45 protein-coding genes (2 of these 45 running past the window's edge) are annotated in these 57,671 nt (G+C 44.6%); 23 read left to right on the forward strand and 22 right to left on the reverse strand.

The window, feature by feature from the left end; translation table 11 throughout:
• The 3 genes from manA to BCU34_RS15000 all read left to right on the forward strand — a co-directional run.
• Positions 1-664: the 3' portion of a mannose-6-phosphate isomerase, class I gene (gene manA, locus BCU34_RS14990; RefSeq protein ID WP_102480817.1), read on the forward strand. It extends 554 nt beyond the left edge of the window; the window shows 664 of its 1,218 coding nt (coding positions 555-1,218); its start codon lies off the left edge, out of view; its stop codon occupies positions 662-664.
• 248 nt (positions 665-912) lie between these two features.
• Positions 913-1,353: a PTS sugar transporter subunit IIA gene (locus tag BCU34_RS14995; protein WP_017069783.1), complete on the forward strand. Its 441-nt coding sequence runs from the start codon at positions 913-915 to the stop codon at positions 1,351-1,353.
• Positions 1,354-1,366: 13 nt separating this feature from the next.
• Positions 1,367-2,782, forward strand: coding sequence for a fructose-specific PTS transporter subunit EIIC (locus BCU34_RS15000; RefSeq protein WP_055319106.1), 1,416 nt, complete (start codon positions 1,367-1,369; stop codon positions 2,780-2,782).
• Between the two features lie 114 nt (positions 2,783-2,896).
• Here the strand turns inward: BCU34_RS15000 and BCU34_RS15005 are convergent, their stop codons facing one another.
• The 7 genes from BCU34_RS15005 to BCU34_RS15035 all read right to left on the reverse strand — a co-directional run bounded on the left by BCU34_RS15005 (position 2,897) and on the right by BCU34_RS15035 (position 10,557).
• Positions 2,897-4,033, reverse strand: coding sequence for an ABC transporter ATP-binding protein (locus BCU34_RS15005; RefSeq protein ID WP_102431989.1), 1,137 nt, complete (start codon positions 4,031-4,033; stop codon positions 2,897-2,899).
• Positions 4,034-4,090: 57 nt separating this feature from the next.
• On the reverse strand, positions 4,091-4,825 hold the full coding sequence (locus tag BCU34_RS15010; protein ID WP_102480811.1) for an HAD family hydrolase: 735 nt from the start codon (positions 4,823-4,825) through the stop codon (positions 4,091-4,093).
• On the reverse strand, positions 4,815-6,323 hold the full coding sequence (locus BCU34_RS15015) for a CehA/McbA family metallohydrolase (RefSeq protein ID WP_102480812.1): 1,509 nt from the start codon (positions 6,321-6,323) through the stop codon (positions 4,815-4,817). Before BCU34_RS15015 ends, BCU34_RS15010 begins: the two co-directional genes overlap by 11 nt.
• A gap of 104 nt (positions 6,324-6,427) precedes the next feature.
• Positions 6,428-7,708, reverse strand: coding sequence for an extracellular solute-binding protein (locus BCU34_RS15020; protein ID WP_102480813.1), 1,281 nt, complete (start codon positions 7,706-7,708; stop codon positions 6,428-6,430).
• Positions 7,709-7,714: 6 nt separating this feature from the next.
• Positions 7,715-8,662: a carbohydrate ABC transporter permease gene (locus BCU34_RS15025; RefSeq protein WP_102423611.1), complete on the reverse strand. Its 948-nt coding sequence runs from the start codon at positions 8,660-8,662 to the stop codon at positions 7,715-7,717.
• Positions 8,663-8,685: 23 nt separating this feature from the next.
• The gene (locus tag BCU34_RS15030; protein WP_102480814.1) at positions 8,686-9,570 is read right to left on the reverse strand and encodes a carbohydrate ABC transporter permease; all 885 of its coding nucleotides are present in this window, start codon (positions 9,568-9,570) and stop codon (positions 8,686-8,688) included.
• Positions 9,571-9,672: 102 nt separating this feature from the next.
• Entirely contained in the window at positions 9,673-10,557 is an 885-nt protein-coding gene (locus tag BCU34_RS15035; protein ID WP_102431983.1) for a LysR substrate-binding domain-containing protein, read from the reverse strand.
• Positions 10,558-10,696: 139 nt separating this feature from the next.
• Between BCU34_RS15035 and BCU34_RS15040 the strand changes: the two genes are divergently transcribed.
• Positions 10,697-10,876 (forward strand): hypothetical protein, encoded by a 180-nt coding sequence (locus tag BCU34_RS15040; protein WP_102480815.1) that lies wholly within the window; start codon positions 10,697-10,699, stop codon positions 10,874-10,876.
• Between the two features lie 12 nt (positions 10,877-10,888).
• On the opposite strand, the gene BCU34_RS15045 is transcribed toward BCU34_RS15040, so the two are convergent.
• The 4 genes from BCU34_RS15045 to BCU34_RS15060 form a co-directional block, all read right to left on the reverse strand.
• Positions 10,889-11,299: a cytochrome c3 family protein gene (locus BCU34_RS15045; protein ID WP_102431981.1), complete on the reverse strand. Its 411-nt coding sequence runs from the start codon at positions 11,297-11,299 to the stop codon at positions 10,889-10,891.
• A gap of 15 nt (positions 11,300-11,314) precedes the next feature.
• Positions 11,315-11,914 (reverse strand): cytochrome C, encoded by a 600-nt coding sequence (locus BCU34_RS15050; RefSeq protein WP_102431980.1) that lies wholly within the window; start codon positions 11,912-11,914, stop codon positions 11,315-11,317.
• 79 nt (positions 11,915-11,993) lie between these two features.
• On the reverse strand, positions 11,994-13,043 hold the full coding sequence (locus BCU34_RS15055; protein ID WP_102480816.1) for an ethylbenzene dehydrogenase-related protein: 1,050 nt from the start codon (positions 13,041-13,043) through the stop codon (positions 11,994-11,996).
• A 432-nt stretch (positions 13,044-13,475) separates the two neighbouring features.
• The gene (locus tag BCU34_RS15060) at positions 13,476-15,101 is read right to left on the reverse strand and encodes an ABC transporter substrate-binding protein (protein WP_102478509.1); all 1,626 of its coding nucleotides are present in this window, start codon (positions 15,099-15,101) and stop codon (positions 13,476-13,478) included.
• A gap of 148 nt (positions 15,102-15,249) precedes the next feature.
• On the opposite strand from BCU34_RS15060, the gene mpaA reads away from it, so the two are divergent.
• The gene (mpaA, locus tag BCU34_RS15065; protein ID WP_102478510.1) at positions 15,250-15,960 is read left to right on the forward strand and encodes a murein tripeptide amidase MpaA; all 711 of its coding nucleotides are present in this window, start codon (positions 15,250-15,252) and stop codon (positions 15,958-15,960) included.
• Positions 15,961-16,057: 97 nt separating this feature from the next.
• On the opposite strand, the gene BCU34_RS15070 is transcribed toward mpaA, so the two are convergent.
• Together BCU34_RS15070 and BCU34_RS15075 are read right to left on the reverse strand one after the other, a co-directional pair.
• Entirely contained in the window at positions 16,058-18,025 is a 1,968-nt protein-coding gene (locus tag BCU34_RS15070; protein ID WP_102478511.1) for an ATP-binding protein, read from the reverse strand.
• A gap of 105 nt (positions 18,026-18,130) precedes the next feature.
• Positions 18,131-18,475: a DMT family transporter gene (locus BCU34_RS15075; protein WP_102478512.1), complete on the reverse strand. Its 345-nt coding sequence runs from the start codon at positions 18,473-18,475 to the stop codon at positions 18,131-18,133.
• Between the two features lie 322 nt (positions 18,476-18,797).
• Here BCU34_RS15075 and BCU34_RS15080 point away from each other — a divergent pair, with 322 nt between their 5' ends.
• The 5 genes from BCU34_RS15080 (at position 18,798) to BCU34_RS15100 (ending at position 22,944) form a co-directional block, all read left to right on the forward strand.
• On the forward strand, positions 18,798-19,946 hold the full coding sequence (locus BCU34_RS15080; RefSeq protein WP_102433413.1) for an S-(hydroxymethyl)glutathione dehydrogenase/class III alcohol dehydrogenase: 1,149 nt from the start codon (positions 18,798-18,800) through the stop codon (positions 19,944-19,946).
• Between the two features lie 156 nt (positions 19,947-20,102).
• Positions 20,103-20,942 carry an S-formylglutathione hydrolase gene (gene fghA / locus BCU34_RS15085; protein ID WP_012601125.1) on the forward strand — a complete coding sequence of 280 codons (840 nt, stop codon included), beginning with the start codon at positions 20,103-20,105 and terminating at the stop codon, positions 20,940-20,942.
• Between the two features lie 149 nt (positions 20,943-21,091).
• The gene (locus BCU34_RS15090; protein ID WP_048658977.1) at positions 21,092-21,424 is read left to right on the forward strand and encodes a DMT family transporter; all 333 of its coding nucleotides are present in this window, start codon (positions 21,092-21,094) and stop codon (positions 21,422-21,424) included.
• A 145-nt stretch (positions 21,425-21,569) separates the two neighbouring features.
• Positions 21,570-21,971, forward strand: coding sequence for a hypothetical protein (locus tag BCU34_RS15095; protein WP_102478513.1), 402 nt, complete (start codon positions 21,570-21,572; stop codon positions 21,969-21,971).
• Between the two features lie 235 nt (positions 21,972-22,206).
• On the forward strand, positions 22,207-22,944 hold the full coding sequence (locus tag BCU34_RS15100) for an NUDIX domain-containing protein (protein ID WP_102478514.1): 738 nt from the start codon (positions 22,207-22,209) through the stop codon (positions 22,942-22,944).
• 142 nt (positions 22,945-23,086) lie between these two features.
• On the opposite strand, the gene BCU34_RS15105 is transcribed toward BCU34_RS15100, so the two are convergent.
• Positions 23,087-24,607, reverse strand: a complete 1,521-nt coding sequence (locus BCU34_RS15105) for an aldehyde dehydrogenase family protein (RefSeq protein ID WP_102478515.1) — start codon at positions 24,605-24,607, stop codon at positions 23,087-23,089.
• A gap of 326 nt (positions 24,608-24,933) precedes the next feature.
• Between BCU34_RS15105 and BCU34_RS15110 the strand changes: the two genes are divergently transcribed.
• The 3 genes from BCU34_RS15110 to BCU34_RS15120 all read left to right on the forward strand — a co-directional run bounded on the left by BCU34_RS15110 (position 24,934) and on the right by BCU34_RS15120 (position 30,820).
• Positions 24,934-26,721, forward strand: coding sequence for a sigma-54-dependent Fis family transcriptional regulator (locus tag BCU34_RS15110; RefSeq protein WP_102478516.1), 1,788 nt, complete (start codon positions 24,934-24,936; stop codon positions 26,719-26,721).
• A gap of 112 nt (positions 26,722-26,833) precedes the next feature.
• Positions 26,834-28,327, forward strand: coding sequence for a cryptochrome/deoxyribodipyrimidine photo-lyase family protein (locus BCU34_RS15115; protein WP_102433417.1), 1,494 nt, complete (start codon positions 26,834-26,836; stop codon positions 28,325-28,327).
• A gap of 378 nt (positions 28,328-28,705) precedes the next feature.
• Positions 28,706-30,820 (forward strand): methyl-accepting chemotaxis protein, encoded by a 2,115-nt coding sequence (locus tag BCU34_RS15120; RefSeq protein ID WP_102478517.1) that lies wholly within the window; start codon positions 28,706-28,708, stop codon positions 30,818-30,820.
• A gap of 101 nt (positions 30,821-30,921) precedes the next feature.
• On the opposite strand, the gene BCU34_RS15125 is transcribed toward BCU34_RS15120, so the two are convergent.
• On the reverse strand, positions 30,922-31,773 hold the full coding sequence (locus tag BCU34_RS15125; RefSeq protein ID WP_102478518.1) for a LysR family transcriptional regulator: 852 nt from the start codon (positions 31,771-31,773) through the stop codon (positions 30,922-30,924).
• A 98-nt stretch (positions 31,774-31,871) separates the two neighbouring features.
• Here BCU34_RS15125 and BCU34_RS15130 point away from each other — a divergent pair, with 98 nt between their 5' ends.
• Complete coding sequence (locus BCU34_RS15130; RefSeq protein WP_102478519.1) at positions 31,872-32,519, forward strand: glutathione S-transferase family protein; 648 nt, start codon at positions 31,872-31,874, stop codon at positions 32,517-32,519.
• 71 nt (positions 32,520-32,590) lie between these two features.
• Here the strand turns inward: BCU34_RS15130 and BCU34_RS15135 are convergent, their stop codons facing one another.
• Positions 32,591-32,824, reverse strand: a complete 234-nt coding sequence (locus BCU34_RS15135; RefSeq protein ID WP_061033049.1) for a helix-turn-helix domain-containing protein — start codon at positions 32,822-32,824, stop codon at positions 32,591-32,593.
• 10 nt (positions 32,825-32,834) lie between these two features.
• On the reverse strand, positions 32,835-33,383 hold the full coding sequence (locus BCU34_RS15140) for a DUF2975 domain-containing protein (RefSeq protein WP_102478520.1): 549 nt from the start codon (positions 33,381-33,383) through the stop codon (positions 32,835-32,837).
• Between the two features lie 232 nt (positions 33,384-33,615).
• On the opposite strand from BCU34_RS15140, the gene BCU34_RS15145 reads away from it, so the two are divergent.
• Positions 33,616-35,058: an N-acylglucosamine 2-epimerase gene (locus BCU34_RS15145; protein WP_102478521.1), complete on the forward strand. Its 1,443-nt coding sequence runs from the start codon at positions 33,616-33,618 to the stop codon at positions 35,056-35,058.
• A 68-nt stretch (positions 35,059-35,126) separates the two neighbouring features.
• Here the strand turns inward: BCU34_RS15145 and BCU34_RS15150 are convergent, their stop codons facing one another.
• Positions 35,127-35,534, reverse strand: a complete 408-nt coding sequence (locus BCU34_RS15150) for a hypothetical protein (RefSeq protein WP_061015626.1) — start codon at positions 35,532-35,534, stop codon at positions 35,127-35,129.
• Between the two features lie 385 nt (positions 35,535-35,919).
• Between BCU34_RS15150 and BCU34_RS15155 the strand changes: the two genes are divergently transcribed.
• From BCU34_RS15155 to BCU34_RS15175, 5 genes are all read left to right on the forward strand, one after another.
• Positions 35,920-37,761, forward strand: coding sequence for a carotenoid oxygenase family protein (locus BCU34_RS15155; protein ID WP_102478522.1), 1,842 nt, complete (start codon positions 35,920-35,922; stop codon positions 37,759-37,761).
• Between the two features lie 62 nt (positions 37,762-37,823).
• Entirely contained in the window at positions 37,824-39,437 is a 1,614-nt protein-coding gene (locus tag BCU34_RS15160; protein WP_102433424.1) for an FAD-binding protein, read from the forward strand.
• A gap of 80 nt (positions 39,438-39,517) precedes the next feature.
• A complete protein-coding gene (locus BCU34_RS15165) occupies positions 39,518-40,588 on the forward strand; it encodes a hypothetical protein (protein WP_102433425.1) in 1,071 nt (356 codons plus the stop codon).
• Positions 40,589-40,828: 240 nt separating this feature from the next.
• Complete coding sequence (locus tag BCU34_RS15170; RefSeq protein ID WP_102433426.1) at positions 40,829-41,530, forward strand: flavin reductase family protein; 702 nt, start codon at positions 40,829-40,831, stop codon at positions 41,528-41,530.
• Between the two features lie 136 nt (positions 41,531-41,666).
• A complete protein-coding gene (locus tag BCU34_RS15175) occupies positions 41,667-42,464 on the forward strand; it encodes a CLCA_X family protein (protein ID WP_102478523.1) in 798 nt (265 codons plus the stop codon).
• Here the strand turns inward: BCU34_RS15175 and BCU34_RS15180 are convergent.
• From BCU34_RS15180 to BCU34_RS15190, 3 genes are all read right to left on the reverse strand, one after another.
• The gene (locus BCU34_RS15180; RefSeq protein WP_258185280.1) at positions 42,385-42,891 is read right to left on the reverse strand and encodes a hypothetical protein; all 507 of its coding nucleotides are present in this window, start codon (positions 42,889-42,891) and stop codon (positions 42,385-42,387) included. The genes BCU34_RS15175 and BCU34_RS15180 overlap by 80 nt on opposite strands.
• Positions 42,892-43,592: 701 nt before the next feature.
• On the reverse strand, positions 43,593-47,186 hold the full coding sequence (locus tag BCU34_RS15185; RefSeq protein WP_240699918.1) for an RHS repeat domain-containing protein: 3,594 nt from the start codon (positions 47,184-47,186) through the stop codon (positions 43,593-43,595).
• A gap of 20 nt (positions 47,187-47,206) precedes the next feature.
• Positions 47,207-54,223 (reverse strand): LamG domain-containing protein, encoded by a 7,017-nt coding sequence (locus BCU34_RS15190; protein WP_133148523.1) that lies wholly within the window; start codon positions 54,221-54,223, stop codon positions 47,207-47,209.
• A 263-nt stretch (positions 54,224-54,486) separates the two neighbouring features.
• On the opposite strand from BCU34_RS15190, the gene BCU34_RS15195 reads away from it, so the two are divergent.
• Complete coding sequence (locus tag BCU34_RS15195) at positions 54,487-54,810, forward strand: DUF4144 domain-containing protein (RefSeq protein WP_102478899.1); 324 nt, start codon at positions 54,487-54,489, stop codon at positions 54,808-54,810.
• 108 nt (positions 54,811-54,918) lie between these two features.
• Here BCU34_RS15195 and BCU34_RS15200 read toward each other — a convergent pair whose 3' ends face one another.
• Positions 54,919-56,247, reverse strand: a complete 1,329-nt coding sequence (locus tag BCU34_RS15200) for an anaerobic C4-dicarboxylate transporter (protein WP_004732879.1) — start codon at positions 56,245-56,247, stop codon at positions 54,919-54,921.
• A gap of 412 nt (positions 56,248-56,659) precedes the next feature.
• On the opposite strand from BCU34_RS15200, the gene BCU34_RS15205 reads away from it, so the two are divergent.
• Together BCU34_RS15205 and BCU34_RS15210 are read left to right on the forward strand one after the other, a co-directional pair.
• Positions 56,660-57,319 carry an HAD family hydrolase gene (locus tag BCU34_RS15205; RefSeq protein WP_102478900.1) on the forward strand — a complete coding sequence of 220 codons (660 nt, stop codon included), beginning with the start codon at positions 56,660-56,662 and terminating at the stop codon, positions 57,317-57,319.
• Positions 57,320-57,514: 195 nt separating this feature from the next.
• Positions 57,515-57,671, forward strand: the 5' end (the start) of a protein-coding gene (locus BCU34_RS15210; protein ID WP_102478901.1) for an HD domain-containing protein. Its footprint extends 470 nt past the window's final position; only the first 157 of its 627 coding nucleotides appear in the window; the start codon lies at positions 57,515-57,517; its stop codon lies beyond the right edge, outside the window.

The following is a 57,671-nucleotide window of genomic DNA, read 5'->3' on the forward strand; positions in this document are numbered from 1 at the left end:
CGATCTCGCGGACGACCAAACTCCCAATGGATTAGCCAGCTTCTTTGCAAGCTTGCTGTCTCTGGAAGGCGAGCAAAAAGGCATGGCGTTAACCATGCTGCTGATGAAGGCTAAGCTTTCAGATAAACGTGTATTCCAATTGATTTCAGAGCTTGAAGCTCAATACCCAGGTGATGTCGGCTTGTTCGCTCCGCTGCTATTGAACGTGATTACCCTAAAACCGGGGCAAGCCATGTATCTGGATGCTGAAACCCCTCACGCTTACATCAAGGGCACAGGCTTAGAGATCATGGCGAACTCAGACAATGTGCTGCGTGCAGGGTTAACGCCTAAGTACATGGACGTGAATGAACTGGTTTCTTGTACTCGATTTAATGAAAAACCTGCGGATAGATTACTGCTCAGCCCGATTGAGCAAGGTGATGTGATGGAGTACGACATTCCGGTCGAGGATTTCAAGTTCTCTATCGTGCAGAATTCTCATCAGAGAAAAATCACCACCGAAGGTGCCGAGATCCTACTGCCGCTCGACGAATCTATGGTGCTCACTCACCAATGCGGTGAAACCTGCGTGATAGAGAAAGGCCAGTCGGTATTCATTCCTGCTTATGCTGAGAGTTACAAACTGGATTGCGCTGGACGCGTAGCGCGCGCTTACAGCTAGATCCATCACCACTAATCACACACTATCCATGCCCTGCTTTTGCGGGGCATTTTTGTTCCTACAAAAAGTTATTTCAACACCGAAAAACGCCATCAAATATGACCCATCTCACACTGGATGAATGATGCAAATCACACTTAATTTTGCTGGATACAAATGTACAGTGAAGGGCTTTTATTTGCTATTTCGCGAATCGGGTTAATCCATTAATTTTAATTCAAGAACTTCAAGAGTGAATGAGTTAATAAATGATCACACAGCTAACTAACGTCAACTTAATTAATAACAACCTTAAAGCGAATAATAAAAAAGAACTGTTTGAAGAATTGGCAAGCATGTTATTTGAGAACAACCGAATCAGCAGTAAAGAAGCCTTCTTGGCAGACATTGAAATTCGTGAATCTCAAAGCATCACCTCAATGGACGGCATCGCTTACCCACACTCAAAAAGCAAGGCTGTAACTGAGCCTGCCATTGCTGTCGGTGTTAAGCGTCAAGGTATTGAGTATGGCGATGAAGACGGCATCAATCCAACCGTATTTTTTATGATTGCCTCTCCGGATAACGGTGCTGACCATCATATTTATGTACTACAAGAACTATTTGGAAAATTCAGCGATGAATTTATTCAAGATATCCATAACGCAAAAGACGAACAACAGATCCTTAATATTTTAATTAATTCATAAGGCGTAGAAAATTATGAGCACCCTAACAACTCAAGCTACGAATACCAATAATAAAAACAGTAGTAGCGACTTTAAAAAAATCCTTAGTACCATGAAAGGCCACCTGCTTTTCGGAACCTCACACATGCTGCCTTTCATCGTAGCTGGTGGTGTTCTGCTGGCTTTAGCGGTCATGGCATCAGGCAAAGGTGCGGTTCCAGCCGACGGTTTGCTGGCAGACATCTCTAATATCGGTATCAAGGGCCTTGTTCTTTTCCCAATCATTCTTGGCGGCTTTATTGGTTACTCAATTGCAGACAAACCCGCACTAGCTCCTGCGATGATCTCTTCTGGCATCATGGCTGACATGGGCGGCGGCTTCCTTGGTTGTATCGTGGCAGGCTTTATCGCCGGTGGCGTGGTGTTCCAACTTAAGAAGATCCCGCTTTCTGCGAACATGACGGCGCTGGGTGCTTACTTCATCTACCCACTTCTAGGCACGTTAATCTCTGCAGGTATCGTTCTTTGGGGCATCGGTGAGCCAATCAAACTGTTCATGTCTTCTATGAACGAGTTCTTAGCTTCAATGGCTGGCGCATCTAAGATGGTTCTGGGCACAATCCTTGGCGGTATGACTGCGTTTGATATGGGCGGCCCTATCAACAAAGTAGCGACCCTATTTGCTCAAACTCAAGTAGACACACAACCGTGGCTAATGGGCGGCGTAGGCATCGCGATTTGTACACCACCTCTAGGCATGGCATTGGCAACGTTCCTATTCAAAAACAAGTTCTCTAAACAAGAGCAAGAAGCAGGTAAAGCTGCAGCAATCATGGGTTCTATCGGTATCTCTGAAGGCGCTATCCCGTTCGCAGCGAATGATCCAATGCGCGTACTTCCTTCAATCGTTGCCGGTGGTATCGTGGGTTGTGTGTTTGGCTTCATGACAGACGTTCTACTTCACGCACCTTGGGGCGGCCTAATCACTGCGCCAGTATCTAGTAACATTCCAATGTACGTAGTAGGTATTGCACTTGGCTCGCTAACCACAGCGGTTATCGTTGGCTTCTGGAAACCAGTCGCAGTAGAAACAGAAGATGACATGGTTGAAGCAGCGCCAGTTCAAGCTCAAACAGCACCTGTAGCAGGCGAAGGCGAGTACGACATCGTAGCAGTAACATGTTGCCCTTCAGGTGTTGCACACACCTTCATGGCAGCGAAAGCACTGGAAAAAGCAGGCTTAGCAGCAGGCCTTAAGATCAAGGTAGAAACTCAAGGTCAAAACGGTATTCAGAACCGCATCACCGACCTAGATGTAGCGAACGCGAAGCTAGTTATCTTAGCTCACGATATCCAAGTGAAAGACGCTCACCGCTTTGCAAACGCGAATGTGATTGAGTGTTCAACCAAAGAAGCGATGAAGAAAGCCGCGGACATGGTGGCTATTTAAACCTGAAACAAGTTAGAAGATAAAAATTACTACCCCCTAGTAACTAAAATCCCCATTCGTCTAGTCAATGAATGGGGATTTCTTTTTACAGAATAACTCGTAGGAGCAACAGAATCAGCTCTTAGGAACGAGCGTCTCTTCGGTTTCCAAATCAAATAAGTGACACTGTAGCGTATTGAAGTGGAGCACTGTCTCTTCACCGCTGTTTGCAATTCGATCTGCATCGAAAGGTACACGAGCCACCAGCTTGTCAGCACCGAGTTTGAAGTAGAGATACAGCTCATTACCCATGGATTCAACAACATCTAGCCTGTGCGTTTGAGTATTCACCTCCGACAATGGGGCATCGTGGTTGGCCAATTGGATATGCTCAGGGCGAACACCAAACCACAACCACTCACCGAGTTTCTCACGGGCGATAGCCTGCTTATCTTGTGGTAGCGTCCAACGTGTACCACTTTCCGATATCACGTTCATCACACCGTCAATCTCGTCCACTCTCACCTTGATAAGATTCATCGCTGGCGAACCAATAAAGCCTGCAACAAACTTATTGGCTGGGTACTGATAAAGATTCATTGGCGTATCGACTTGCATGATCTCACCTTGATTCAATACACAGATCCGGTCACCAAGAGTCATGGCTTCCACCTGATCGTGTGTCACGTAGATCATGGTGGCGTTCTGCCCTTCTTGCTTCAGGTTGTTGTGCAGCTGCGCAATGCTGACACGAGTCGACACACGTAGCTTTGCGTCTAAGTTAGACAACGGCTCGTCAAACAAAAAGACATCCGGCTTACGCACCATCGCACGACCTAAAGCCACACGCTGCCTTTGACCGCCCGACATTTCACCCGGCTTATTATTTAGCAGATGTTCAATATCGAGAGTCTTGGCTGCATCTTCAATTCGCTCATTGATTTCATGCTTTGGCAGCTTCTGTTGTTTAAGGCCAAAAGCCATGTTTTCGTACACCGACATGTGCGGGTAAAGCGCGTAGTTCTGAAACACCATCGAGATGCCACGATCTTTAGGTGGCAGCTCATTCACACGCTTATCGCCAATGTAGACATCGCCTTCTGAGATATCTTCAAGGCCTGCGATCATACGAAGTGTGGTGGATTTTGCGCAGCCAGACGGCCCAACAAACACCATGAATTCACCTTCGCGAATATTCAGATCGACACCGTGCACGGCCTTAAAACCATTTGGGTAAGTTTTCTCTACCCCTCTCAGTGTGACTTCAGCCATAACCTGTCCTTAAATCAATTCGTTAAATACTATCTTTGCAATCTGGTGTGACACGCTTTAGCCACGTTCTTGCAGTTGGTTGAGCTCAAAATGGGCGACTGATGCGATAACCAGATCCGCCACTGGCTCTAACTCGCTGTGTTGTGCAGTGCCCGTCAGAACACCGACATTGCTTGCACCTGCGTTGCGGCCAAACTCCATATCTGAAACCGTGTCACCAAACATGATCACTTCATGTGGTTCAATACCGCACTGCTCACAGAAGGCATTGAGCAGTGCTGGTGCTGGCTTAGGTTCGATATCACCATCGGAATAACCAACATAATCAAACATCTCGCTTAAACCCGACTGCTCTAGTGTGTAGATCGTTGAGTCTTTGGTGTCTGCGGTCGCGATGCCTAAAATCATGCCTTGCTGCTTAAACAGACCCAGCTTTTCAGCCACTCCCGGTAGGGCTTCAATCCAGCTTGGGTTCTCTTCCACTTCGTCATTGAAAGCGGCTTTGGTCAACTTGGTGAACTCAGCGAGTGAGACATTTGGTTGCAGCATGTTGAACCACGCTGTTGCGGTGTCTTCCACTGGGTTTGAGGCTAATAGTCCATAGTTATCAACCACATCACCTTCCACACCGATGGCCAAGAGTAACTCAGCAGGTGTGACAGTTTGATTACCTTGATGCTGGTCACTGTAAGATTTCACACGCTCACAAGCACCACGAGAAACGTTAAGCCACATTTTGTGGAACTCTAACAATGTGCCGTCTTTATCAAATAACATCGCCTTAAACTTCATCACGGCTCATTCGCTCCATTAGTTCTCCCCAAGTACGCACTAGGGGTTGGTTAAATTCTGGTTGTTTGCCGTCGAATACGGCGTTAATGCAGCCTTCAAACTCACGTTCGTCAGGTACGGGTTGAGGGCTGTTGATTAACGTTGAAGAAAGCTCTCCGCGACGAATATCCACTCGGCACCAACGGTAGCCTTCATCAATATGAATACTTTGCAGCTCATCATTCAGAGCGATTCGGTCAACAATCTCGCCATCCACCACGCACTCAGCGTAGTAAGGGTTTTCTGAATCAGTGACAGCGATACGATAAGTGAGAGCCTGCCCTTGAGAGTCGTTGCCCGGCATCAAATCACCTAAGTTGATATCAAACTTCAAGCCGCAACGGCGCTCTAGGTAAACTTGCCCATTACGCAAACCAGACAAGATACCTTCACCACTCAAACCATGGCTGTAAACGAATGTAGATGGGTCACCGTAGATAGAGGGCTCATCCGCTTTAGGATTGCGTTCATGCGGTTCAAGATGTGAATCACTGCCACCAATCGCGGTAATGCGCTGGCCACAATTCCACATTTCATTGAGAACCAATAACGCCTCTTCGGTTGCTTTTGGCGAGGTCGACCAAGTTGGGTCACAACACACTTCAAACGTCGACACTTGGTTGAGTTCGACTTGATCGTAATGCCAATGCCACGGCTTCATCATCGGGTGATTAATGCCAAGGGAACTGTGTCCGCCATTGTGTCCACTTTTAGCTAAGCTCAATCCAGCTTCCATCGTCGCTTGGCTGCTGTGTTCAACGTTTCTGAGATCCAAAGACTTAACCGGGCCATGCACATTGAAATGCCCGAGATCAGTCGTGACTTCTAACGCCGGTAAGAACAAACACTGTTTGGAAATAGGTAGCTTCGGCTGGCAGATGTTGTGCTCAGTGAAGAAGAAGAAATCGAGCCCTTGTGATTCAACGATGTCTTTGGCCGCAGCCAAAGTATTGTGGCCATCAGAAAGCTGAGTGTGAGCGTGTAAGTCGCCACGATACCAACGGGAATCAGAACTCAGCATGTGGCTGTAATCAAACTCGATATCGTGATCAGTTGTGACCGTTGGGTTCAGTTCTAGCTCACTCTCAATTCCGTCAGTACCTAGCTCATTAGAATGATTAACTAACTCATCAGAGTAAAGCACATCGACTTGATACTGCATCGCACGCTCGGTGCGAAACTCACCTTCAAGGTTGTAAAGTTCTAAGAACCACTCGCCCGATGGAATCGCACCATCAATCGCGCCTAGCCCAGAGTTTTGCGGTTGGATCGTGAGTGACTTGTGCGCCTTTTCAAACAACACCTTGCCACGAAACGCTTGGTTGGCATCGTATGCCGCTGCGTACAAGAATCCTTTTTGCACCGTCGTACCGGTAATCGTTACGCAGTGAGAACCTGCTGGCACATCAAAGGGGATACGTACTCTGCCAAACGGCAGCTCACCTTGAAATTGGGTCATTGTCTTCACCAAATTCGTCCTAATTGAAGGACTGGGTCAAAAAGAGGCCCACCCGAAAAGATGGGCCTTTAAGCATGCAAAGATAGTCTTAACCACTTTACCGATTAAGAACGATTCGCTCGGTCTAGCGCACGTTGTGCTTTCTTAGCCGCTTGTTTTAGCGCTTTGTCAGCAGGCACGTTTTGGATTTGAATTTGGTCTGCAGCCACCTTAAGCGCATCCATGATCTTACCGTTGGTAGGGTCTAGGAAATCTTTGGTCGCCGTGTTCGCTTGCTTTAGCGGGATCAGAGCTTGTGGGTTATCTTTAGTGAACGCTTGGTATTCTGGAACTTCAGAAACGCTGTTACGCACTGGGATGTAGCCCGTAAACATCGACCATGCCGCGGTGTTTTTCGCGTTGGTGTAGAACTCAACAAACTCGAATGCACCTTTTGCTGCCGCTTCGTCTGTGCCTTTTGGCATCACGTAAACCAACGCACCCGCTTGTGGCGCAGAAGGGTTTGAGCCCCAACCTGGTTGTGTGGTTGCCGAAAGCTTAGTGAAGTCCAAATCACCTTGGTCACCCGATGAACCGGTGTAGCCTAGTGCGTTGTCTTTCATCACGTCATCAATGGTTTTGTACCAGTATTCCCAGCCTTGACCGCCGTAGTGAATTCGCATGATTTGATCATCGTGGATCCACTTACGGAAACTGTCCCAAACCTCAACCCATTCAGCCGAGTCGATTAACACGGTTTTTCCGTCATCACTGATGATCTTCGCACCGTTAGAGAAAGCCGCGTCAATCATGTTGTCTTGGCCCCACATTGGCTCCCATCCGTAAAAAGTCACTTTGCCTTTCTCATCACGCTGCGTAACTTTCCCCGCGACCTTAGCCACGCCTTGCCATGTATTTAGGTCTTGCTCAGTAAAGCCGTTATCTGCCAATACTTGCTTGTTGTAGTAAAACACTTGAGTAGTGCCGTAAGCAGGTAAGCCGATGATGGTGCCATCGTCTGCGGTCACTTGGTCTTTAAACGCACCAATGAAATCAGAGAAGTTGAACTCTTCATCCATGAACGGCGTTAAGTCACGGCTCAAACCACGCCCGTGCATCGCTTCCGCACGACCTGAATCTAATAGCACAAGTTCAGGTGCCGTTTTCGACGCTAAACCAGCTTGCAGCTTCTGGTAGGTTTCCGTGTAATTACCTTGCAATGCAGGCTTCACCACATACTCATCTTGGCTCGCGTTGAACTCTTCGATGAGCTTAGTCATCATTTGCTGTGGCTTAGTACCACCGGAATACCAAAAGTTAACTTCGGTTGCGGCAAGAACACTGCTAGAGAACATAGACGCGCTTGCTGCGCCAGCACACACTAGTGCGAGAGTTTTTAGTTTCATTTCCGTTTACTCTTTTACGCCGTTATCGGCGATACCTGAAAGAATCGTCTTTTGACAAATGACGAATAGAATTAACAAAGGCAATACTGCAATGGTGCTCGCCGCCATGATTTGCGACCAGTTCAATCCATAGTTACCTTCGGCAATAAAGTAGTGACGAATACCAGTCGCGATCAGGTTTAAATCCTGAGTCGTAATCACCAGACTCGGCCACATGTAGCTGTTGTAATTGGTAATAAAAGTGATGAGGAACAGTGTTGCGACTGCTGCTCGGCATTGCGGTAAGATGATTGCCCATAAGATCTTGAGCTCACCTGCACCATCAATTCGTGCCGCTTCAATCAGCGACGGATGCACCTTGATAAACACTTGGCGTAAATAGAACACACCGAAAACCGACGCCGCGTTCGACGCGACTAAGCCCATGTGAGAATCCAACAAACCCAGCTTTGCCAAGGTGATATAAGACGGAATATAAGTCACTGCGCCTGGCAGCATGTAACAGCCCATCACGATGAAATAGAGCACTGTCTTCGAACGAAACTTCAGCTGAGTCAGCGCGTATGCAAACATCGCGGAATTCACAATCACCAATAGAGTCGTAAACAAAGCCACGCTAAAGCTGTTGAAGATGTACAAGCCAAACGGCGCACTGTGAAAAGTTTCGACAAAGGTTTCCCAACGAAACTGCTCTGGAATCAAGTCCAGCGGGTTAGCAAAGATCTCATCATTGGTTTTCAGCGAACCAGACAGCATCCATAAGAACGGAAACACCATGATGGTTCCACAGGTTGCTAAGAACAGGTGCTTAGCCAGTGCGATAAACGAGCGGCGATCCACTGAAGTTTTCTTTGACGTAACCTCTGATTTGGTCGCTTTGGTTTGGGCTCTAACTTTGGTTTTCGCTGTGCTCTGATTCAATACTTGATTGGCATCCAATACTTGCGTGGTCATAATTCTGTCCTTTCAAAAATCGACTAGTAGTACACCCAGCGCTTGCCGATGTAGGTATTAATAAGTGCCAACAATCCAGTAATCAGGAATATCACTAACGATGTCGCGGCCGCAGGTCCCATTTCGTAACGTTCAAACGCCTGTTGGTAGAACAAGTACAGCAAGGTACGAGTCTCACCACCCGGCCCGCCCTGCGTTAAGATCTGGAACTGATCGAACGCCTGCATTGCCGTGATAATATTGACCACCACTAAGAAGAATGTGGTTGGTGAAATCAGCGGCAGCATTATCTTCAAAAAGCGCGTTAAGCTGCTGCAACCATCAATCAAAGACGCCTCATACAGTGATTCAGGGATCTTGTTGAGTGCACTGATGTAGAACAGCATCGTCCAACCAATCGCTTGCCAAACTGTTACGATAATCACCGCAACCAAGGCTGTGTTTCCGTTCTCTAACCATGGAATCGCACTAAACCCTGCCGACTCCAATAAGTGGTTTGCCAAGCCCGATTTGGTCTCAAATACCCAAGACCACACAATCGAAACTGCCACCGTTGGTGTAATCCAAGGTGAGAAGATCACCGCACGGTAAAACTGGCTACCCTTAAAGTTTTTGTGCAGCAACATGGCAAACACCAGACCAAGAATAATGGTGGGGATCACCACGCCGACTGAGAACCAAAACGTATTGAGCATCGCTTGGATGAACTCGTAGTCCTCAACCATATACTCGTAATTTTCTAAACCGATGAACGAATAATCTGGCGAGATGTAATCCCAATCGGTGAAGCTGATGTAAATCGAATAACCAAATGGTACGAGCCAAAAAGTAAACAGTGGCACCAACAACGGTGCGGTAAATAGCAGTACCTTTAAGCGGTTTTTCATTGGTTCTGAGAAAGCACTCATGGTGACCTCGTCCTTATTTGTATGCGGTTAAATTAAGGGGTTTGTGTGACAGGTTAGTAAGAGCGCCCTTCATTTTTTTTATGGCTACCCATTAGAAAATCTTTACTCCAGTTCACCGTCTTCCATTTGGTGATAGAGCCAATCGCAGAAGAAATTCACCTTGGCGCTGCGACTGTGTTTGGTAATCAGATAGTGGGCAGATTCGGCAGGCATCGAGGATTCGTTTGCCAACACAAGGTCTTCTTTCTTGAGCAATTCAGACACCGCGAGCGAGCGTACGAGCAACATTCCAATGCCATGTTTAACCGCTTCTAAGGCATGCAGAGAGTTACTCACTTCGAGCAGAACCTTAGGTAAGGTCATCTCGAATTGGTTATGCCCAAGCCATTGCAGCCAGTTCTCTCGGTAGCCTTTCACCTGAACCGTCGGCAGAGCAGCAAAGTCATGCTTGCTGAGTAATTCTTGATGATCGGATTTGAATTGAGGGCTACACACTAACTGCCAGTGTTCTTGAAACAGTCGCTCACAATGGGTGTCTTCGCTTTCGACTTTGCCGTTGGTCAGCTCGATATCGACATTCTGACAAGGGTTGGTTGATGGCCAATCCACCAGCTGAATATCGAGCCTGATAAAAGGGTATTTTTGATAAAAAGATGGCAGGCGAGGTAGCAGCCAGTTATGGCAAAAGGTGTGATTAACGCGCAGGCTCAAAACGTCGGTTTCTTTTTCCCCAAACAGGATTTGAGTCTGTAGTTTCAGATGAGCCAATGAGCCCGCAACAATCGGTTGATAATGTTGGGCAGCCGACGTCAACTTTACGCCTTTGGAGCTGCGTTCAAACAGTGTGGTATCGAGAAAGATTTCTAAACTTTTAAGCTGCTGACTCACCGCAGCTTGCGTAACACAAAGCTCTCGCGCAGCAGCGCCAATAGAACCGAGGCGGGCAACAGCTTCGAACGCAACAAGGGCACGTAGAGGGGGTAACATGGCTTCACCTGATTGAAATAAAAGTGAAAAATACTTCAGTCAGGTTTCAGTTTTTTGTGCTTACCGTTACAGATTAATGACGAACGGACGTTGATCCGATATTTATGATCAACGTCCCTTTTCTCTATTTCTAATTGTTATGCGTGATGTCTTAGCTTCGCTATGTCTTAGAGCCGAGTTCGCATCAGACTTATCTATTGATCTTTGCAATAACGCAGCTCTAGTAGGTGCCGATATTCGCGAAGCAGCACCGCTTAAAGACGTTGAAGAGAGTAAACCCATCACATCTAAAGTAAGTGTGCCCGGCTCTACTTTTTAATATAATGAGTTTCTAGAAATCAAGGCTAAACGTATTTAAATAGCGCTCTAGCCTAACTGAATAAAAGTCTGATAATTCTTCGTCTTCTTCATCATGACAGTCGGTACAAGTGTCCTTAGGATCAAATTCTTCATGGGGAAGATGACACTCGACGCACTCCATCTCTTCGCTCTCTTTGTGCTTTAAATTATGCTGGCGCCCTTCGAGGTGACCAAAATCATCATGACACTCCACGCAGCTGTTATATTCAAACTCAAGATCGTCAGAAGGCTCTTCGTCTAGATGGCACTGACCCGCACATGTTTCATCCTTTAGGTGAATATTCGCAAGGTTATGCTCATCTGGATTAGGTAAATCTTCAGCGACCACCAGTGCGCATACTCCAGCAAGTAACACACTAATTAAATATCTAGTCGTACTCATAAAACTGGCTCCTTCTTACCGATGCGACTTAAGCTCTTTCTCACGCAGAATAGCTTCATGGCAGGTTGCACATAACCCAATACGGAACTTCTTACTGATACCGATAATCGGGTCTGAATCGCGATGTAAATTATGACAATTGGAACATGTCAATTTGGTGGCATGTACATCGTGAGTCCACTCACTGACCCTCAAGCTTTCAGGAGAATGACAAGCGATACACTTTTGGTTTTGCTCGAAAATTGGCAAGTCGATATGATCATCGAATGGAATCACACTTACCACATCAGAATCTTTGGGATGAGAACCTTTTCTGCCATGACAAGCCGTGCAGTTGTTGTAAAACTCAGTACTGGCATGTGCGCCTACAGAAGCGATGGCATTAATATTTTTAAGCAGACGCTTTTTTTGATGGCACCGTATACAACGCTTATTTTCCTTTATTAAAGTCTGCATTTCCGCTTCATTGGTAATTTGGCTAGAAAACGGTTTTACATTATGCACAGCGGGATTCTGAACTGTTGACTCAGAACAGAGTGGTAGCGGCATAAAGAATATGCTCAACGTGGTCAACACAAATAAATAAGAAACATATTGAGTAACTGTTTTGACCATAATAGTACTCTTCTGTTAAGAAATGATTTGAGCCGATTATTTCGACACAAATCATTTCAGTTAGTTACGAGTGTTATAATTATTTAAACTCAAGGTTTAACACACCGCGATGGTATATGTGATTAATTTGAGAGTTATCAAAAACCGCAACACCAAATGGATATAATTGGCTCAAATCGTCAAATTGCACATCTTGCGTTTCTGCATTTTCACCCGTAGTTACAAGCTTACGCTTCATTTCCAGAGTCCAAACACCCTCTTTCCAAATAGCACCGACTTCGATATCACCACGGGAACCGGTAAATGGCTTACCCGTTAACCCTGGAATTCGGTCTAACTTATTGTAGTCAGTTGTAAACGGCTTCTTCTCTGAGTCTAAAATAAGTAATGTTTCATTGGTTAAGTTATCTGATACATAGGCTGGCTGACCGTCTTTTACGTTATTAACGTAGCCACCCCCCGTTTTGCTGTCTCCTTTACGTCCCCAACCTTTGTTTTGTTTTGGATCGGTATTACTATCAACATATTGGTCATCGAGCTGATTATGAACCGCGGTTCTCACACCTTTCCAGTGCCACATATCAATAAACTCGTCTTCCTGCTTGGTGTATTTACGTGCTGGGTTCTTATCATCACGCCCTGCATTTTTACCCTTTTTAGCTCTGTGACATGCAGCATTACACCCTTTCTCAGAAAAGCCTTCAGCATTGATGTCCCAATAAACCGCAAATTTATCTTCGTAGTAAGTATTGTCGTGCCCAGTATCATCTTTATTTTTCAACTGCTTCCATGACCCATCCTCTTGTTTAACCCAAGGCAAGCGGTCAATACTTTTGGTCGGGTCGGCATAAGTAAACAAGAAGTAAATGTATTCATTGTCATACATCGACTTCATTTCCACACTGGTTTTTTTAATGCCTTCATAGCCATTATTTGGTTTATACGGTAATTTGTTCACCTTCTGTGTCAGTGGTTTAGCTTGCTCCCAAACGGCATCAACGTTGCCATCGATAACTATATTTGAGGCAAGCTTACTGCTCTCTAGTATCTTATCTTTTGCGTGAACAGCACTGGCTGGAATGATCGTAAGTACAACCACGGCTAATAGCGTCATCATTGAGTACTTCATTATTACCCTCCTAAATCCCATTGCTCTATTTATATAATTAAGCGTAGGAATGAATGAGTTTATTTCAATTGATCGACATCAACTTAAATACAAACAGACAAAATATAAAAATAGATATTTAGAAATCAATAAATAGATAATCACTTTTTTAAAAAAAATCTCAAATGTTATAAATGTCAATAGCCTTATGATAGCTATACTTAACTAATTCACAAATAATAATGGTTAGTATCAATTTCGAGCTTCAACGTTCATTTATAGGCAGCTAAAACTCCCTATAAATAGCATTATCTAAAATAGAGATATAATAAAGGGACGTTAATCATATATTTATGTTCAACGCCCCTTTTGTTCTGTTTTTGACCTTTATGCGCTATTTCCTAGCTCTATCATATTTTAGTCCTGATATGTCTGAACTCGCATTTGGCCCACCTATTCCTTGATGTAAAGATCCTTAGAATAGATTCGCCCTTCTACGTTGTTCTTAGCAAAGCCACCGACACTTGGTCGCACTAGGCGAGCCTGCATATAGTAGTAGATTGGCGCGATAGGCATATCTTCAGCCAGTAACTGTTCTGCTTTGTCATAGAAACCTTGGCGATCTTGCTCATTGGTTGCGGCCAATGCACTGTCCATAGCTGCGTCATACTTGTCATTGCTGTAGCGAGCAAAGTTACCCGAAGAACCTGAACGCAACAGGCTCAAGAAGGTTGATGCTTCGTTGTAGTCACCACACCAAGAGGCACGCATTACATCAAAATCACCTTGACGACGAGACACCAAGTAAGACTTCCACTCTTGGTTTTCCAGTTCGACTTGTGCGCCTAAGTTGCCTTTCAGCATGGAAGCAATCGCCACTGCAATCGACTTGTTCGATTCACTGGTGTTGTAGAGCAATTTGAAATCCAACGGGTTAGACTCATCGTAGCCCGCTTCTTTCAGCAGTTCTTTGGCCTTTTGGTCGCGCTCCTTTTGAGTCCATGTGCTGTATTCAGGCTGAGTCGCATCAAAGCCTGCCGTGTACTCATGGGCAAAGGTATAAGCCGGTAAGTTACCCACCTGAGTGACACCATTGGTGATAACGTCACGCATCATGGAGTACGACACCGCTTTACGCACTCTCGCGTCATCAAACGGAGGACGCGTGGTATTGAACGCGTAGTAGTAAGTACACAGCAAAGGCACTGCGGTAAACGCATCTTGGTATTTGGTTTTAAGCTGCTGCGCCATGTGTGTCGGCACATCAGAAGTGATATCGACCTCGCCCACCGCATAACGGTTGATCGACGCATTCTGGTTCTCGAACGGAATGTAAGTCACTTCAGTTAAGTGCGTATCTGCGTTGTCCCAATATTTCGGGTTCTTCTTCAGTTCAATGCGCTCGTTAACCACCCACTCGTCCAGTACAAACGCGCCATTACCGACAAATTGCTTAGGATCGCTCCACGGCTTGTCGCTGTTTTCTAGCGTTGCCTTGTGAACGGGCATCATTGAGGTGTGGCCTGTCATCGCCACAAAGTAAGGTACTTTGCTATCGAGTTCGAACTTCACCGTGTATTTATCGACAGCGGAGATACCAAGCTCTTCAACAGGCTTTTTGCCTTCGGCTACGTCTGCAATGTTGCTAATTTGAGTAAGCTTAAGATACCAAACATTCGGCGAAGCGAGTTTCGGGTCGACCGCGCGTCTTATCGCATACACGAAATCATCGGCTGTCACAGGATCGCCATTCGACCATTTAGCATCTTTACGCAGGTGGAATACAAACGTCTGGTTGTCTTCGGTTTCCCAAGATTCCGCAACACCTGGAGTGATGTTGCCATCGCGATCTTGAATCACTAAACCTTCAAACAGGTCACGTAGAATATGCATCTCAGGCAGGCCTTCTGCTTTCGCAGGGTCAAGCGTCGCAGCTTCTGCATCATTGGCACGCACCAAGTGTTGGTCTTTCGCCAGAGAAGTTCCGGCAGGCAATGTGTCAGCAACGGCAGTCACTGAGATAAAAGGGGTCAATAAAGATGAAATGATTAAAGCCGTTGAATGTTTCTTAAAATCCATGTTTTTTGCTCTCCTAGCCTATCTTTGAAGCAAAGTAATAAAATTAACAATGCGACGGTTGACGAGTTTTGACGCTATGGTTTATTTAATAGAGGTCATCTAAATAGTAGTGACTATTTGATAGTACTTGATCAATCAGGAGATTAAGGTGAGTTTAATTCCAAGAACGGAAAGAGCTGCGTTTTCGATAAAGCCGCTGTCATATGGAAAATCGGTGTTGGGTGCACCCTTGCTCTATTTCCCCGCGCAAATAGAAAGCGAATCTCGCGGGCTGATCTTAGCGGGCACACACGGTGATGAAACGGCTTCTATCGCGGGTTTATCTTGCGCGCTAAGAAGCTTGCCAACCGCCAACTTACGACACGATGTGATCCTGTCGATGAACCCAGATGGCAATCAACTAGGCACTCGCGCTAACGCTAACCAAGTAGACCTAAACCGTGCATTCCCGACCCAAAACTGGACAGCAAACGGCACCGTTTATCGCTGGAGTTCTCACACCCCTGTCAGAGATGTAAAAGTAAAAACGGGGCAAGCCGACCAGCTTGAACCTGAAGTGCAGTCGCTCATCAACCTCATTGAGCAGCGCCAACCCAAGTTCGTCATCTCTTTCCACGAACCACTCGCTATGGTCGACGACCCAACCCAATCGGAACTCGCCACTTGGCTAGGCAAGCAATTCAACCTACCGCTCGTTGAAGACGTCGACTACGAAACCCCAGGCTCATTCGGCACTTGGTGCCAAGAAAGAAACCTGCGTTGCATTACCGTAGAACTGCCGCCCGTTTCTGCGGATTTGACTATAGAACAGTATTTGGATGCGTTTGTGGCTGTGTTGGGGTGTGAGGATTCTGTTTAAATAGACTCATGTGATAATAGTAAATAAGCTCACACCCAAAAAGAGACTCTACAAATCTCTTTTTGGTGGGCTCTAATTTAAACTTTATGTCATTTGATTAAAGTTTAGGAGGAGAGCACTGAAAGTACTCAGTCCAGTAAGATCTCCAATCAGAGGACAAGCTAAACAAGGGATTACCTTTCTGATGTGATATGTTTAGCCAACCTTCGCTTAACATAGGTTCCTGTCTCAAAGCTCGAGATATATTATTAGGAGCTTTTACATTCTTAGAATCTGTGATTATGTATGTGTTAATTGCTTTCGTTATTTCACTACCGCTACTTGAGCTATACCCCTGCTTCGCTCGAACTACCAGCCCCGCGAACACTATTGGGAGGTAAAGAGTCCCTTTGATTTTCCTCGCTTCCAAATACTTAGGAAGTTCATCAAGAATGTCATCGTCAAAATCTAATTCTTTGATTGGATTTGAGTAAAATTGTTTGGGCAGGTTTATCTCAGAAGTATTCTCAAAGAACGGTAGCAAACCTGTCTGATAATAGTTATCTAAGTCAAGAATAGAGCTTCTGTTATACATATTGTCTATTCGAGGAACAGTGATGTAACTAGAATCATCACAGAGAAGTCCTTGAGGTTCATCTTTAGTATTTATTAGATGCGCATAACAACCATAATCCAAAGAATATAAATTAAACTTCTGACTCTGTATTGAGCTTACAGAAACACCTTGCTTAATCAAGTGAATCACCCTAGCGTCAAACAAAAAATCAATTAACGAATCATTGGTATCACTTTGCACTAAAAAGGCTCTAGTTTTTTTATCAGCAATAACGGCACTAACAATCCATTCAAGTAACTTAACTGCTTCTTTACGCGAATTGATATCCTTGCTTTTTGAGGTTGTATACCAGTGCCTAGCGGCATTGCGAATCCCTGTAACTCCAATCTTTCTACCGTCAGCATACAATGATGCTTGAGATATTATATGAATTGCATCTCTAGGGACGCCCTCACTTGCTCGAGTAAATTCTTCTAGAGCGGGCTTGTTGGTAAATACCTGAGAGATAAATGACTCTACATTGTCTGGAACTACGCCAAATTTATCAGATGCTTGTACATGCTTATAAATAAGATCCTTAAAAAACTGTACCGATTTTTCACTATCATTATCAAAGACCATGAATTGGTCTAAATTAATCGAAGTAGATGCATCTGAGGCAACTTCTAAACCAATAAACTCACCGCTATCATTGCATGTGCGGAAATTCGAACGATGCTCGATGGCTGCAATCTTTACAGTGATCGATGGAATAGAAAAAACTATTCTCCTGAGCATATCGGCTACGTATGGCTGGAGATCGAGGGGAATCTCACTCCACTCATCTATCAATAAATAGAAGCTTTGCTCTGGTAATTGTCTAACAATTCGAGTCAATATTCTGGATAAAGCCCCAAAATGAATCCTAAGGGATCTCTTCCCACTTTCTCGGATTGTAGATGAATCGGAGCAGTTTTTCTGTTTACGATCTGAAATGGAAGTGCCTAGTTTTGGCGCTGTTGATAGTTCCCCATTCAAGTGGTTAACAGAGTCTTGTGAAACTGAACTGCTAGAGTTTACCTCAACCTCAAACTGTCCCTCTACAGTCATATTAGTTGCTTCTTCAACGAAGCTGTCCAACAAGGGGACTAAAATCGAAAGGTCACACTCATCATTATTGTAGCTTTCATCTAGAATTTGCTCTCTGACTTCACAAAGAGTATCTGACAGTAATCGAGAAGCCCTTTCGCTAAGAGTTAAGTTTGTATCTGAGTAAATCCCACCTGTAGAGCCCATAGTTCTCATATCGAGGCTAACGGTCACAACCCCTTGGTTTTGAATTTCGTTCTTTAGATATCTCAGGAGGTGTGTTTTTCCTGTACCTCGTCGTCCGTAAATAATTTGGTTTTCAGCACAAGAAAATAGTGAAAATACAGATCCAACATGAACAAATGACTTGACCAAGTAATCATCTGGCTTACGCTCCGCTCGCCTAGGCATTGTCACAAGTATTTCACTCAGAGATTTCATTCGGCTTGCTCCATTATCTTTATGTCACCACTATCATATAACGGAAGCCATTCCCCTGAAAACTAACAAGTTACTTTTATCTACAAACAAACGAAGATGAAATACTCAATGACTCACCGACGTTGAAAACAGATTGATAATCATCACGCCCGACAGAATCAAAGCGATGCCGATGATCGCGAAGATATCGAGCTTTTGTCCGTAAACAAGCCAAGACAAAGCTGCGACTAGCACGATCCCTGCCCCACACCAAATCGCATACGCTACGCCTAAAGAGATGGTTTGCACTGTTAGAGACAATAGATAGAAAGCACACCCGTAGCCAGCCAATACCGCGACAGTGGCAGGTAGAGAAGTAAACTGCTGCGTTTTAGGTAATAGAGAAGTAGCGACAACTTCAAGCACAATAGCGAGTGATAGCATCACTGGTGGTGGGAGAGATAAAAGCATGTTCAAACCTACAACTAGAAAATAGGCGGCAAGCTTATGCTCTATTTATTTCCAGCAAATGTCCCTTCTACTTAGTTACGGTATAGACTTTCGATAGATTCTCTTAGCAACACCTTTCCTTTCGCTACCCCTTCAAACTCCATCAATTATTACAAATAGGTAATAATCATTTTCTATTTAAGGGGATTATCAAAACCTGTGACCACACCTATACTAGCTCCAACAAAACGAGAGAGCGGAAACATTTAAGCTCGACTACTCTTAACGAGTTGAACTTAATTGCAAAGTTATCCGCTGTACTGACATATAAAGGAAGCATCCAATGACTATCGAAATCAAACCTGGTCAAACTCATATCCAATCCAAAGCTATGGTTGCTTGGAAAGCGGGCGAGCCACTAAAGCGTGAAACGGTTGACGTTGAACTGCCAAAAGCTGGCGAAGTACTTGTTCGTATCGTTGCGACTGGTGTTTGTCACACTGACGCATTCACATTATCAGGTGACGATCCAGAAGGTATCTTCCCTTCAATCCTTGGTCACGAAGGTGGCGGTATCGTTGAGATGATCGGCGAAGGCGTGACAAGCGTTGAAGTTGGCGATCACGTTATCCCACTTTACACTGCTGAGTGTGGCGAATGTAAATTCTGTAAGTCTGGTAAAACTAACCTTTGCCAAGCGGTTCGTGAAACTCAAGGTAAAGGCCTAATGCCAGATGGCACAAGCCGTTTCTCTATCAACGGTGAGACAATCTTCCACTACATGGGTTGTTCTACTTTCTCTGAGTACACAGTACTTCCAGAAATCTCACTAGCAAAAGTAAGCAAAGAAGCACCACTTGAAGAAGTTTGTCTTCTAGGTTGTGGCGTTACAACAGGTATGGGCGCGGTACTGAACACAGCTAAAGTTGAAAAAGGCGACAACGTTGCTGTATTTGGCCTTGGTGGTATCGGTCTTTCTGCAATCATTGGTGCTCGTATGGCTGGTGCTGACCGCATCATCGGTGTTGACATCAACGAGAGCAAATTCGAGCTAGCGAAACAACTTGGCGCGACTGACTGCATCAACCCAATGAACTACGACAAGCCAATCCAAGACGTTATCGTTGAGATGACCGACGGTGGTGTTGAGTACTCTTTCGAATGTATTGGTAACGTAAACGTGATGCGTCAAGCGCTTGAATGTTGTCACAAAGGTTGGGGCGAATCTGTAATCATCGGTGTTGCAGGCGCAGGTCAAGAGATCTCAACTCGTCCATTCCAACTAGTAACCGGTCGTGTATGGCGTGGTTCTGCTTTCGGTGGTGTTAAAGGCCGCTCTGAGCTTCCAGAAATCGTAAACCGTTACATGGCAGGTGAGTTTGGTCTTCAAGAGTTCATTACTCACACAATGAGCCTTGACGAAGTAAACGACGCATTCGACCTAATGCACAAAGGTGAATCTATCCGTACTGTTTTACACATGGACAGATAATTCTCCTTGGTCTCGGCACTTAGGTGTCGAGACCACAGTTCTGACTTAAGCATCAGAGCGAAACTGTCTTCACCACCTCCTGCCCGGTGGGTGGTGAAACTTTTACTCATATAGACAAATTTACTCCCAAACCATCAACCTAACGGAGCACAATAGATGACAATTGAAAACATTAGCCAAGCAAAGGTTGCTGGTGGTTGGCACAAACAATACACCCACTTTTCTGCAACGCTTGACTGCAACATGCGTTTCGCGATTTTCTTGCCACCGAATGCAAGCAAAGAAAACCCAGTACCTGTTTTATATTGGTTATCAGGCCTAACCTGTACCGATGAAAACTTCATGCAAAAAGCCGGCGCATTCAAAGCCGCGGCTGAGCAAGGCATTGCCATTGTTGCCCCAGACACAAGCCCGCGTGGCGAAGGTGTTGCCGACGATGAAAACTACGACTTAGGCCAAGGCGCAGGCTTCTACGTGAATGCTACTCAAGCGCCATGGGACAGCCATTACCACATGTACGATTACGTGGTAACAGAGCTTCCTGCACTGATTGAGTCTTTCTTCCCTGTAACATCAGTGAAATCAATTTCTGGTCACAGCATGGGTGGACACGGTGCACTAACGATTGGCATTAAAAACGAAGATAGCTACCGCTCTATCTCGGCATTCAGCCCAATCACGAACCCAATGCAATGCCCTTGGGGACAGAAAGCATTCAACCAATATCTAGGCTTAGATATTGAAGAGTGGAAGCACTACGATGCCTCTGAGCTTTTAAAAACCAAAGGCACTAAGCTGCCAATGTTAGTAGACCAAGGCGAAGCGGATAACTTCCTAATTGAGCAGCTAAAGCCTGAACAATTAGTTGAAGCCGCTAAGGTAACCAATGCCGATTTAGAGCTACGTATGCAACCAGGTTACGACCACAGCTACTACTTCATCTCTAGCTTTATTGATGAGCACATTGAGTTCCACGCGGCTTACCTAAACAAGTAGCGACACCTATTTAGCCCACACCTTGCAAAAGCGTGAGGTGTGGGCTTTTTTGTGCCTGCAATATGAGTTAATCCGCGATTGGCATCGATTAACACTTTCAAACACTCTTGCTATACCAACACAAACAATACAACGACAAAGGTACGAATATGAGCTGGTTTTTCTTGATGATGGGCGTAATGGCTGAAGCACTTTCTCACGTTGCACTTAAAGCCACTGACGGGTTTAGTTTGTCTAAACCAGTACCAGCTTTACTGGTTATCTCAGGGCACTTGGCAGCGTTTCTATTTTTGAGCCAAGCGATGAAGGGAATGCCAGTTGGTGTGGTGCACTCTTTATGGGCAGGTTTAGCTATCGTGACCGTGAGTCTGATTTCTACATTCGTTTACCGCCAGCACCTCGATACCATGGTTTGGATTGGCATGTTACTAGTGGCAGCCGGTGTTGTGATGATCAACCTGTCGCAAGGTCATTCACACTAGTGTAGATAGTGAGTTATTAACAGTGTGTCAATTCGTTCAAACTTCCTAACAGACAGGTGATGCCTTCACTTATTCATACTCTTACAATCAGCAGATCAAACCTGTTACCATAGCACCTTCAACATCACCTATTTTGAAGGTTGCTATGAAAGCAATTAAGACTCTTTTCTTCCTGATGGTTTTATTGAGCGGTCTGTTTACCGCTTGGCTGTTTATCCCGATTCCAGCAACAATGGACAAGCAAACGCTCGACGTTCCATTGACGGAACCATTCAAGCTTGTGGCGTATCGCAGCAACCCGAATGATGCGAGCAAGCCGCTAACCTACCACTACTATGTGATTTCAGATGTGGTTGGTGTGGACGACATGGACCCGTTTCTAATTACGACAGACCAGTTTGTGAAGCTTGGCAAATTCGACGAGAACACGTTCAATTTAACGGTTAACGGAAAGATTGAGAGCTACACCAACGATTTGTGGATCAAAAAATCTGACGGCAAGCTTCAGCACTGGTACGTGAGTATTGATGCGAACTATGTTCGTTAGAGTCGAACCCAAATAGACCCGATTTAAAACTGCGCTTTGGCTTCCAAGCGCAGTTTTTGTTTCTAGCGCAATTTCTGTTTCAACCCGCCCGCTATGCACTCTCCCTCACTTTTTACCCACCACTGCCGTGCTCTTAAAAATGCTACAAGCAGAGCAGGTTTTATAAGCCCTTAAGATGTTATAAGCTCCATCTATGCTCGACTCCCTATAAATCAAAAATAATAAAGGATCACTCGTGGAATTTACGCTCGACAAATTTAACGGCATCATAATCGACCCAGTAACAGCCCCTCACGATGCTGATTCATTCAATGCCGAACTCAGCGAGATCACCGAATTTTCAAAGCAGAATAACAAAGGCATCATTTGGATTAGTTTGCCTATTTCACTCTCGCACCTTATTCCGGTGGCGACTGAGCTTGGCTTTGTGTTTCACAACTGCTTAGAAGACGAGATTACGCTGATTCATAAATCCGAGATGGTAGAATTTGTGCCTTTTATTCCGACCCACACCTTGGGCGCTGGCGCGTTGATCACCAACGGACACAATCAAGTGCTGATGATAAAAGAGCATGGCATGACAGGCTATAAACTACCTGGCGGCCATATTGAACTTGGCGAGGGTATTGAAGAGTCTGTGGTTCGAGAAACCTTGGAAGAGACGGGTATCAAAACGGAGTTTGTATCGGTGGTTGGCATGGCAACGCGCCACCCATACCAGTTTGGCAAATCGAACCTCTACTTTGTTTGTCACCTTATCGCTCAAACTCGGGAGATTGCGATTCAAGACACCGATGAAATTGCAGAAGCAAAATGGGTCGATATTGAAGAGTACATTAACAACCCTGACAGTTACCCGTTTAATCGCCAGTTGGTCGGTTCTTTAATAGGGAAACAAGGATTAGAGCTTACTCAGCTAGAAGGTAATTCGGGCCCGAACCACAAGCCAGAGGTCTTCTTTTCGCAAAGCTAGACCAATTCAAACATAAAAACGCCCAACTCAATTGAATTGGGCGTTTTGCTTTCACTTTTTGTTTTTCTTAATTAAGCCAACTGCGTTGTTAGTTGTTCTTTGTACCCATGATTCATTCCCATACTTTTAGAACAAACCTGTATTAGAAGAAGCCCAACGGATTAGTATCGTAGCTGATCAATAGGTTCTTAGTGTTTTGGTAGTGGTCGAGCATCATCTTATGTGTCTCACGGCCTATGCCCGATTTCTTATAACCACCAAACGCCGCATGTGCTGGGTAAGCGTGGTAACAGTTAACCCAGATACGGCCCGCTTCGATATTACGTCCCATGCGGTACGCAAGGTTGGCATCACGCGTCCATACACCTGCACCCAAGCCATACTCGGTATCATTGGCAATCTCTAGCGCTTCTGCTTCATCTTTAAAGGTGGTTACCGCGATAACAGGGCCGAAGATTTCTTCTTGGAAGACACGCATCTTGTTGTGCCCTTCCAACATAGTAGGTTGAATGTAGTAACCATTACCGAGATCGTCTGGTTGCTGCGCGATTTCACCACCAGTCAGCACTTTAGCGCCCTCTTGGCGGCCAATTTCTAGATAGCTCAGGATCTTATCGAACTGCTCTTGAGAGGCTTGTGCACCAACCTGAGTGTCCGTATCTAGTGGGTTACCTTGCTTGATGGTTTGAGCGCGCTCGACCACTTTGGTGATGAACTTGTCGTAGACCGATTCGTGGATCAACACACGTGATGGACAGGTACACACTTCACCTTGGTTAAAGAACGCCAACAACATGCCTTCAACACACTTGTCTAGGTACTCGTCCTCATGGTCAAAGATGTCTGGGAAGTAGATGTTTGGAGACTTACCGCCAAGCTCTACCGTTGATGGAATCAAGCTTTCTGCTGCACATTTTAGAATATGGTGACCGACTTCTGTTGAACCCGTAAACGCCAACTTAGCCAAGCGGTCACTGGTTGCTAACGCTTGGCCTGCTTCGCTACCAAAACCATTCACGATGTTGACCACACCTGCAGGCAGGAGATCCGCTATCTTCTCCATCATCACCAAAATCGATGTCGGTGTTTGCTCGGCAGGCTTCATCACCACACAACAGCCCGCAGCCAGTGCAGGTGCTAGTTTCCAAGCCGCCATTAGAATCGGGAAGTTCCAAGGAATGATCTGACCGACTACGCCAATTGGCTCTGGGAAGTGGTAGCTTGCAGTGTTTGAATCGAGCTCGGCAGCACTGCCTTCTTGCGCTCGAATACAACCCGCAAAGTAACGGAAGTGATCGACAACTAACGGGATGTCTGCCGCCAGGGTTTCACGCACTGGTTTGCCGTTTTCCCATGTCTCGGCGACTGCGATCTCTTCTAGGTTTGCTTCAATACGGTCAGCAATTTTAAGTAGAATGTTCGAACGCTCTGTCACACTGGTCGCGGCCCAACTTGCACGAGCTGCATGTGCCGCATCGAGCGCTAAGCTAATGTCAGCCTCAGTTGAACGTGCCACTTGGCAATACACCTGACCATTCACTGGAGACGTGTTATCAAAATACTCGCCGCTGACAGGCTTCACCCACTCACCACCGATAAAATTATCGTACTGAGCTTTAAAGTTCACCACTGCGTTGTCACTACCCGGCTGTGCGTAAATCATAGTTAGATCCTTCTTAGATGTGTTGTTCGTTATTGAGCGAGAGCTGTCTTATTTTTGTTGCGACTTCTCTGAGAAAAGGACTCATGACAAGACGCCCATGTTTATTCTTTCTGTTTAAAACACTGATACTTCGTGTTTTCTTCACAGCAAGAACAACGCAAATCACACGCCACAACCTCAAGACTTGTTGTTAATAAATTGTAAAACTATGATTACCAAACATTTACAACCTAAAGTGAGTTGGTATTGAACAGCCGTATGGAAACCACTCCAGTGTTCAACTGTTCCAATTTGGTACACCCTCACTGTTACGACATGGAACAGTCATGCACCTTCAACAAGCAAACACCTCAGATTGGCTTTCGTCTTCTTGGCACCGCAGCACAGAAGCGGGGCTAAAACAGAGACGTCTTCCCGAAGATATTCGCCTGCCACAGTCGATTCTTAAACAGCGACGACATCAATCATCGAGCTTGATTCAAATCGTCGAGCGCAATGCACTGCCTCTGTTTAATCAGATGTTTGCACGCACCGACAGTCGTTTGATTCTGACCGATATTGAAGGGGTAATTCTGGCAAGTTGGGGACAAGAGCGGTTTAAAGAAAAACTGACTTCGATTGCACTCAGCTCTGGTGCGTGTTGGCAGGAACAACTCAAAGGGACCAACGCAATTGGCACCGCGATAGTAGAGGCCAAGCCCGTGACCATCATTGGTGAGCAACACTTCATCCACCAGCATCGATTTATCAGTTGCTCAGCAAGCCCAGTGTTTGATCATCAAGGGCAAATGGTTGGCGTATTGGACATTACCAGTGAGCAGCAGCAACACGACAGTTCGGTGCAGCTACTCGTTCAAAATATGGTTCAGCTTATTGAGAATCAGCTATTGAGCTATATCCCACAAGGCACGACTCGCATTGATCTCGCTTGTGAAAAATCGCTACTGCACAGTGGTTGGCAAGGGATCGTAATAGCGAATGAGGCTGGTGAGGTGGTGGCACATAATCAGGTCGCCTCTCAACTATTGGATCAAACCTCGATCGTCGGTGAGAGTATCGATACCCTCTTCAACCGAGCTTCAATAGATGCACCCTTTGTGTTTGAAAAACAGCACCTCAAACGACCAACAACCAAGCGCACACGCTCTATATCAGCATCATGTGATTTACACCATGGTGAACAACAGATAGAACACGCTTGGCAGCAGGCCAATAAGGTTATCGACAAAGGCATTAGCCTATTAATTCTAGGTGAAACAGGTGTCGGTAAGGGCGAGTTTGTTAAAGCGTTACACAAGCAAAGCCAGCGTAAATCATCGCCTCTAGTGGCGGTGAATTGCGGTGCGCTGCCTAAAGATCTTATCGAATCTGAACTGTTTGGTTACGCGCCGGGCGCCTTTACGGGAGCAAGCCACAAGGGCTTCCAAGGCAAGATCCGCCAAGCAGATAAAGGGATTCTATTTCTCGATGAGATCGCCGACATGCCTTTAGAAGCTCAGTGCCGACTGCTGCATGTTCTACAAGACAAATCCGTAGTACCTGTAGGTTCAAACCAGAGCTACCAAGTCGATTGCCAGATCATCGCTGCCACTCACAAAAACCTCGAGCAGTTAGTCGCAACAGGTGAGTTTAGGCAAGACCTGTATTATAGACTCAATGGCTTGGCCTTTACCTTGCCAAGCTTGCAACAACGACAAGATAAGCATGCTTTAATCGAGTATATTCATCGTAAATACGCCGAAGCTGAGCAGTCAATTTGCCCGTACCTGATGAGTTTATTGTGCGCCTATTCCTGGCCGGGCAATATCCGCGAGTTAGACAACCTACTTAAAGTCGCCGCTTTACTAGCAAGTGATGAACCACAACTTACACTCGAGCACGTACCGAACCATCTTGCTCAACACCTTATCTCTTTAGCTCAAGATAGCCATCATCAGGTTACTGCTTCTCGTATAATCGAAGGTAAGCCAAATGCTGATTTAAGAAGTACCGTGGAAGAAACCTTGCTGCAAACCTATCAAGCCAACCAAGGCAACATCAGCAAAACTTCACGCATACTTGGCATCAGCCGTAATACGATTTATCGAAAACTAAAAAGCTTAGGTATTCTCTGATAATGAACACAGGCGCTCATAGCCTACCCTTTCATCATCGAAAATAAAATTCACTTCCAGTGAGACATTTTGACCTCTGATTCGTAATGATCCAAAACGAAAGAGGGCTCAGATGCAAACAATCAACATAGTGTGGCTAAAGCGCGATTTAAGACTCACCGACCATGCACCTTTACAACATGCTTTATCAAATCAACACCCCACGATATTGCTCTACATTTTCGAACCCATGCTGCTAAACAATGCCCACTATTCTGAGCGACATTGGCGGTTTGTTTGGCAGTCGCTGCAATGCATGAACCAGTCGCTGAAAGAGTATGGACATCAGGTCTCAATACTTCATGGCAGTGCAGTGGACTGCTTCGAAGTGATCCAATCTCGTTACAGCATCAAAAACGTCTTCTCTCATCAAGAGGTAGGATTAAATTGCACTTTTGAGCGTGACAGAGAACTCTCTACTTGGTTTAAAGAGCACAACATCCATTGGCAAGAGTTCGCACAGGGCGCTGTCGTGAGAGGGTCGAAAGACAGAATCGGTTGGGACAAGCATTGGAACAGTGTGATGCGTGCTCCCATAGAAGAAAGTCAGTTAACTACAGAATCACTGCATACCCTTGATGCTGAAGAGCTTGAACTCGCTATGGAACCTCCACAAGCATGGTTAGCCAAAGTTAACGGCATACAAACGGGCGGAAGTGCACTGGCATGGGCAACATTACACGACTTCTTTGAGCGCCGTGGTCGCGATTACTATCGCAGTATCTCAAGCCCAGAAGCTTCACGACATGCCTGTACACGTCTATCCCCATATTTAGCTTGGGGCAATATATCGCTGCGCGAAGTTTATCAACACCTATTGGGACACTGGCAAGTCGCTGGATTTCGTCGCAGCTTGATTGCTCTCTCTTCAAGGCTTCACTGGCACTGTCATTTCATGCAGAAGTTTGAATCGGAATGCGGGATGGAGTTTCGCTGCATCAACCACGCCTATGAGACGCTATTGCAGAATGAAACGGTAAAAGATCCGACACATCTTCAGGCATGGAAGATGGGGATGACAGGCGTGCCGTTGGTCGATGCCTGTATGCGCTGCCTGCATCATACGGGGTACATTAATTTCCGCATGCGCTCTATGCTGGTGAGCTTTCTCACTCACCATATGAACATGGACTGGCGTGATGGTGTCACACACTTAGCGCAGCTGTTCCTCGATTTTGAACCTGGCATTCATTACCCACAGTTTCAAATGCAAGCTGGGGTAACCGGCATCAACACCATCCGAATTTACAACCCAACCAAGCAAGCCCTAGAACACGATTCCGATGGGGACTTCATCCGAAAATGGGTACCCGAACTTTCAGACATACCCACTCCACTCCTGTTTGAGCCTTGGAAGATGACGCCTATGGAAATCATGATGCATGAGCTTGAACCAGAATCCCCTTACCTTAATCCAGTAGTCGATCTCGACGCTAGCGCTAAAGAGGCACGAGTGCGTTTATGGTCATGGAGAAAGCTAACGGAAGTGAAACAAGAGCGAAGTCGTATTTTGTCACGCCACGTTAGGCCACCGAAGAAACAGAGCAAAACAAAACGGGCAAGCTAATACAACGCGTTCCCTCTTTAAATCACTTATAAAAAGAGTGGTAATTCATTGGGTTAAATAAAATAAATTGTGACCGCCGTCATATAATGAGTAATAGACTCGCGGTCACAAACTAGAAAAGAAAAATAGCCGCCTTACTAAAACATCAAACTCTCCTAATTATCATTAAAACTAATAAATACAGAAAGTTAGCGATTGCTAAATGATGATTTTCATCTTCCTCTAAACGTTGCGACCAAAGCCAAAACTGCGCACTATGCAATCTTGTTTATATTTTTGATCTCCCTATTCTTTTTGTGTTCATTATTTTGAATTTTCCGTTCACTTATCTTGTTTAAAATCTCTGCAAAACTACCACTATTTAGCTAGAGAGATCATATGTTTAACAGTATACGAACGCGAATTGCGGTGAGTGCAGGCGGGGCGATGGCTTTCACCCTGTTGATCGCAATGGGCATGACCACTAGCGCTTTTACTGATGTGAATAAACAAGTCACAGAGAAAGTAAAACTACAGTTAACCGACGCTACGACAACCGATTTACAAAATACGGCACTTCAGCAAGGGTTGAACATTTCCAACCAACTTAATCCGGTATTAGCCAACTTAAAACAAGCACGTTCAATCATTGAGTTGAGTTCAGAAACGGACGCTAGCTCAGACCTTATCGTTCAACAGTTTACTGCCGCTTTAGAAGCACAAAACAAAGCCGTCTTTGCTGGCTACATGGTGTGGGAAAACAAAACTTGGCCACAACAAACCGATCTCAATGGCGAGATCAGCTTAGACAACAAATTAGGCTTTAACAGTCAGGGCTATCTTGCCCCTTTCTTCTCTCCCAATGACCAAAACAGCTTTGATGCGGTCGCAATGGAGAGCTTCAGCAATACTGAACTGAACAGCAATGGCGAACGCAAAGACGACTGGCACTTAATGCCTTACCAAACAGGTAAAACATTCGTAATGGAACCGTACTTCTATCCGGTTCGTGGTAAGCAAGAACTCATTACTACCATCAGCCAGCCGATCAAACAGAACGGTAAGATCATCGGCTCACTTGGTTTCGATCTGTCACTTCATGAACTGCAAAGCCAGAGTGAAGGTCTTGTTCGTCACCTGTTCAACGGACAAGGTAAAATTCTCATCACGTCATGGAAAGGCATTACCCTAGCCAACAGCAGCGCTAGAAACACGGTCGGTAAAAAGGTCTCGCCAGAGCTAGAAAAAGAATGGTCGCGAGTTCAGTCTATCGCTAAACAGTCTGGGGCTGGGTTGGTTACATTTGGCGGAGAAGAGTACGCCATAACTGCTATCGAGACTAGCGACGCACCGTGGGTAGTCATGGTGTCGGTTCCCAGTAGTCACCTTGCAAAAAGTGTCGACGAATACACCCAGTGGAGTGATGAACAGAATTCGAAAGCGCTTGAAAAAGGTGTGTGGGCGGGGATCGTCGCTGTTCTTCTAGGCATCATCTCTATGGCATTGATTGCCAACTCTCTGGGCAAAGTTCTCAATAACTTGGTCGAGCGCTTTAAAGATGCCGCACAAGGTGAAGGTGATTTAACCTATCGCATCGAAGTAAAAGGGAAAGATGAGACCGCGCAACTTGCTCACTGGTTCAATACCTTCCTATCTCGCATACAAGAGATGCTGCTTACTGTAATGGCGACAGCAGACCAAGTCGATAAGAACGCGACTGAGGGTCAAGCTCGTGCAGAGGTATCCCGTGACCAGTTGAACGCTCAAGTAAACGAAGTGAACTCACTCGCCACTGCAATCAATGAGATGAGTGCAACTGCACAAGAAGTAGCGAACTCAGCCGTTCAAGCCGCTGCGGCCGCTAGCCAGGTACAAAGTAATAGCCTTAACGGCATGACACGCATGGACAATGCCGCCAGCGCAGTTGATAGCTTGGCCACTCAAGTGAATGATGCTCAGCAACAAACGCAAAACTTAGTTGATTCAAGCACCGCCATTCAAGGTATTTTGAGTGAAATTGGCGGTATTGCAGAACAAACCAACCTACTTGCGCTTAACGCCGCGATTGAAGCAGCTCGTGCGGGTGAAGCCGGACGTGGCTTTGCGGTGGTGGCCGATGAAGTGCGTAACCTAGCAAACCGTACTCAAGGCTCGACCGAAGAGATTCGCTCAATGCTGGCGCGCCTAGAGCAAGAGACCCAATCTATCGTGGTATTGATGGAACAAAGCCAACAGCAAGCGAACAATACCAAAGGCGAAACTCAAGCGGCCCACTTAGCCCTATCAGAGATTAACCAAGCCATTGAAGTCATCAACGACATGAACAACCAAATCGCTTCCGCGGCTGAAGAGCAAAGCTCAGTATCCGAGGAGATTAACCGCAACGTGGTCATCATTAACGACACCGCCGTGGAAGTGATGGACACCATGACATCATCGGTAGAAATCAGTAATGAGCTGACAGTAAAAGCCGGAGATTTACACGGCGAGTTGAGTAAATTTAAGCTCTCTTAATTCACTCTATCTTCCATAAAAACAAGGCCGAGAAACGTAATGTTCTCGGCCTTTCTATTTCTTGAACACTCTCAGCAGTGCCTCTCACCAAACAACAAACCCTAATTGGAATCCAACTCAATCAGCTGGTTGATCACCTCTTTATCCAACACAGGATGATGCTTACTCGCAAGCAACAGTACGATGTCCACCGCAGGTAACGGCGGCATATCGTCGAGAACCTTCAAATCAGGCGTGACACTGAGCTTGCCCATCGCACCAATTGCCAACCCAGCTTTGACGATTGCACGCTGCGCTGAAGCCGTATTGCTACACGCCAAAAGCTGATAAGGGGTGTCTTGTTTGGTTAAGCCATTCACCGCCGCTGCATGGTATTTACAATCAGTCTGGAACAGAGCAAGCGGGACAGGTTTAGAATCATCAAACACAAAATCAGGGCTGCTTATCCAAACGCCCACATCACTGGTTAGCCAGTATCCCTCTTCACTATCGGGAGCGCGGGTCACAATCGCAGCATCAAGCCTACCATCATCAAGCCACTCTCTCAGCGTAATGCTTGGCAAGCTAAATACTTGAATGGAACACGTAGGTTCAGCGTTCTGCAACAAACGAATCACTTTCGGCAGAATACTGTCGTTGTAGTCTTCAGGGCAGCCGAGTCGCAGAGGTTGTTTGTCTTCGTAACGCTTTACTTGCTTAAGCGCGGTATTGTGTAGCGAGACCAACTGTTCAGCATGAGAACGCAGCGCTAAGCCTGCTTCAGTCAATACAAGGTTACGTCCTTCTTTTTGGAAAAGGGTGACGTTTAGCTCCTCTTCCAACTTACGCATCTGCGCACTGAATGCCGATTGGGTGCGATTTATCTGTTTCGCTGCACGTGTGAAGCTGCTGGTTTCCACAAACGCGAGAAAGCCTCGCAACGCATCAATATCCATATTGAAATCACCACCCATCGTTTTAATTAATGTATTGCATCAAAATTATCCGTTAGTGCGCCGCAATACAATCCCCTAAGCTCAAATACATACTCACCAAACGCAAGGAAGTACCTATGCAGCTTTATATTGGAAACCAGAACTACTCTACTTGGTCATTGCGCGCATGGCTCATATTCGATAACTACAACCTGAATGCAGACATCATCAAACTTAAGCTTTTCACCTCAGGTTTTTACGACACTCTGGCGAAAGTGACGCCAACGGCCAAGGTTCCAACCTTAGTAGATGGCGACATTGCGGTGTGGGATTCACTTGCCATTCTCGAATACGTTAACGACGCCCACTTGAACGGCGCAGCATGGCCAAAATCCACCAAAGAGCGTGCTCGTGCAAGAGCGATTTCCGCAGAGATGCACTCAGGATTCTTTGCTGTCAGGAATGAAATGCCAATGAATTGCCGAGCTAAAAGAAAGCTTACGCTGAGTGAAGGCGCGCTGAAAGACATCGAACGTATTGATGCGATATGGTCGACGCAGATGGATCAATACCCAGAAGGCTGGCTGTTTGATGAATGGTCGATTGCCGATGCGATGTTTGCACCTGTAGCACTGCGAGTCGAAACCTACGGCATCAAACTTTCGGATAAAGCCCAGCAGTATCAACAACGTGTGTTGAATAGCCCGTCGATAAAGAAATGGTTGGCGGAGGCGAGTTTAGAAAAAGATATCGTTGAAGAAGACGAGGCAGGAGAACCTGTTTAATTTGTAACGAATGAGTCTCGAATAACTTCGAGACTCATTGTTTTCATAAGGGAATACGATTTACGAACTCGCTATTCAGCAGTTGCACTCTCTTGATGAACGTTCGCTTCAAACTCCAATATGTCACCCGGTTGGCAGTCTAACACTTCACACAACTTGTCTAGTGTCGATAACCTTACCGCTTTGGCCTTGCCATTCTTTAACACCGACAAGTTGGCTTCAGTAATCCCAACCTCTTTTGCCAATGTCTTTAATCGCATTTTTCGCTTGGCCATCATAATGTCTAAATTAATGCGGATAGTCATGACAAGTCCTTTAAGTCGTTTGGCTGTGCTCATCAGCCAGAATATAACCTTCTTTCATCACCCATGAGATGATCAAAATAATTATACCTAATATAAGTGTCAAAAAGTCCATTCCCTCAAAACTAATCGCAAAGATACGCTCACCTGGTGGATTATTGAACGACAAAATCACTGACATCAATGAGCCATAGATAACGGAGCCGAATACCCAATAGAACAAGCTATACCCGAGCTTCTGGTAAGACAGTGCATTTTCTAGTGAGAAGATCTCGCCTCGCTCATAGTTGCGGAATAAACGTATCAGAACTACTAGTGCGTATATCAGGATGCTAGACATCGCTAAGCTTGTGAACGCAGCAATCATTCTTGTTGTCATATTAAGCGGCAACATCGTGTAACTCCCGATGTCATAAGTGAGATAAAAAATGCCTGTCGCACTTATAAAGTCATAGGGAGTCTCAACGGTTAACCAAAAGTAGCACACCATGATAGGAGTAAGTACAAGAAAGGACTGCAATAGCATACGGACACGTCGGCTTTGTTTTTGGATTTTAGACATAGTTAATGTTCCTGTTGAGTTGACAGGAGGATACTAAGATCAAAACAAACGATGATCAACAAAAAATTATCGATAAGCGATAACTTATTACTTATTTACAACATTTGACGAGTGAGACCCGCATAGTCCTTCATCTACACCACAATAATTTGGTCGATTGTGATCGCCGAATCACAATGTGCAGATATGATTGTTTATATTCAACTAAATTCAAATAGTTAAGATAAACATCATGTTACGAGCAACGATCGCATTACTCAGTGTTACTAGCTTCGCCGTATCTGCCAACGCACCTCTTCCTTCTGGTGAAGACTGGATCAATCATGCTACTGAAGGGTTAGCACCGTACTGGTTGATGCCTAGCGCTCAAGGGCAACCGATAGGCAACTTCCCTACTTTCCGCTGTGATGACGGTACCTTGCTCGATGTTTCCGATGTGTGCCCTGAGCTGAACAAAGGCTGGATCACGCCACATTTTGGCAAAGAATTTACGCGCATGAAGTCACGTCAAACCTATGCCTATGGCGTGCTCTACCATCTTACCGGAGACAAGCAGGCGTTAGAGTTAGCTAAGCAAGGTGCCTACTACATCATTGACCATCTTGAAGATACGCAAAATGGCGGCTTTATTGGCTACACAAAAGAGGGAAAAGCAGGCCAGGATTGGCAGCAACGTACCTCTCAAGATCAAGCGTATGCGTTGGTCGGCCTTGCCATGTACTACTACCTGACCCAAGACAAAAAGGTAGAACAGGCACTCATCGCCCAACAATCTTTTATCTTTGATAAATATCGGCTTAGCGACAACAGCGGTCTTGCATGGGTACTTGCTGACGGTGAGGATGGCAGTGCAGAACGACGCGAGCTTGTCGCACAACTTGATCAAATTAACGGTTACATGTTGTTAGTCGCCCCTCTACTGCAAGAGCCTGTTAAATCAAAATGGCTTGATGACTTACACTGGCTCACGCAAGCCATGATTGATCACTATCACTCTGAAGATGAACATCGATTCTACGGTGCAATTCACGACAAAGCAGCGATGATGCCGAATGCCAATCACAACGATTTTGGGCACACTATCAAAGCGTATTGGATGACCTACCTAACCGGTCATGCATTAGAAAATGCAGAATGGTCGCAGTTTGGTTTGGGTGGCATGAAACACACTCTCGCTCAGGCGCAATATCAAAAAGACTTTGCCAATGTATCCAACTACTTTGGTGAGCAGCTTCAGAGCGCATGGAAAGGACAAGAGATTACTGGCTGGCAAAGCAGACCGAACACAAACTGGGCTTCATCATGGGAATGGGCAGAGCTCGACCAAGCTGCGATGACGGTATCGCTTATCGATGGTTCAATGAAAGAAACCCTACAATACACCTTACCTACCTTTCATGATGTGTGGGTTGATCATCAATACGGAGGCGTAGGGCTTGAACCTAAGCGCACCAAGGCTTTTCATTGGGGCAATGGCTACCATCAATTTGAGCACGCTTTGATTGGCTATTTATACGCTCAGCAAGTTGCTGCTAAGCCAGCAACCCTTTACTACGCTAGAGAAGCTAACAGCGAAATGCCAATGGAACCGTATTACTATCAAGGAGATGTAGTTAAGCTGGAGAATCAAGGCGATGGAACGCAGAAGGTCAGCTTCAATAACATTCGACCTTAGCGTGGGGGCGCTCTGAATAAGCGGACTAACAGCAAAGCCTGAAAAGCAATTTTCAGGCTTTTGAATGACTACTTTCTTTTACCCTGCTCAACCAGCTTTTCATTCCATGCCGTGTTACCGTCACGCTTGGTCACATCATATTCAGAACAGAACTGAGAGATGGTCATGTTGCTGTCGCCAGTAGCAAGTTTGAGAGCCAACTGAACTTGTTGAAGCTTGCTTTGCAAACGCAGGATCTGACCTGCATTTGGGCTTTTCTCTTTGGCATATTTTAAAGCCGCATGTTTGCGTTCTGCCGCGCCAGCTCTACGATCCGCTTCTGATAACAGATACTTTAACTGCGCAACACTCTTGCCCTTCTTGAAGGCAGGATCAAGCAACTCAACGCATTCATCAAACGATGGTTCGATAACGTATGGGTCAACTTTATGAGCTTGTTGGCGCATCCATTCGAGTGCGAGTTTTTCATCTGACATAATTACATCTTTACCAAAGAAACAGCCCTATATGGTATCGCTCAATAGCGAATGGCTGCAATAGCAAATTAACTTATCTCAAGTCTTTAAATACATTGCTAAAGAAAGTATTGGTGCCACGCATCAAGAAGCACCCTCTCTTCAAATATTGGCGTTAGAAACTAAATAAGAGCTAATCACACCGTTAAAATTCGCCAAACCAAACGCAAGAAAAACGAAATTAAAAACATTTAAATCAATAGCTTATTGATATTAACCCGTGTAATTCACCCGTCAAATTACACGACTTCTTTGCACTCTTTCATAGTTTTGTACATTACTCATTCTAGCCAATAAAACTCACCTACTTTGTTTATATGCATGGGTAAACATATAAGTCAGAGCAATGAAAAGACGTACATTTTTGAAAAGCGTAGCAGGGGCTGCCTTTGTGCCAACCCAACTTTTGGCTTCGCAAGACAACACCCCTTCCTTATTTCCGGTCTCAATTATGCAAGCTGGGCGCAGCGCAACCTCGGGAGATTTGCACCTTATTAGTGGAGAGTTGCCAGCTGATATCCATGGCCATGTGTTTTTTTCTGAAGGAATACCATTAGAGCCAGACCACCTGAGTCCGAACGGTCGCGGCGCTCTAACCCGTCTCGACTTTTCGCCAAGCAAAGTTTCTTTCTTGCGTAAGATGATTGATACCCCGTCAGCCATCATGCAACAGCATATCTCGTATGGCTATGACAGCTTTAAACTACTTGGTGGTATGGCTTATTACAGCCCGACGATGGGATTCGTCAACTATTGTAATACCGCGCCCAACTACCTAGGTGACAACCGATTCGCGCTCAGCTACGAAGGTGGGGTTCCCTACGAATTTGATGCGCTCAGCTTAGACCTGATCACACCGATTGGTCACTATGATGAGTGGCAGAGCAGTCTTCCACCTTGGATGAGCCCTTTTATTCCTGACAAATGGCTGTTTCCACAAGTACGTACCACAGGCCATCCATATTTTGATCTCGAGTCGGATGAATGTTTCACGATTAACTACGGTGGAAACATTTCCAACACGGGTACTAAAAATGAATTTATACGGCTTTTGAAATGGGATAAGCAAAGCCCTTTACAAGGCTGGAACATTATTGGTCGTAACGGTAAGCCCGCCTTTATCGTCGCAACCGCTCACTCGCTGGGTGTAACGCGCCACCACATCCTCGTATTTGAAACTGCAGCGCAAGTCGAACCATTACGTATGCTCGGTATATCGTCGGTTTATGCTCAGCAACATCGAACTCCAACTTGGATAATTCGCAAGAAAGATCTCAATCCCGAGTTCAATTATGTGTTTGCCGACTACCTAGAACTGGATTTCGATACCTCAGACATCATGTGTAACTACGATGACCATGAAAACGAAATCACCCTATATGGCCAATACCTAGGAGCGATGGACAAATCGGAGCCCCAATACACACGCGATAAGCGATTATTTGGTGGAAGAACTCCGAGTCAATTGGCAGGTTATCCGGCAGCACCTATTGATGTCGGCGGCTTAGTACGCGCAAGGATCCAAGTTCAGTCACAATCCGTTCGACAGATAAATGAAGACTTCAGGCTGATACGAGACGACCAACTTTTTTGGGATATGAATGATCCCGCGTACCGTGGACACTTCCAGTTCCCAGAGCAATTTGAACATATTTATTGGGCTGCCGTTGGCTATCGCAAAGACCATGTCATTAAGCGTGTCGCAGAGGCGTATGAGCACTACCCCAATAGAAGGTTCACCAACGATTCATTACCTGAAACCGACCAACCCTCGGCTCTCGTGCACATGGACTGCCTTTCGATGAATCTCGCCGATGCGTATCAATTTCCCTCAGATTGTGTGATGCGAACACCTCAGTTTATGGCTCGCCCTAACAGCACCGCTCAAGACGACGGCTACATATTCACAGCCGTGGTTCGTAGTCACCCTACTCATGGCATTGGAAATGGCAAAGAGATCTGGATCTTTGACGCACAAAACTTAGCACAAGGCCCATTAGCGATCTTAGGGCACCCGCAACTCAACTTTGCGACTACGAATCATGCGCTCTGGGTGGCAGAGATAGGCCCGAGACCTGCCGATGCCTATAAAGCCAACGTAGGAGACTTCTTCAGTTCACGTTTATCAAGTCATCGCAGCGCTGTTCAAGAAGTCATTCAACAACACATTCTGCCTCGATTTGGCTAATCCATTCGATGAAGAAAACCACCTTTAAAAATCAACTTCGACTAAACCACAAGGAAGTCTTAATGAAAATAAAAACCATGGTACTTGGTAACGCTTTGCTTGCTGCCGTAATGGGGACAGCTTTCTCTCTTCATTCCAATGAGCCGGAAAGAGAGATTTCGAACTACCAAGGAACATACACTTGCCACCCCGAAGCGATCTACGACCCAAGTTCTATTGATGAAGTACAAAACATCGTCCAAGACGCTCTGATACGCGGTAAAAAAGTGATGACGGGAAATCGCAAGTTCGCAAGCCAAATCGATGCCGCTTGTGCCGGTGACGACCAAGTTCAAATCACTCTGAAGAATATGAATAAGATCGTCCACTTCGATGCAACAAATAAGACCGTCACCGTTGAAGCTGGTATGCGGTTCAACGATCTCAATGACTTCTTACGCGGGCAAGGTTATGCGATCAACATGGTGACGGAGTTAGCTATCTTTACCGTTGGTGGCATGCTGGGCAGTGGTACACACGGCTCTACATTAGATAGACCAAGCAACATGCTCGCTGACTACGTTACCCAGCTTAAAGTTGTTGATGGGCAAGGCGAAGTCAGAGTACTTGAGGGCGATTTACTGGACGCCGCAAGAGTGAACCTTGGTGTGCTTGGCGTAGTGGTTGAAGCGACATTAAAGCTTGAAGATGCCTTTAAAGTGAAAGCAGAAGTCACCGGTTATCGAGATGATTCCAACCTTGAAGACGTAATACTGGATATTGCACACAACAACTACTCAGCGAACATCGCATGGTTCCCCGGTCTAGGGCGTTACACCACAACACTTTACAACCCCGTTCCAATCGAGACAGAAGGCCAAGCCTACAATGCACAAGCCGATGTCACGGATGCTGAGGAATTTTTCTTCGGGCTACTGTTTAATGCCGCACACGAATTCCCAGGTGCTGGTTTGCAATGTCTTGCTGCCGTCGCTCGTTACAATGGCCGAGCAAAGTCCTACTTCAGAGACAGTGTCACAGGTAAGGCAGTTGATGAACCTATCGGCTATTCTGACCAAATGCAGTACTTCGAATGCAAAGACCCGAACAAATGTATCTGGGATCGTCTGCCTATCGCGCTTCAAGAAGTCGCTATCGACATTGAACGCCTGCCAAACTGGATCAATGATGTCCGCCAAATCGTCGATGCTCACCCACGTACTTGCTTCCCGCTCAATGGTATTTACTTCCGATTTGGTAAAGCTTCCGACAGTTATTTAGGAATGAGCGCAGGACGAGATACCGCTTTCGTCGGCATTGAATACACACTACGTAAAGAGGGCAAGAAAGAGCCTAAAAACTACTTCGTGAACCTAGAAATCGAGCAAATGTCGCTACGAAAATATGATGCGCGACCACACTGGGGTAAAAACTCAGTCGCTATTTTTGAGGACATGCCCTCTCGCTTCCCGATGTGGCCTGAGTTCTTGCAAGCCAAAGCGGAGCTGGACCCTTTCGATACCTTCACCAACCCATTCTGGGAGCGTGTGAGTGGTGAAACGCCATTAGAAGATTATCTAAAACCAGGATGTAACGTGCGCGGCGAATGTTACTGTGAAGAAGATGCTCACTGCCAATCAGGGACGACTTGTCAGTCAGGGCTCTACTTCACTGACGCACGCATATGCCGAAAATAACCGGCTCGTCAGGCATATAGCACTGTGCTCTATGCCTGACACTCGCTTTTCCAAAAGATTCAACAAAGGACATCACTTCAATGAACCTCTGCCAACTACTGCGTTTAGGGCTAGCATGTTGCTGCCTGTTCGTAGCACAAGGGTTTGCTACCACACTCGAGGATATACGCCCTCATACTCCATCATCGCAACAAACTTGGGCTGAACAATGGTTCTATAATATCGCCGTCCCAGAGGTCGGCTACTTTAAAGTCAGCCTACAAACCTACATTGCTCCAGACTTTTCTGACCCAACGCCTAAGGCATACGTGCATCTCGCGTTTACACCGGTCAACGGCAAGACAGTGAAATACGACATCTTTCGTGATGAGTTAATCCTCCGTGGTTTTGACGACTCGGAACAGTTCCATTACGAAATACCGGGGATTGTCGTCGCCAATAAAGAAACACTGAATGTAACTTTCGAAGACTTTCAATTCTCGATGCGTTGGGATGGCGAACATGCTCATTATTGGCGTGGCAGAAATCCGGGACAAACGCCTTTCGGTATTATTCCTGAATTGCCGGGAGTCGGAGGTAAATGGTTTCTTTACACCGTTGGCACGCCGATTCAGTACAGTTTCTACGATGGTGAGCAATCTCTGTTTGGAAGCGGATACGCTCAGCTTGATAAAGGGTGGTACGACAAAGAGTCTAGCGCAGGAATGATCTACACCATGGGACTTTCTGATGAACTCTACTACATGTTTACAGGCGCAAAAGTTGGGAGTTCTAATATTGAACTGTGGGCTGGCCGCTATATCTCACCTAATTATGACCTGATCTTCTACCCGGCGATTGGCAATATTTCACTGAAAAGAGAGGTCGATTCCTGCGCAGGATACTTAAAATTCGAAATGAACAAAATTAAGTACAAGATGGTCATGGAAGTAAAATCCGAACTGGAAAGCTTTTACCCGTTAGCCTTCCCTTCTGTAATTATCTTTGGCGGAGAGCAGAAGTACATGAAATCAATGAAGGCTTCGGTCAATGTTTCTTTATACGAGCACAACGTTTTGGCCGAAACCATCGAGATGCCGCAAGCCTTGTTGGAGTTCAGTGGACCTTTCTATTGCGATGCCTTGGATGATATTCAAAATGCATCACTGTAGATCGGTTTGAATACACAACAGGTGCTTCAAACAAAACAACAACGGAGTAGTACTTTCTTGGTGCTACTCCACAACTTAACACCTTCCAATCAGTTCCAGTAACCCCAAAAGACTCACCTTTCATGCAGACGTAATGGTAGCTCACGAAACGGATAATTTTCCTGATCGATAAAAAGCCCATGTTCGTACATATAAGCTCATAAAACGCAGGTTCATTTAATCAAGTAGGAAGAGAAAGATATGAAGGACATGACCCTTTCAAGACAAGATATCCAAACAATGGATCAGCGAGAACGCGCTCGCTTAATCAACTCCTTATCAGGATTCAAAAGCGCCAACCTAATTGGTACGTGCGATAAACAAGGGCTAGAAAATCTTGCTGTGGTGAGCTCTGTTGTTCACCTAGGGTCGAATCCACCTTTGCTTGGCTTCATAGTCCGACCAACAGAAAGTCGCCGCCATACATTAGAGAACATCTTAGAAACTCAGCACTTCACCATCAATAGTATCGGTGCTGACTTTGTTCAAAAAGCCCATCAAACTTCCGCTCGTTATCCTAAATCAATCTCCGAATTTAACGCAGTTGGTCTCACGCCCTATTACGATGATGTATTATCTGCTCCATTTGTTTTAGAAAGCAGTCTCAAAATAGGGTTAGTTTTGAAAGAACAGATATCGATTGAAAGCAATCAAACGCAAATGTTGATTGGAGAGGTCATTACGATTCAAGCACCCAAACGTGCCGTGATGCCGGATGGCTACCTTGATTTAGAAGCACTAGATTTAGTCACGATTTCAGGGCTAGACAGCTACCATGTCACGCAAAGGCTTCATCGCTTAAGTTATGCCAAGCCAGACAAGTCTCTATTTCCGCTGACTCACGAAGGCACCCCAACCTCGTGGGAAGCTTTCGAACACAACCTAACTCATTTTGTTCGGTAATTTACTCACAAAGGTGCTAACTTTCGTTCTTAAATACGGTTCATAACGGTGTGTTTTAAGAATATGGTTCAATGCCCAGCATCCGATAAAAACACTCCACTTAAATTCCACCTAACCTCTTTCTCCAAGGACCCCTTTGAAGTTAGCTCACTTTAAATACAAAACGCGCAAAGGCCCAAACTACCGACATGGCGATCAGGTGTCTTTCATGGACATCAAACAGACCTTCGGTATGGGCAGCATTCGTGTGGGCGCTTGGGTAACAAAAGAAGAGAAAGAGCTCGCTGCGAATCTGATATTCGATTCGCTAGCAGATTTGGCTTACATCTTGGCTTTGCCACCAGAAGCAATTGGCTTGCGTGGCACATTAGGCTTAGCGTTCGGCAGTGGTGGCAGAAAGGGTGTACAAGCACACTACGCGCCAAACCAAAGAGAATTAGCCCTCGCTAAAAACGCAGGGGCAGGTGCGTTAGCGCATGAGTTCTGGCATGCGTTTGACCACTACATTGCTGAAAAGGCGTTTGAAATTGGTGATACCTCTGGCCCTCGAAAACACATTTTGTTCGCCAGTGATTGTTGGTTACACGATAGAAAAGTAAGACCTCATCCATTAAACGAAAGTTTGATGTCTCTGTTTGACGCCACATTGCTCAGCGACAACAACTTGGATAAACACGATTACGTGGCGCGCAGCGTTATTGCCGACAAAGCGATGTCTGCTCGTTACTTCTCCTTGCCCACAGAGATGATGGCGCGAGCTTTTGAGTCGGTGATTGAATCCTGTTCAGAGATCAAGAACGCTTATCTAGTCGATGGCACAACCAAGCCTGATATGTACCCCCTCTATCCAGACCTCACGCATAGAGAGGAAATCTACAACGCGATACAAGGGTACTTTGCACCGCTAGGCCGCTCTTTAAGTAAATCGCGCTAAGACAAAACATGGCGCCTTCCTTACAATCAGAGGTTAAGCCAGCACCCCGAACTGGATATATAGAAGCGATAACCAAATAAACTAATCCACTTTCAAAATCTGAGCGTTTGGCCGACACACCAAACGGCTGTAGAGTGAAACCATCACCACTTACTTGCCCGTATGGCGAATAACCTCGTTGGCTGAGTCTTTCGCCTGCTTGGTCAAACACACCATAGACGTGACCGAGATGGTTAGTCATGTAATAGATATTTTGCTGGCTCTGCTGACGCATTAATAACCCAGCGACACCGCCTTTTCTATCTGGTCGCCATATATTGTTTGCTAATACGCTGTTCTCGCTGTCACACTCTTGAAGCTCAATCAGGCCTAAGCGAACAAAGCGTTTCTCTAAGGTTTTAATATTGCTTTCAAAACGCTGATACACTCTTAGAAAATGATCGTGACCATACTCAAATCGTTCCTCAATCTGAGTGCCACTTTTCTCAAAACGAATCGCGGTCAGTCTGTTCTCAGCATCATAGTCTGTGACAAATGGAATCTAATTTGGTAAAAGGCCTCGAATCAAATTCCCATCAGCATCGTAACCAAAAGCGTCGCTGTTGCCATCTCAAGAGGAAATTTGGTTAAGCATAGTACCAATTCGCCAATATAAAAGAGGCAAATACGAGCAATGCAGAGTACTTATTATACCTGTCATAAAAGGAAGCAAAAAAACCAAGTGCGCATACTAAAGATATTAGTAAACTACCTATTTCATCAACGATATAATCATTGTTATACCCCATCAATACTGTTAAGTGAAAAACAGAATTGACTAGACAAAAAATTCTAAATAACAACCACATATTGTTCATAAATAATAACCAAAAAAGACAGCAATGAAATAAGAAATGACCAGTTAATGGTTAGTCGCAACCTTTCCCTAATCAAAATCCCTTGTTCATTCAAAAACTCTTTTTTACTAAACAGCATTGTGAAGTCTCTAGGGCCAACTTTACCTTTGTCAGTTCTAAACATTTTTAAAATAAGTGGGGAAAGAAACAGTACAACTCCACATATAAAGGATGACAATGGAAAAACAAAGCGAAAAATTTCTAAAACACTCAACTTGTTGTTACTCCTATCTTAAAAAACAAATCCACCGTATACATTTACACTCCCTCCAACTGAAACATTCAAATCGTTGACTCCCATCGCATCTGTAGCAAGGTCTAGGTCAAATAAACTATTATCTTTCGATTCACTCACATCCAAACCATCCGACTCTGTTTTACCTCCTACACCGATTCCTCCGATTTTTACATCCCATTGCGCTCTTACTCCACCATATGGGCCGCATTTATCTCTATCATTATTACCATTTGGGTCAACACTTAACTTTCCTCCCATGCCAACACCTAGCTCTCCTTCAAACCATTGCTTTCCTGATTTAGGATCATACCCATAGGTAACCCCACCACCAACCCCACCTGGGTAGTAGCTAACCGTTACAGAAAATCTACCATCCGGATCCACATACCCTAACGGGTCACCATCCACATACGCATAGAGGTTAATCCCGCCTTGCTCTTGCAGTGGGTCGCGGTTTAGCCAGCGGCCCAAGTTTGGCATATAGAAGCGATAACCAAAATAAACTAATCCACTTTCAAAATCTGAACGTTTGGTCGACATACCAAACGGCTGTAGAGTGAAACCATCACCACTTACTTGCCCGTATGGCGAATAACCTCGTTGGCTGAGTCTTTCGCCTGCTTGGTCAAACACACCATAGACGTGACCGAGATGGTTAGTCATGTAATAGATATTTTGCTGGCTCTGCTGACGCATTAATAACCCAGCGACACCGCCTTTTCTATCTGGTCGCCATATATTGTTTGCTAATACGTTGTTCTCGCTGTCACGCTCTTGAAGCTCAATCAGGCCTAAGCGAACAAAGCGTTTCTCTAAGGTTTTAATATTGCTTTCAAAACGCTGATACACTCTTAGAAAATGATCGTGACCATACTCAAATCGTTCTTCAATCTGAGTGCCACTTTTCTCAAAACGAATCGCGGTCAGTCTGTTTTCAGCGTCATAGTCTGCTTCAAAAGGAGTCTCACCTGGCAATAAGCCTTGTACTAAGTTTCCATCAGCATCATAAACAAAAGCGCTGCTGTCGCCATCCCACGAGGAAATTTGGTTAAGCGAATTGTACGTGGCTTGTGTTTGTGGGCGCTCTAGAAGGAGCGGTTCGTTAGACTCTAATTGGGTGAGTTTACCTGCAACGTCAAAACCGAAAACAAACTTGCCGATTGTATTCACGCCTTTTCGGTATTCGAGCTTGGAGAGATCGCCAATATTGTCAAAGCTCAACACTTGCTTGATACCATTGGGGTAAGTTAAGTCAGCCGAAACATTATCAGGCGAATCATCGTAGGTGAGTTCAAAGACCTGTTCCAGTGCCGAAACTTGCTTTAGTCGACCCAGAGCGTCGTACTTGTACTCACCGTTGTTATCTCCATCCAACATCAATGAAGACAATCGATTCAACTTATCAAACCCAAGTTCAATGGTATCGTTGTCCCAAGGGCCATCAATGCTCTCAACTTTACCGTCCGAGAAATAAGAATATTGTGTCAGACCTTGGCCATCAGAGACTGATGCCAGCTCTCCCAACGAATTATATTGATAGGAAACTTCTGGTGTAGCGTCGCCATAACTTACACGAGTCAGTTGGTTATTTTCATTGTAATGAAAAGACTTTTTAACGCCTCGAGCATTAGTGGTGCTGTTGATATAACCTTGCTGGTAATCAATTTTTAGCGCGCTGCCATCTGCGTAACGCTTCGTTGTAAGCTGACCCACGGCGTTATATTCAAATTCTGTTTTATTTTGATTGGCGTCAATTAAAGCCGTAGTGCGTCCTGCAGCATCTCGTTTTAACCGTGTAACGCCCAACATAGGGTCAATAACCGCTACCAGTTGCTTTGCTGAATTATATTGATATTGGTAAGTTCGACCTCCCGGAAGGGTTTCGCTCTCTACAAGACGAGGACAACTCCCATAAACAATCTCAGTATCACGATTTCCCTCTCCGCTGACATGAGTGAGTTGGTTAATTCGGTCATAACGATACTGCGTGGCGTTACCATGTATATCAATAACTTGTGTTACGCGCCCTAGCTCATCATATTGATATGACGCCAGCGCCTTACCCTGACTAACAATCGAGTCGAGTCGCCCAGATGAATAACCAAAGTCGACAACGTTACCGTCAGCAGCCGTTACTTGTAATAACTGCCCTTGGTCGTTGTATTTATAGCGAGTTTTAACACCGTTTAAATTAGTAGCACCAATCAGTAAGTTATTTTGGCTGTATTCAAAACCCTTTTCGCCTGTCGGCGTGACAGCTTTAATTAAGTTTTGACGATCATCGTAAACATAGATCGTGCTGTTATTGAGCGTATCAGTAAACTCCACAACTTTACCAAACGAGTTATTGCGATACTTTACGGAATTACCATCTGAATAAACAGTTTTGGATAGATTACGATTTTGATCGTATTCGAAACGAGTCCATGTACCATCCGGTCTAGTAACCTGTTGAACACGAGAATAACCTTTGGAGAACCGCTGATAGTCATAGACAGTTTTAGGAACGTCGGGTTGGTCATTGTTAACATTAACATCCACGTAATTGATGTAGTGCTCTGGTGAGATGTACCACGCTTTGCCTGTTTCTGAGTTGTAGAAAAACTCCTCTTTATAACCCAGCGGATTTATCGCAGTCACTCGGCTACTCATTCCCATTGGGTCACCAGGTGCTGGATATTCATCTACCCGATTTGAATCAGCGTTGCCTAGCTCAACAATAAATTGGGTTTGTCCCTTAGCATCAGTGATTGACGAGATTATCCCCATCTCATCATAAGTGATATCTGCGGAGTACCCTTGCATGTCCTCAAGCGAGATTAATTCACCTTTCTGGTTATAGTTGAAGTGAGCTTGATACCCCGTCGGGCCTTTCACCGAGACAATTTGCTTGGCCTGGTTATAACTAAAAGTCAGAGATTGATCTAATGCGTTAGTCACACTCGTTAACTGGTCGTCTTGGTAAGCAAACTTAAGTGCGTTACCGCTTTGATCGACCGTGGAACTTAATCGGTAGTCGCCACTTTCCACGTGAGTGAACGTTTTGTAACTGCCGTCAACGTAAGTCGCCTTAATCACGCCATCTTCAACACTCAACCGAGGCAGCAAAGTCGCTTCTCCTGACAGAAGCGATTGTGAATTTAAAACATAGTTAGTACCAATTTGTTGGTATTCATCGACGCGTCCTGTTCCCGCAAACAGAACTAGCGAATTAGATTCATTCGGTTGGGTTATATAGTCACTGTAACTATGGGACCATCGAGAACCAACCGAATTATTTGTATTTTCTTTTCCAAGCGCATTGTAAGTTAATGTGAATTCAATATTAGGTCCATACGCCGAATCAAACCAGATTGGCGTATCTTGAACAACGAGGTTGAGATTATTGAAGTCAAAGTGCCATATTGGTGCTCCTCTCGGAGAATGGCAATCATCTCCTGATTCCCCCCCTTTTTGAGCTTGACCTTGACCTTGTTCGTATGAACTATTTGGCCCTAAAGGGCCTGTAGGTGGTTCAACAGCAGGCGCACACGACTGCAGTAACGCTAACAATACGATTGCAAGCGCGACAAAAATTGCCAAAAGCATCTAAGTTTCCTTAATCGGATTTATGGGTTTAACGGAGTTTCAATTAGAAGGCTTTCTGCCGAGAGTAACGCATCTAACTTATTGGTAGCTTTGTTCATTATCAAAGGACCCAATCTGAATTCGAAATCGTAGTGCATAGCAAGTGACGACTCAGGTCCACTCGACACCTTCGACCTACGATTTATTAATTCTTCATCCGTAAGCGCTCGGTTCCAGAGTTGCACGTTGTCAATCTGAGCATTTACAGGATAAGCCCCCCCAAATGTAATAGGCTCCGTACTCTGCCCGCTAAAACGAATATTCGATAAGGTCCCAACTAACTGACCATCAATATATGCTTGAGCGTTAGGGGCTTGGTATCGAAGAGTAAAGTGATACCATTGTTCACTATTTAAACTAGCACTATTATTTCGACTTTCATCACCAACGCCGTAACTCAAATCACCGTTTTTATTTAAACCAATGTAAAAACGATGTTTATTATTGTCATCAGAACCAACGTACTGTAACAGCCCCTTAAGTTGGTTAAACTTGATATCAAACATTAATGTTTTGTCTTCAGAATTAGGATAAATCCCCGTTACAACGTAGCTATTTTTGTTACCATCCAATTGCAGTACACCACTCGATATAGATATACCTTGCTCTCCTTGAGCCAACTTTACTGCTTTGTACCAATCAGTAAATGAATACCAATTGGTGATACCATCACTATTGCTATCTTTGTTGCCATCCCTAACACGCAAAGCGCTCCCTTCTTCAAGCTCAAACCCATCGAACATGCTATCCCCATCTATATCTGGATCGCATGCAGAGACAAGTATTTCTAATTCTTGTCGATCGGATAATCCATCGTGATCGGTATCGTTTGTTGTGGCATCAACACACATTTTCGCTTCAACGTAATCCGGGATAGTATCTAAGTCAGTGTCATTGACTTGATGACTTTCAAGCTCAATGTCATCGACCAACTTTAGGTCGAATTGATCATTGGCGTGATTTTTTACCCATTCTCCTTTCACCGACGAAAAGTCATAAGACGCGATTAAACCCTCGATATGCTCCTTAGGATGCAGCGCCATGAAGCGGTGGAGTTCTGGTTCAGACAAGGCTCTGTCCCATATCTGCACGTTATCAATAAGGCCAGTGTAAAAATCAGAAGCCATTCCCGACTTATTCAAAGCGCCCAACCAAAGTGCATGTTCGAAGGGAGCAGAAATCGTCGACCAAGAACGTATTGTTTCTTTTGTTAATTGTCCATTGAGGTATAGTTGAATATGATCATCATTTATGACTAACGCGATGTGGTTCCAATCATCCGTCGAGTATTCCGCCTCTCTAAAAGAATAACCACTCGATTTGTCTTCACCCCATGCGAACTTCTTCTGCGCATACTGAATTCCAACGTAATAATGCTGGTCGGCAGTTTCACTTACACCGGATAACTGTGATTCTTCACTGGTTGATTTAAACCAATACATTAAGGTTGAATCACCGTTTTCTGGGAAGAAAGACGTAATTGCATAACCTTTACTCGCCGACAAGGCGCCAAATTCGACCACTGTTTCAGGCAATTGCTCTGTTTGTATCTTTCGATATTCATCCCAGTTGGAAATACCGTTGCCATTGCTGTCAAAATTAGCATCAGTAATCAAGCCATCACTACCGTGAGAACGCTCAAAGTCATCCGTCAAGCCATCATTATCACTGTCAGGATCGCAAGGGTTAGTAATCAAAATGAATGGTTTGCCAACTGAGAGTTCATCACCATCATTAACGCCATCACCGTCGCTATCAGCCGTTAACCCATCAGTACAAAAAGCTAACTCTAATCGGTTTACAAGGCCATCGCCATCAGTATCTTCGTCTGTTGGCTCAGCAACTAAGTAAGCGCCTTGCGTTAATTTGAGATCGTATCGTCCTGTTGCTTTATTTTTCACCCAATCACCTTGGGAGTGAGTAAAGTCATACCATGCAGCAAGATTGCTATCCGAAGCTTTGGGCGCAGTAAACATATACTGGTAAATTTCAGTTGCGTTTAATGACCGCTCCCAAATACCAACATTATCAAGTAACCCCTTCATATGTTCTTTAGAGAAGCCTACATCATTAACGGCTCCAAGGTAGGTGGCCCACACATTCGGTAAGTCTGCGCGCGTTGGGTATTTTTCATCTACGAGTTGCCCGTTAAAGTATAATTTTGCTTTTCCTTGATTTGACAAGACGAGAGCTAAATGTGCCCATTCATCCGAATTAAGTTTTGCGGCAGTATATGATGTGCTGCGCTCGTCACCATATTTTACTTTATCGTATGAAAAACCAAGTTTATGTGTATCCATGTTCCCTGATCTTTGCTCTTTACTTGGCTGATACTTAACCCAAAACATCAACGTCATGTCATGCGACAACGAGAAGTGATTGGTAATTGCGTACCCATTGTTATCCGTTAACTGCAAAGAACGTGAGGACTCAATGATGTCGTCTTGTGACAACTGTTCAACTTGATGCTGGGCGTAAGCTTCCCAAAGGCTCAAATTGGGATGATTTACAGAACTTTTCCCTGCGTTACTCTGAAGCGGATCACTGTTTTGTTCTAACTCAAAATCATCCGGAATATTATCCCTATCACTGTCCCATAAACAGGGGTCTGTAATTGTTAAATATTGGGAATTGACCCCATATTCCTGACCATCCAATAGACCATCACCGTCTGTGTCAGCTTGGGTTTCATCTAAACAGCTTGCAAGTTCTAACTTGTCATCCAACCCATCCTTATCTAAATCAACAAAAGGGCGATCTGCTGAAATTTTGGCGCCATGAACGAGCTTCAGATCGTACAGATTAGTCACTTCATTCTTGACCCAACCATTTTTAGTGTCGTCAAAGCGATACAACCATTCTAGGGTACTGTCTGACTCAGGATTCGGCGACGTGATCATAAAACGGCGGACTTCTTCACGTGTGAGTTCACGTTGCCACTTCATGACGTTATCCAATTTGCCATTCATATGTCGCCTAGCTAATCCTTCAAAATTGGCCGCGCCTAAGAAAAAGGGATAAGCAATCGACGTTAGAGTGTTCTTACTTAGCAGTGCTTGTTGCCCATTGACATAAAGCGTTGTGAACTCACCACCAATAGTCAATGCTATATGATTCCACTGCTCATTAACTAAGTTATGGTCATAAGCTTGCTCACCATACTTCTTAGTCCTATACATAACACCGTACATACTTTGGCCCAACGCTAGTGATGAGCTACTGTTCACATCCGTCACACCAGAAAGTGATTGATCGTAAACAAAAAGTTTTTCATCGGGTTTGTACCAAAACATAATAGTGACTGGGTGAGATGCCGGGTAGTAACCTGTAATGGCGTACCCTTTTGAACCTTCGACGTCGAATACTCCCGGCACAGTTTGCTCGCTGGCAGATTGAAATGCATCACTGCGGTTTATATATTCAACATACCTATCCCAGTTTGGCTTATTAACTTCAGCATTAATAAGATGGCCATCGGCTAATGTAGGGTTCATACCATTGCTAATTTCAAACGCATCATCAATACCATCATTGTCAGTATCAGAGGAGCAAGGGTTAGTGGTGAACTTTTGGCCATTGATAAGAAAACCTTGATTGAGTTCGTCACCATCACTAAGGCCGTCACCATCACTGTCTAACACTTCAGGATCAGTACAATAAGTCGCTTCAAACTCGTCGCTTAACCCATCTCTGTCACTGTCGTTAGTTTGCTCAGATTCAATGATATGTGCACCCTTCACCAATTTCAGATCATATTTCCCATTTGCCCTATTTTTAACCCAAGCACCAAGATGATTTGAGAAGTCATACCAAGCGACAAGGTTTTCGTTAGTGCTATCAGGACGCTTACGCATGTAATTGATTATATCCTTTTGGTTAAGAGCCTTATTCCAAAGCTGAATATCATCAACTTGACCATTTTGATGTTTCACATCCAAGCCTTTGTAATTAACCGCGCCAAACCAAAGTGTATAAGAGGACTCAAAATTTTTATTTCGTTTATCAATAATTTGCTCTAATTGCCCGTTAACAAAAAACTTTTGGGTACTTTGAGAGATAACAATCGCCAAGTGGATCCATTGACCTGATTTGATCGTAATATCTGATTGAAGTTCTTGATAATTTGAACGAACTAGCGGTTTATCATTTCCACTAACACCCAGGTAACTGCCTTTATACATATCAGTTTGTACACCACTAAATTGATCTAAACCCTGCTTGCTTGGCTTAAACCAATACATCAATGTAGTTTCGTCGGCGTTCTTCTCTCGTTGAATATCAGAAATTGCATAACCTAAACTGTTCGACAGGTTCAACTCACCATCTAAGTGTTGCACTTTTTTGTCTTGATCTAATAGGCGACTCACACTCTCTTCGGCATAGGTTTCCCAGTTGGCAATCTCTTTATCATTTAATACGTCAAGGTCATGTTTTGTTGGATCCATACCATTATCTTGCTCAAACTTGTCATCAATACCATCGTTATCGGTATCACTAATACAAGGGTCTGTAGACTTTAAAGATGCCAAGGGTGTCAGTTCATTTTTATCTAAAATTCCATCCTCATCACTATCACTACTATATACGTCTAAGCATTTCCCTAATTCAAAAGCATCAGAAAGGCCATCGCCATCACTGTCTCGTTCTTTGTCTTCTGGTTTTAAGCGAGTAACATCGGTCAACTTGAGATCAAAGCGACCACTCACTTGATTCATTACCCAGTCACCACGCGATTTAGAAAAATCATAGGATGCAACAAGCCCTTGAGTGTTTACTTGAGGCGCTTCGGTCATGTAGCGACGAACCTGATGTTGCTCCAGGGTTTGATTCCAAATCTGCACGTTATCAAGAATGCCATTCATGAAATATTTCGGCTGACTCGAATCATTCAATGCTCCGATCCATATCGCGAGTATCTCTTTTCTATTAAACCAAGTTGGCACACGACTCGAGTAAGCTAAATTTCCATCAAGATATACTTGTGTGGTATAAGTGTTAGAATCCCAAACGAAAGCAAAATGATGCCAATTATCAATAGTAATATTTGGGTTGACTCTCCCAAGATAAGAAGAAGTATTAATAATTCCTTTTATGGTGTTATTGAAATCGATTCCTAATTTTGTTTGGTGCCCCCCTTTACCGTTAAATCCAGAATATTGTTCGGATTTGTCCTTAGGTTTAAACCAGTACATTAAGGAAAAGTCTTCTTTATTATTCGACAATCCAGAAATAGCATAAGTATTGCTGCCTGCTACATCGAAGTGCCTATCTTCTTCAATAACCTGAACCTCACTGTCTCTCTTTTCAACATAAGAAACATACTTCTGCCAATAACTGTTCTTTGAACCTAAATTACTTTTCAGCGCATCGTTCAGCGCTGGATTCATTGAGTGGAGATACTCAAAGCCATCTGCAATACCATCGTTGTCAGTGTCCGCATTGCATGGATTGGAAGTCACATCTAACGATGAACCAATACCTAGCTCTTCACCGTCAGGAATGCCATCCGCATCACTGTCTGAGTTATAACTATCACTACACAGAGCACTCTCGAATATATCAGGTATACCGTCACTATCTGAGTCGATATAGTTTTCTTCAAGCTTCAACTTCGCTCCAGCCACTAGCTTCAGGTCAAACTTATTCGTTACTCTATTTTTGACCCATTCGCCGCGGCTTTCATTAAAGTCGTAAAAACCAAGTAAGTTATTACTTGTCACTCTGTCAAGACTAAACATGCTTTTTTCGACATCTTGTTTTGATAGCGCTACATTCCAAACACTAAGATTATCGATCACCCCCTCAATACTTTCTGGTTGCCAAGCTCGCTTGTGATGACGAGCACCAATCCAAAGGGCATATTGGCTGGCTTCTTTAAATGCCAAAGATCTCATCGTGTGTTTTAATTGACCATTAATATATATTTCTGCCACAGAGTTTAAATAGACCAAAGCGACATGCGTCCAATCCTCATCCTCAATCTTCACTTTACTTAACGTGACAGCTTTATTTCCAACACCGAACGTGACACTATTTTCTTGATCAATACCGGCATAGAACCGACGACCACTATCATCGTCACTACCCATTGTCTGTTGTTCGTGACTTTCAGCGTGTTTAACCCAGTAAGTCATACTCATCGCTTCACTACCTGGAGCAAACCCAGAAATTGCATAACCATTGGTATTTCTTACATCTAACAATCTGCGTTCGGATATAACTTCCAGTTGCTGTTGCTCATGTTTCTTCGCAATCCAATCAACATAATGCGACCAGTTATCTCCTCGATAGCTATCAACCACCATAGGATCACTGCCAGCTTCAACTTCATACGCGTCTTCGATTCCATCAAAATCACTATCTTGTAAGCAAGGAAGTGAGGTCATAATTATTGATTCACCAAAACGCATTTCTTGACTATCTAAAAGGCCATCATTATCAGAATCGGGGGTTTGCGAAGACATGCATAGCTTGTCTTCGATGTGATCGGGCAATTGGTCTCGATCACTATCTAGTGCAGAAAAAGTATAAATTGGACTTTTGGAGTTAGCGCCTTTTCCATCATGCGCGACAACGTTCCAATATCTAGAATGGCTATCTGAAATATGAGAAAAATCCAACTTTAGTGAAGTAGCTGTGATACCAGTTTTAAATTGACGTAATTTTCCTGGTTCATCGCCAAACCAAAAATCGTAATAGGAAGCGCCTTTAATTGGTAACCAAGTAAAAGTAATGGATTGTGACAAGTTTTTTATCGAATAATTATCCGGAGCAGTCAGTGTGATAGGGTTAAGGTCTGAAGAAAACTCGCCTTTGCTTATACTTAGACGATTACCAAGAGCATCAACAGCATAATAGTTAAATTCATTATCGGCTTTTTCATTGATTAATTCTCCACGTAGATTGTATCTATATTCTACTTGACTTGCATTAATGTAGAAAAAACCAAGGAAGAGATATAGCATCAACGTCTTTAATGAGATATTAATAAAAGTCACGAATAAAACTCAGGTTAGAATAATCATTGTTAAATGCTATTTAAAAACCTCACAAAATCCCAATCAATTTAATTTATATAGTTATAACTGTTAATTATAATCGAATCATCAACGTTATATTTATCGAAAGTTAATTACAAATCAAACAACGAGCAGTAGTTTATTGTTCTTTCTATAGGATAAATCACTAATACCTGACTTAAGCTTCAAAAGTGTTTATAGTCCAGACATACATTTCAACACACATGATATTAGAGGCAGTAATGATCAGTTGGCCATCTTTGGTAAAACTCGACGGTGACGATGAGCTTATTTACGTCGCGTCAGAACAAGATTTTCAGGCTGAATGCTCAGACATGATCTTGGGCGATGATGATCACCTCATCGACTCAGAGGGAGACAGCTACTCGCTTAAATCGCACTCGAACCAACTGTCTCTAGCTAAACGAGCAGACCAATATTCGGTTGAAAGCGTGACCAAACTGATTCGAAACCACGAGTTTCAGAAAGCTGAAGTGTGCCTGATGAAGATCCACTTTCTGACGATAGAAGAAGCGATTCAGTCACTGGCTTTTGAGCAACGTTAATAGCTCTCCTTAAAGCTAATAAACTAAACCTGTTAAAACAAAAACAGCGCCAATTTAGGCGCTGTTTTTCGTTGTTGTCTTGGCTATTTCAAAAAAAGAGTTAATACATTAAGCGATAAAAATCTGAGCCAGTGCATAACCTAAGCAACATGCGCCGACCACACCAATTAAACCAACCGACATGAATGAGTGGTTGAAGTACCACTTACCAATCTTAGTGGTACCAGACACATCGAAGTTCACCGTAGCGATATCTGATGGATAGTTCGGGATGAAGAAGTAGCCGTACACTGCTGGCATCAAACCGATAAGCAGCGCTGGATCCAACCCTAAACCAAGGCCAACAGGCAACATCATTCGTGCAGTTGCAGCTTGCGAGTTCACCACAACCGATACGATGAATAGCGCCAGTGCGAACGTCCATGGGTAGTTGGTCACCATTTCCACGATGCCAGATTTAAACTGAGGCATTGCGTATTGGAAGTAAGTATCCGACATCCATGCGATACCAAAGATAGCAATCGCTGCCACCATACCCGATTTGAATACCACGCCGTTTGGCACATCTCGCGGGTCAGTTTTGGTTGCCAGCAAGATGATACCGCCGAAGCAGAGCATCATCATTTGAATGATCACCGACATCTTGATTGGCTTGTCGCCGTCTACGATGGTTCTGATCTCAGGCACCATCGCCACGATAACAATCACGACAATTGACAGTAGGAAAATCAAAACCGCATTACGAGCCGAAGTTGGCAGCACTTCATCCAAAGACGTCGCTGTGGTGCTTTCGATACGCTTTTTCCACTCAGGATCTTTTAGACGCGCTTGGTATTCAGGATCATCGTTCAGCTCTTTACCGCGTTTCAAGCTATACAGAGAAAGCAAAAGTGTGCCGAACAGCGTTGCAGGAACCGTCACCATCAGAATAGAAAGCAGAGTAATAGAATGTTGAATATCAGAAAGTTGCGCGAGGTAATACACCACAGCAGCCGAGATTGGAGATGCCGTAATCGCCAGTTGAGAGGCAACAGACGCCGCCGCCATCGGGCGCTCAGGACGAATACCATTCTTCAACGCAACATCGCCGATGATTGGCATGATGGAGTAAACCGCATGGCCAGTACCCAATAGGAAAGTCATCGAGTAAGTCACGAACGGTGCTATCAAGGTGACGCGTTTCGGGTTCTTTCTCAGCACCCTTTCCGCCACTTGCAGCATGTATTTTAAGCCACCAGCCGCTTCGAGTATCGAAGCACAAGTAACAACGGCGAGGATGATCAACATTACGGTGACAGGTGGAGACGTTGGTGGCATCTTGAAGACAAACACCTCGATTACCAAACCAATACCAGAAACAACACCTAAGCCAATACCGCCATACCGAGACCCGATATAAAGGACGACTAATAAAAATAGAAACTCAAAATACAACATAAGCAACCCTGCTAAAAATGTGGACTAATGTTATTTTCTCCCTAAGCTCAGCCATTTACTTATTGCTTGGTCACACTATGATTGCAGGCTCCCGTTAATTGTTTTTTATAAGATTACGGTCACGCTAACACGCCTGTAAGTTTATGAAATGTAATAAGAAGCCAGGCGCAAGACCTAGATTTGTTATGTGGGATAATCACAATTGTTTCTATTAGATCTATATGGCCTATAAAATATCAAGCTCATAACTGAACGATATTATTTCAGCGCAAATCAATCAGCCCCCAACTCACCTATAGGCACATTCCTTAAGCTAATTGGGCTCGTTCTTACTAAACACTGACTCGCCTATCCCTAGACACTGTGTCAAAATACTCGCCCTCACGACGACAACACATAAAGAACCACGTATATGAATTTTCAAGCTGCTATTTTTGATATGGATGGACTGCTGCTCGACACCGAGCGACTTTGTATGCAGGTATTTGAAGAAGCATGTCACGCGCAAGGTGTTCCGTTTTTGCAAGATGTTTACCTAGGCATCATTGGTTGTAATGCAAAAACCATCGAACAGATTTTTCGAAATGGTTACGGTCAAAACCTAGACTACCCAGCGCTGAATAACGAATGGCGAACCCGCTACAGTGCGATTGTTAAAAACCAAGCAATCCCGGTAAAAGATGGCGTAATTGAGTTGCTGGAGTGGCTAAAGTCGAATGACATTCCAATCGCGGTAGCAACCTCAACTCAACTAGATATCGCCAAGAAGAAGCTTGAGTTAGCAGGCCTAGATTCTTACTTCACTTCACTAAGCACAGGCTGCGAAGTGACTCACGGTAAGCCTCACCCAGAAATTTACTTGCTGGCGGCAGAACGCCTAGGTGTTGCGCCTGAAACTTGCTTGGCGTTTGAAGATTCAAACAACGGCATTCGCGCTTCTATGGCAGCCAACATGATCAGCTTCCAGATCCCTGATTTAGTAGAGCCATGTGACGAAGTAAAAGCGCTTGGTCACACCATCAGCCCTTCTCTGCATGATGTGCTAGCACAGCTTCAACAAGCTGCAGCTTAAGCTCTGACTGCCGTTGATAATGCTTTATCAACGTAGATAAGCCCCTCTATTAAGCCGACTCACAGAGTCGGTTTTTTTGTTGGTATTCCTTTTATAAAAGATAAAAACTCGCGCTTGAAACTGTTAAAGTCGATGTGAAATAAATGCTAGGTGATCAACAAGATTGCTAACGTCTACATATGGAGAAAGAGACGCGTGAAGGAAAAGTTTGAAGACCAACTGCTTGATTTTGCACAACGAGAAATGACACAAGATGCAGCGCACGACATTAGCCACATTAAGCGCGTCGTTAAAACCGCTAAGGCTTTATGGGTTCAAGAACAGGCTAAGCTTGAAATCGTTCTGCCTGCCG

Origin of the sequence: Vibrio sp. 10N.286.45.E10 (assembly GCF_002874195.2) — a bacterium.
Lineage (GTDB): Bacteria > Pseudomonadota > Gammaproteobacteria > Enterobacterales > Vibrionaceae > Vibrio > Vibrio crassostreae.

What these genes read in the sequence shown, in the direction of transcription:
- BCU34_RS15105 (WP_102478515.1), bottom strand. Translation starts at nt 24,607, where the DNA reads ATGATTTACGCACAGCCGGGTAGTGACAACGCAGTGGTGAACTTTAAA.
- BCU34_RS15005 (WP_102431989.1), bottom strand. Translation starts at nt 4,033, where the DNA reads ATGGCTGAAGTCACACTGAGAGGGGTAGAGAAAACTTACCCAAATGGT.
- BCU34_RS15080 (WP_102433413.1), top strand. Translation starts at nt 18,798, where the DNA reads ATGACTATCGAAATCAAACCTGGTCAAACTCATATCCAATCCAAAGCT.
- BCU34_RS15170 (WP_102433426.1), top strand. Translation starts at nt 40,829, where the DNA reads ATGAAGGACATGACCCTTTCAAGACAAGATATCCAAACAATGGATCAG.
- BCU34_RS15070 (WP_102478511.1), bottom strand. Translation starts at nt 18,025, where the DNA reads ATGAAATCTCTGAGTGAAATACTTGTGACAATGCCTAGGCGAGCGGAG.
- BCU34_RS15160 (WP_102433424.1), top strand. Translation starts at nt 37,824, where the DNA reads ATGAAAATAAAAACCATGGTACTTGGTAACGCTTTGCTTGCTGCCGTA.
- BCU34_RS15060 (WP_102478509.1), bottom strand. Translation starts at nt 15,101, where the DNA reads ATGGATTTTAAGAAACATTCAACGGCTTTAATCATTTCATCTTTATTG.
- BCU34_RS15015 (WP_102480812.1), bottom strand. Translation starts at nt 6,323, where the DNA reads ATGACCCAATTTCAAGGTGAGCTGCCGTTTGGCAGAGTACGTATCCCC.
- BCU34_RS15000 (WP_055319106.1), top strand. Translation starts at nt 1,367, where the DNA reads ATGAGCACCCTAACAACTCAAGCTACGAATACCAATAATAAAAACAGT.
- BCU34_RS15020 (WP_102480813.1), bottom strand. Translation starts at nt 7,708, where the DNA reads ATGAAACTAAAAACTCTCGCACTAGTGTGTGCTGGCGCAGCAAGCGCG.
- BCU34_RS15135 (WP_061033049.1), bottom strand. Translation starts at nt 32,824, where the DNA reads ATGACTATCCGCATTAATTTAGACATTATGATGGCCAAGCGAAAAATG.
- BCU34_RS15030 (WP_102480814.1), bottom strand. Translation starts at nt 9,570, where the DNA reads ATGAGTGCTTTCTCAGAACCAATGAAAAACCGCTTAAAGGTACTGCTA.
- BCU34_RS15155 (WP_102478522.1), top strand. Translation starts at nt 35,920, where the DNA reads ATGAAAAGACGTACATTTTTGAAAAGCGTAGCAGGGGCTGCCTTTGTG.
- BCU34_RS15075 (WP_102478512.1), bottom strand. Translation starts at nt 18,475, where the DNA reads ATGCTTTTATCTCTCCCACCACCAGTGATGCTATCACTCGCTATTGTG.
- BCU34_RS14995 (WP_017069783.1), top strand. Translation starts at nt 913, where the DNA reads ATGATCACACAGCTAACTAACGTCAACTTAATTAATAACAACCTTAAA.
- BCU34_RS15095 (WP_102478513.1), top strand. Translation starts at nt 21,570, where the DNA reads ATGAAAGCAATTAAGACTCTTTTCTTCCTGATGGTTTTATTGAGCGGT.
- BCU34_RS15120 (WP_102478517.1), top strand. Translation starts at nt 28,706, where the DNA reads ATGTTTAACAGTATACGAACGCGAATTGCGGTGAGTGCAGGCGGGGCG.
- BCU34_RS15185 (WP_240699918.1), bottom strand. Translation starts at nt 47,186, where the DNA reads ATGCTTTTGGCAATTTTTGTCGCGCTTGCAATCGTATTGTTAGCGTTA.
- BCU34_RS15195 (WP_102478899.1), top strand. Translation starts at nt 54,487, where the DNA reads ATGATCAGTTGGCCATCTTTGGTAAAACTCGACGGTGACGATGAGCTT.
- BCU34_RS15025 (WP_102423611.1), bottom strand. Translation starts at nt 8,662, where the DNA reads ATGACCACGCAAGTATTGGATGCCAATCAAGTATTGAATCAGAGCACA.
- BCU34_RS15150 (WP_061015626.1), bottom strand. Translation starts at nt 35,534, where the DNA reads ATGTCAGATGAAAAACTCGCACTCGAATGGATGCGCCAACAAGCTCAT.
- BCU34_RS15055 (WP_102480816.1), bottom strand. Translation starts at nt 13,043, where the DNA reads ATGAAGTACTCAATGATGACGCTATTAGCCGTGGTTGTACTTACGATC.
- BCU34_RS15090 (WP_048658977.1), top strand. Translation starts at nt 21,092, where the DNA reads ATGAGCTGGTTTTTCTTGATGATGGGCGTAATGGCTGAAGCACTTTCT.
- BCU34_RS15010 (WP_102480811.1), bottom strand. Translation starts at nt 4,825, where the DNA reads ATGAAGTTTAAGGCGATGTTATTTGATAAAGACGGCACATTGTTAGAG.
- fghA (WP_012601125.1), top strand. Translation starts at nt 20,103, where the DNA reads ATGACAATTGAAAACATTAGCCAAGCAAAGGTTGCTGGTGGTTGGCAC.
- BCU34_RS15115 (WP_102433417.1), top strand. Translation starts at nt 26,834, where the DNA reads ATGCAAACAATCAACATAGTGTGGCTAAAGCGCGATTTAAGACTCACC.
- BCU34_RS15165 (WP_102433425.1), top strand. Translation starts at nt 39,518, where the DNA reads ATGAACCTCTGCCAACTACTGCGTTTAGGGCTAGCATGTTGCTGCCTG.
- BCU34_RS15125 (WP_102478518.1), bottom strand. Translation starts at nt 31,773, where the DNA reads ATGGGTGGTGATTTCAATATGGATATTGATGCGTTGCGAGGCTTTCTC.
- BCU34_RS15110 (WP_102478516.1), top strand. Translation starts at nt 24,934, where the DNA reads ATGCACCTTCAACAAGCAAACACCTCAGATTGGCTTTCGTCTTCTTGG.
- BCU34_RS15050 (WP_102431980.1), bottom strand. Translation starts at nt 11,914, where the DNA reads ATGGTCAAAACAGTTACTCAATATGTTTCTTATTTATTTGTGTTGACC.
- BCU34_RS15145 (WP_102478521.1), top strand. Translation starts at nt 33,616, where the DNA reads ATGTTACGAGCAACGATCGCATTACTCAGTGTTACTAGCTTCGCCGTA.
- BCU34_RS15130 (WP_102478519.1), top strand. Translation starts at nt 31,872, where the DNA reads ATGCAGCTTTATATTGGAAACCAGAACTACTCTACTTGGTCATTGCGC.
- BCU34_RS15035 (WP_102431983.1), bottom strand. Translation starts at nt 10,557, where the DNA reads ATGTTACCCCCTCTACGTGCCCTTGTTGCGTTCGAAGCTGTTGCCCGC.
- BCU34_RS15205 (WP_102478900.1), top strand. Translation starts at nt 56,660, where the DNA reads ATGAATTTTCAAGCTGCTATTTTTGATATGGATGGACTGCTGCTCGAC.
- BCU34_RS15200 (WP_004732879.1), bottom strand. Translation starts at nt 56,247, where the DNA reads ATGTTGTATTTTGAGTTTCTATTTTTATTAGTCGTCCTTTATATCGGG.
- BCU34_RS15040 (WP_102480815.1), top strand. Translation starts at nt 10,697, where the DNA reads ATGCGTGATGTCTTAGCTTCGCTATGTCTTAGAGCCGAGTTCGCATCA.
- BCU34_RS15140 (WP_102478520.1), bottom strand. Translation starts at nt 33,383, where the DNA reads ATGTCTAAAATCCAAAAACAAAGCCGACGTGTCCGTATGCTATTGCAG.
- BCU34_RS15045 (WP_102431981.1), bottom strand. Translation starts at nt 11,299, where the DNA reads ATGAGTACGACTAGATATTTAATTAGTGTGTTACTTGCTGGAGTATGC.